This window comes from Kitasatospora sp. NPDC043949 (assembly GCF_056435365.1).
Map to the genome: position 1 here is coordinate 1 of NZ_JBWKEQ010000024.1, position 50,186 is coordinate 50,186.

Here is a 50,186-nt window from a genome sequence, read left to right on the forward strand (position 1 = left end):
ACCTGGCTCAACTCGGGCGGCGCGGGCACCATGGGCTACGCCGTCCCGGCCGCGATGGGCGCCAAGGCCGGCCGACCGGACACCCCGGTCTGGGCCATCGACGGCGACGGCTGCTTCCAGATGACCAACCAGGAACTGGCCACCTGCGCCCTGAACGACATCCCGATCAAGGTCGCGGTCATCAACAACGGCTCGCTCGGCATGGTCCGCCAGTGGCAGACGCTGTTCTACAACCAGCGCTACTCCAACACCGTGCTGCACGCCGGCCCCGACCACGACGGCATCGCGCCCCCGGCCCAGGGCACCCGGATCCCCGACTTCGTGCTCCTGTCCGAGGCGATGGGCTGCGTCGGCCTGCGCTGCGAGCGCCCCGAGGACCTGGACGCCGTCATCAAGCAGGCCATGGAGATCAACGACCGCCCGGTCGTCATCGACTTCATCGTCCACCAGGACGCCATGGTCTGGCCGATGGTCGCGGCCGGCACCAGCAACGACGAGATCCAGTTCGCCAAGGGCATCCGCCCCGACTTCGGCGACGACCTCGACTAACACCCCCCTGAACCCCGGTCGTAGGCCCTCGACCCCCGCGAGGGCCTACGACCGGCCTTTTTGTGCCCAGGATCTCGTGCCGTCCGGGCAGACGGCCGTTGGAGCGGGCCGCTCAGCGGGTCGCCGACGCCGACCAGGAGAGCAGGAGGCGCAGGGCGTCGTCCGACGGGGTGTGCGGGTCGGCGGTGTAGGTGACGAGGGCCTGGTCGGGGTCGTCGGCGGGGCGGAGCGTGTCGTAGGCGAGGTCGAGGGGGCCGGCGATGGGGTGGTGGAAGAGCTTGCGGCCGGAGGTCTTGTCGGCGACCGGGTGTTCGGCCCAGAGGTGACGGAACTCCTCGCTGTGGACGCAGAGTTGGCCGACGAGTTCGGCGAGGAGGGGGTCGTGGGGACGGCGGCCCGCCTCCAGGTGGAGGAAGGCGACGTTCTCGCGGGCGCAGGCCGTCCAGTCGCCGTAGAGCTCGCGCGAGGCCGGGTCGAGGAAGGTGCCGCGGGCGATGTTGCGGTCCTCGACCGGCAGGGCGCCGTAGTCGCCGAACAGCGCGACGGCCGCACGGTTCCAGGCCAGGACGTCCATCCGGTGGCCCATCACCAGCGCCGGGACGTGGTCGAGCTGGTCGAGCAGGCGCAGCAGGGAGGGGCGGGGCTGCTGCGGGGCGGTGCGGCGGCGGGGCGCGCGGCGGGTGGGGCGGGCGAGGCGGTGGAGGTGGCCGGACTCGTCGGGGGCGAGTTGCAGGGCGCGGGCGACGGCGTCGAGGACGGCTTCGGAGGGGTTGCCGACGCGGCCCTGTTCGAGGCGGGTGTAGTAGTCGACGCTGACCCCGGCGAGGTGGGCGAGCTCCTCGCGGCGCAGCCCCGCGACCCGGCGGCGTCCGCCGTAGTCGGGCAGGTCGACGTCCTCGGGCCGCAGCTGGGCGCGGCGGGTGCGGAGGAACTCGCTCAGGGCACTGGTCGGGTTCATGGGGATGATTCTCACCCGGAGGCGGCCGGCCGTGCCTGGCCCTGCCAGGACCAGGCACGGCCGGCACCGGGGCGCGGCCGGGGGCAGGCGGTAGCGGGGCGCGGCCGGGGGCAGCCGGGGATCAACCGGACGTCAGCCCGCGACGGCCTGGACGGCGGGCACCAGGCCGCCGTCGATGACGATGTCCTGGGACGTGATGTAGGAGGACCGGTCGGAGAGCAGGAAGGCGACGGTTTCGGCGACGTCCTCGGCCCGGCCCAGGCGGCCGAGCGGGATGCGCGCGCGGATCGGCTCGTGAGCGGCCGGGTCGGGGATCACCGCGTGGAACATCTCGGTGGCGATGTAGCCGGGGCTGACGGAGTTGACCCGGATGCCGCGCGCGGCGAGGCCGCTGCCGAGGGTGCGGGCGAGGCTGAGGACGGCCGCCTTGGTCGCGGCGTAGACGGGGGCGTCGGGCAGGCCGCGGTGCGGGGTCCAGGAGGCGTTGAGCACGATGGAGCCGCCGCCGGCCGCCTCCAGCAGGGGCAGGGCGTGCTGGACGGTGAAGAACACGCCCTTGAAGTTGATGTCGACGGTGTGGTCGAAGTCGTCCTCGGTGACGTCGGCGGCGGGCTGGAAGACGCCGACGCCCGCGTTGGCGAAGACGCCGTCGAGCGCGCCGTGGCGCTCCCGGACGGTGGCGGCGAGCCGGGCGAGGTCGGCCCGGGCGGTGACGTCGGCGCGGACGGCGAGCAGCCGGTCACCGCCGTCGAGCCGTTCGGCGGCGCGGGCGAGCCGGGCGTCGTCACGGCCGGTGATGACCACCCGGGCGCCGGCGGCGAGGAGGCGGCGGGCGGTGGCGAGGCCCATGCCGCTGGTGCCGCCGGTGATCAGGACGGTGCGGTCGGCGAATTCCCGGGGGTCGGCGGGATCCCGGGTCATGGCGTTGTCGGACGGGGCGTTGTCGGTCATGGCAGCCACTCTCCCGACGGCCGTGGAGCCGGGACCAGGCCCGGCCCGACCCTGGGTCCGGAAGAACCACCCTGCACCGGGAATCGACGGCGCCACCGGGTGGTTGGGGCAGGACGACAAGCGTGTGACACTCGCGAACAGGGGTCTGACATGAAGATCGGCATCATCGGTGCGGGCAACATCGGCGGCAACCTGACCCGACGGCTGACGGCGCTCGGGCACGACGTCTCGGTGGCCAACTCGCGCGGTCCACAGTCGCTGGCCGCCCTGGCCGAGGAGACGGGCGCGACGGCCGTGCCTGCCACCGAGGCGGCGCGCGGAGCGCAGGTCGTGGTGGTGACGGTGCCGCTGAAGAACGTGCCGGACCTGCCGGCCGGGCTGCTGGACGGCGCGGCCGAGGGCGCGGCGGTGATCGACACCGGCAACTACTACCCGCAGCAGCGCGACGGCCGGATCGACGAGATCGAGGACGACGGGCTGACCGAGAGCCGGTGGACGGAGCGGCACCTCGGCCACCCCGTGGTGAAGGCGTTCAACGGCACCTACGCGCAGGACCTGCTGGAGCGGCCGCGGCCGGAGGGCGACCCGGAGCGGATCGCCCTGCCGGTGGCGGCGGACGACGAGGCGGCCAAGCACGTGGTGCGGGCGCTGATCGACGAGTTGGGCTTCGACACGGTGGACGCGGGCGGGATCGACGAGTCCTGGCGCCAGCAGCCGGGCACGCCGGTGTACGGGCTGCGCGCCGGGGTGGAGGCGGTCACCCGGGCGCTCGCGGAGGCGTCTCCGGAGCGCCCGGCGGACCACAAGGCGTGACCCCGGGAAGGCGTGCTCCCCGCGCCGACCCCGACGGGCCCGGTCAGCCCGTGCGGCGGGCCCCCTCGGCCGGGACGGCCGTGAGGGTGCGCGGGGCGGCGTAGCCGGCCGCGCGGAACGCGGTGGTGACGGCGGCGGCGACGGTGTCGGCGGCCGGTGCGTCGACGAGGGCGATCACCGAGCCGCCGAAGCCGCCGCCGGTCATCCGCGCGCCGTGGGCGCCGGCGGCGAGGGCGGCCTCGACGGCGAGGTCGGTCTCGGGGCAGGAGACCCGGTAGTCGTCGCGCAGCGAGGCGTGGCCGGCGGTGAGGATCGGGCCGAGCGCGGCGGACCGGCCGGCGTCCAGGTGGGCGACGGCGGCCGTGACGCGCTCGTTCTCGGTGACCACGTGGCGCACCAACGGCCTCAGCTCCTCGGGGAGTCGGGGCAGGGCGGCCGGCAGGGCGGCGGGCGTCAGCTCGCGCAGCGCGGGCAGTCCGAGCAGCGCGGCCGCCCGCTCGCAGCCGGCCCGCAGGGCGGCGTAGGCACCGTCGCCGAGGTCGTGCTTGACCCGGGTGTCGAGGACCAGCAGGGCGAGGCCGGAACCGGCGAGGTCCAGCGGCACCTGCCGCATCGCCAGGTCCCGGCTGTCGAGGTGCAGGGCGGCGCCCGGGCGGCAGCACATCGAGGCCATCTGGTCCATGATCCCGCAGGGGACGCCGACGAAGTCGTTCTCGGCCCGCTGTGCGATCAGGGCGAGGTCGGGTGCGGACAGGCCCAGCCCGTACAGGTCGTTGTACGCGATCGCGACGACGCATTCCAGGGCGGCCGAGGAGGACAGCCCGGCACCACCGGGCACGTCGCTCTCCAGTCGGAACTCGGCACCGCCGACGGGGTGCCCGGCCTCGCGCAGCGCCCACACCACGGCGGCCGGGAAGGCCGCCCAGCCGGGCACCGAGCCCGGGGCCAGGTCCGCGACGGCCAGGTCGGCGACCACCCCGTCGCCCTGGGCGGACCAGAGCCGCAGCCGGCCGTCGTCGCGGCGCCGGGCCTGGGCGCGGACGGCCTGCGGGAGGGCGATCGGCAGCACGAACCCGAGGTTGTAGTCGGTGTGCTCGCCGATCAGGTTGACCCGGCCGGGGGCGGCCCACTCCCCCTCGGGGGCGTGGCCGTGGAGCTCTTCGAAGGAGGTCGCGAGGGTGTTCACAGGAGTCTCCACGGGCGTGGTCACGGGCGTGTGCACGGGCGTGGTCACAGGGCTACCTCCCGCAGCCGGCGGGCCGCGTCCTCGGGGGTGACGTCGTTGACGAAGGCGTCCATGCCGGATTCCACCCCGGCCAGGAACTTGAGCTTGTCGGCCGCGCGCCGGATGGTGAACAGCTCCAGGTGGAGGGCGAGTTCGTGCTCCTGGCCGGCGGGCGCCTGGTGCCAGGCGGAGATGTACGGGGTGCGACCGGCGCCGAAGAGGCGGTCGAAGCGGCGCAGCAACTCCAGGTAGAGGCGCGGGAATTCGGCGCGCTGCGGCTCGTCGAGGCCGGTCAGGTCGGCGACCCGGCGGTGCGGGTAGAGGTGCACCTCGTACGGCCAGCGGGCGGCGAAGGGGACGAAGGCCGTCCAGTGCTCTCCGGCGAGCACCACCCGGGCGCCGTCGGCGCGTTCGGCGGCGAGCAGGTCGTCGAAGAGGCTGCGGCCGGTGGCGGCGCGGTGTTCGGCCGCGCGCGCGGCCATCCGGGCGGTGCGCGGGGTGGTGAAGGGGAAGGCGTAGATCTGGCCGTGCGGGTGGGCGAGGGTGACGCCGATCTCGGCACCCCGGTTCTCGAAGCAGTAGACCTGCCGGACGCCGGGGAGGGCGGCGAGTTCGGCGGTGCGGTCGGTCCAGGCGTCGAGGACGAGGCGGGCCCGCCGCTCGTCGAGGTCGGCGAAGGAGGCGTCGTGGTCTGCGGTGAAGCAGACCACCTCGCAGCGCCCGGCGCCGGGGCCGCTGACCCGCGGTCCGCCGACGCCTTCCAGCGCCGCCGGGGGGCCGGCCAGCGAGGGGAAGCGGTTCTCGAAGACGGCCACCTGGTAGTTGTCGGCGGGGATCTCGCTGTGCCGGCCGTCCCGGGAGGGGCAGAGCGGGCACTCCTCGGCGGGGGGCTGGTAGGTGCGGGCCTGGCGGTGCGCGGCGACGGTGACCCAGGCTCCGGTGGCCGGGTCGAGCCGGACCTCGGAGCCGTGGGCGGGCGGGTCGAGCGGGCGCCGGTCGACGGCGTCCCGGGGGACGGCCTCGCCGCTGTCGTAGTAGATCAGCTGTCGCCCGTCCGCGAGTGTGGTCGCGGTCTTGGCGGTGGGCTGGGTCAGGGTCCCGGCCATGGCCTTCTTCCCTCTATCCGACACGAAACAACAATATCCAACATTATCCATCAAGCCCGGCTGTCCGGAAGAGGCCCGCGCCTGCCATGATGGCGGTGACCGTGGCCCGCCGGGCGGCCAGTCGAACGGACGGCTGGACGGACGGCCGGCCGAACGGTCACGCCGACCACACCGACCCGAGGAGCCCCCCGATGGCTGACAGCGCCCAACCGCTCGCCGGACAGCGCCGCGTGCTGATCCTGGAGCGGGTCCGCGCGCGCGGCGGCGTCCGGGTGACCGAACTGGTCCGGGACCTCGGGGTGTCCGACATGACCATCCGCCGCGACCTGGACGCGCTGGCCCGCCGCGGCCTGGTGCACAAGGTGCACGGCGGGGCGGTGCGGACGGAGGCGGCGGCCAGCGGCGAGCCCGGGTTCGAGACCAAGGCCAACTGGCAGCTCCCCGCCAAGGAGGCCATCGCCCGGGCCGCCGCCGCCCTGGTGCCGCCCGGCTCGGCGGTCGGGCTGGCCGCCGGGACGACCACCTTCGCGGTCGCCCGGCAGCTGCGCGCCGTCGAGGGCCTCACCGTCGTCACCAACTCGCTGCGGATCGCGGAGCTGCTGGAGGAACCCGACGAGGACGGCACCCCCGCCACCGCGACGGTGATCCGCACCGGCGGCGTCCGCACGCCCTCCGACGCGCTGGTCGGGCCGGTCGCCGACCAGGCGATCCGCTCGCTGCACGTCAACGTGCTGGTCATGGGCTGCCACGGCCTCTCGGCCGAGACCGGGCTGACCACCCCGAACCTGGCCGAGGCGGAGACCAACCGGACCTTCCTCCAGTCCGCCCGCCGGGTCGTCGTGGTGGCCGACCACACCAAGTGGAACGCGGTCGGCCTGGCCTCCTTCGCCGCACTGGAGCAACTGGACGTGCTGGTGACCGACGACGCACTGGCGGCCGAACACCGGTCGGCGGCAGCCCAGTTGGTGGGCGAGCTGATCGTCGCTCCGACCGGGGAGCAGGACCCCCAGGCCTGACGGGCCCCCTAAGGACCCGTCCGGGAACTCGCCCGCACCACCAGCTCGGCGGCCAGCTCAAGACCGCCCGCCGGCGGCGCCTCCCCGCGCACCTGGCCGAGCAGCCGCTCCACCAGGGCGGCGGCGATCGCCCGCAGCGGGAGCCGCACCGAGGTCAGCGCGGGGTGCAGGTGGCGGCAGAGCGGCGTGTCGTGGAAACCGGTGACCGCCACCCCCGCCGGCCCGACCGCCGATCCCTCCGCCCGGACCGCCTCGTAGACGTCCAGCGCCAGCAGGTCGCTGCCCGCCGCGAAGGCCGTCGGCCGCTCGGGCCCGCGCAGCAGCTCCCGCACGGCCGCGACGTCCGGCCGCGCCGCCGTCACCGCGGACAGGCCCAGCCGGGCCGCCTCGGCGAGGAAGCCCGCCCGCCGGGCGGCCATCCACGGCAGGTCCTCGGCGCGGCCGACGTACCCGATCCGGCGGTGGCCGAGCCCCGCCAGATGCCGCACCACCACGGCCATCGCCGTGTCGTTGGCGATGTCGACCCAGTGCTGGGGCTGCCCCGGGCCCGTCCGTCCGAAGGCGACGAACGGGAGGCCGGCCCGGACGACGTGCCCGATCCGGGGGTCATCGCCCAGCACGTCCGCCAGCACCAGCCCGTCGACCTGACGGGCCGCCACCAGTTCGTCGATGGCCGCCAGCGGGCCGGCCGCCCGCTGGACCCCGCTCTCGGCCGCACCCTGCCCCGGACGGAACAGCAGCACCCGCTGCCCCTGCGCCCCCGCCGCGTCGACCAGCGCCTCCAGGAAGCCGGCCATCAGCGGGTTGGGGTCGAACGGGTCGTCCACCGGGGCGAGGTAGCCGAGGGTGCGCCGGGCGCCGCTGCGCAGCGAACGCGCCGACTGGTCGGGCTGGTAGCCGAGTTCGCGGATCGCCGCGGTCACCCGGGCCAGCGTGTCCGGGCGGACCCGCTGGGGGGCGTTGAGCGCGTTGGAGACGGTCTGCCGGGACACCCCGGCCGCGCGGGCCACCTCCTCGATGGTGGTGGCGCCGCGGCGCGGTCGGGGTGTTCCCTCGGGCATCGGAGGCTCCAGGACGGCTGCTCGGGTCTGACGGGTGCTCGGTTCCACTGCTCGGTTCTACGGACGGCGCAGGGTCAGCAGCCCACCGCGCGGCACGGTGATGCCGCCCGCCCGGTCGAGCTCGACCTCGCCCTGCCGGACGATACGCCCTCGGGCGTCCTGCACGGTGGCCTCGGCCGTCCCGCCGCCGCCGGTGAGCCGGACGTCCGGGTCGGCGTCGGCGTTGGCGACCAGCAGGGTGCGCCAGTCCGCGCCGGAGACGTCCACCGGCAGCGCGGCGTAGCGGGCCACCGCGACGGTGCCGCCGCCGACGGCGGTGACCATCGGGTAGCCGAGGTCCGGCCGGGCCGGGCGCAGCTCGCCGAGCTGCAGGGTGGCGACGTGCTCGCGGAAGACGCCGAGCCAGAAGGCGATCGCCTCGCGCTGCCCGGGGCTCTGCGCCGCGAGGTCGACGGAGACCTGCGGCACCGAGAACAGCACGTTGATCAGGTGGCAGGCGATCTGCTCGGGCGGCTCGGCCGGGTGCCACATCAGCATGTCGGCGTGGACCGGGACGGGCCCGGCGGCGAGCCGCACGTCGATGGTGCGCTGCCGGTTCTCCTGCGGGCTGAGCGGGCAGTCGGTGGCGCGGACCATGGTGACGTACGGCCACAGGCCGGGGCTGACGTACGGCTGGCGGTGCTCGATCATCGCCCCCGGCTTGACCGCGGTGATCCGGCGGCGGATGGCGGCGAGCAGCCGCTCGACGCCCTCGTCCACGGTGGCGCAGTCGGCCTCGGGCCCGGCCTCCGGCGCGTCGGCGCGGGCGAACCAGTCGACGAAGTCGACCTTCAGTCCGTCCATGCCCCACTCCTCGACGGCGCGGGCGAGCCGGCCGGTCAGGAACTCGCGGACCTCGGGGTAGCGCGGGTCGGCGACGACCGCGCCCATGTGGGCGGCGTCGGCGAGCGCGTAGCGGCCGATCGCCTCGAAGGCTGCGCTGTCCTTGCCGATGAACGGCAGCGCGTACCAGAGCAGGTACTGCACGCCGAGGTCGTGGACGCGCTGGACGTGGGCGGCGGTGTCGGGCAGCGAGACCGGCTCCCAGTCCCCGCAGTGCGCGTAGCCGCGGGTGCGGTCGGCGGTCATCCAGCCGTCGTCGACGATGATGACGTCCATGCCGAGCTCCTTGCCGAGCGCGGCCTGGGTCTCGACGCCCTTGGGCGTGACGTCCTGGTGCATCGAGTACCAGGTGGAGTACGCGGGGCGGCGCGCGGCCTCGGGGATGTCGGCCTCGCGGTCGGTCCACCACCAGGCGGCGAGGCCGGCCAGGCAGCGGGCGAAGTGCCGGCGGGATGTGTCGATGCGGACGGTCAGCCGGCCGGCGGCCTGCGCCCAGAACCGGAACTCCCCGGTCTCCTCCAGCACTCCGGCGCCGGCCAGGACGTCGGCGCGCTCGGCCGCGAAGGCGCAGATGGCGATGTCGCCGGTGCCGATCAGGGCGGCGATCGGGGCGCCGTTGGCCAGGCTGGTGCGGCGCGGAGCGCTCCACGCGGCGGGCAGCCAGCCGGTGCCGCGCGGCTCGGGCGTCCAGAACGCGGTGGCGTCCACGCACGGCACCCGCCACTCGATCCGGACGTCGCCCGTCCCTTCGGCGGTCACCTCGACGATTCCGTCACCCGCCCCGCGGGCGCTCGCGTTCCCGCTGACCCGCAGGTCCAGGCCCTCTGCGTAGAGCGGACGCAGGCCGCCGGCGACGGCGGGGGCGTGCGGTTCCCAGATCTCGGTCATGTTCAGCCCTTCGTGGCGCCGGCCAGCAGGCCGGAGATGAACTGCCGCTGGAGGACCAGGAAGAGGACCATCATCGGCAGGGTGGACAGCGCGGTGCCGGAGAGGATCGCGCCGTAGTCGGTGTTGCTCTTGTTGCCGTGCAGGGTCGCGAGGGCGACCGGCAGGGTGTGCATCCCGGGACTGCGCAGAGCGATCAGCGGCCAGACGAACTGGTTCCAGGAGCCGAGGAAGAGGAAGATCGAGAGGGCTGCCAGCACGGGCCTCATGACCGGTACCACCACGCTGAACAGCACCCGGAACTCGCCCGCGCCGTCGACCCGGGCGGCGTCCAGGAGTTCGTCCGGCAGGCTGCTCAGTGACTGCCGCATCAGGAAGATGGCGAAGGGCACGCACAGGCCGGGCAGGATCAGCGCCTGGTAGGTGTCCAGCAGGCCGAAGTTCGTCATCATCTTGAACAGCGGTACCAGCATGACCTGTTCGGGCACCACGAGGGTGGAGAACAGCAGGGCGAACAGCAGGGTCCGGGCGCGGAAGCGGAACTTGGCGAAGGCGTAGCCCGCGAGCAGCGCCACCACGAGGGCGCCCAGCGTCTGGACCCCCGCCACCAGCAGGGAGTTCCCGACGACCCTGAGCAGGCCGATCTTCTGCTCCAGGTGGCTCAGGTTCTCGCCGAGGCTCCCGCCGGGCAGCAGCTTGGGCGGCCAGTCGAAGACCTCGGTGTCCTTGCGGGTGGCGGAGACCACCAGCCAGTAGAAGGGGGCGATCGACAGCCCGGTGATGCCGGCGAGGAGGAAGGTCAGCGGCCAGCCGCGCAGCTTCTTGAGGGGGTTCACGCGCTCGGAGGCCTCGCTCTGGGGGGTATCGCTCTTGGAGGTATCGCTTTGGGAGGTATCGCTTTGGGAGGTCACTTGTCGCGCTCTCCCATCAGGCGCATCTGGACGGCGCCGAGCACCGTCACGAGCAGGGTGAGCGCGTAGGCGACGGCGGAGGCGTAGCCGAAGTCGTAGTACCGGAAGCCGTTCTGGTACAGGTACATGGAGACGGTCAGGGTGGCGTTGTCCGGCCCGCCGCCGGTCAGTACGTACGGCTCGTCGAAGAGCTGGAGCGTTCCGATGGTCGAGAGCACGACCGTGAACAGCAGCACCGGGCGCAGCGCGGGGACGGTGACGGAGGTGAAGCGGCGGATCGGTCCGGCGCCGTCGACCATCGCGGCCTCGTACAACTCCCTAGGAATGGACTGGAGTCCGGCGAGGTAGATGACGGCGTTGTATCCGGTGTAGTGCCAGGTGAGCACCACGACGACGGCCGCCCGGGCCCAGACGGGCTGGCCCAGCCAGTCGACGGAGGGCAGGCCGACGGCGTTCAGCACCCAGTTGACCGCACCGTCGTCGGTCTTGAGCAGGTAGGCGAAGATCACGCCGGTGGCGACCAGGCCGGTGACCGAGGGCATGAAGACGCCGAGGCGCCACACCGTGCGCCAGCGCACCACCGCGGAGTTGATGCCGACGGCCATCAGCAGGGCCAGTCCGAGCATCAGCGGGACCTGCATGACGAGGATCTCGCCGGTGTTGGACAGGGCCGTCCAGAACAGCGGGTCGTCCAGCAGGCGCCGGTAGTTGGCGAGGCCTGCGTCGCGGGTGGCGGCGCCGGAGCCGGTGGTGAAGGAGAGCAGCAGCGACTCGACGACCGGGTAGGCCTTGAACACGCCGAAGGTCAGCAGGGCGGGCGCGAGCAGCAGGTACGGTACGGCGGCGCGCCGCCGGCGGGACCGGCGCCGCGCTGCGGACCTCCTGGAGAGGGCGGCGGGCGGGCTGGCGGCACTCATGCGATACCGCGCCCGGTCTGCTGGGCGAGCTGCTTGGCGGCGTCCTGGAGGACGGCGGCCGGGTCGGCGCCCTTGAGGAGGACCTTGACCTGGGCGTCGCTGACGAGCTTGAGGGCGCGGGCGTAGTCACCGGAGTAGTTGGTGGGGTAGCCGCCCTCGGTGGCGAGGTCGGCGAAGGTCCTGAGCACCGGCTGCCCGCCGTAGTAGGCGCTCGGCGCGGCGTACAGCGGGTCGGCGTAGGCCTCGGTGAGGGCCGGGAAGACGCCGCCCGCGTTGAACATGGCGTTCACCGAGGCCGGGCGGGTGACCGTGTACTCGACGAACTTCCAGGCGGCGCGGCGGCGCGGGCTGGAGGCGGCGACGGCCAGGTGGGTGGAGTTGACCAGGGCGGTGCGCTTGCCGCCGGGGGTGACCGCCGGGGGCTTGGTGAGACGCCAGTTGCCGCTCTGGTCGGGGATCTTCTTCTCCAGGTAGTGCGCGACCCAGGCGGGCATCGCGGCCACCGCGAGCTTGCCGGCCTTCATCACGGGCGGCCAGCTCTGGACGCCGGGGGTGTCGCCGATCAGCCCGGCCTCGTCCAGCCGCTTGACGATGGTCAGGGCGCGCACGGCCGCCTCCGAGCCGACGGTGATCTTGCCCTGGAGGTCGAAGTAGAAGGCGCCCTGGAGCTGCATCAGGGCCTGGACGAAGTCCAGGTCGGGGGTGGGGTTGGCGGCCCTGTTGATGCCGATCAGGGCGACGCCGGGGTTGGCGGCCTTGAAACGGTCGGCCACGGCGAGCAGGTCGTCCCAGGTGGCGAAGGACTCGGGGTCGATGCCCGCCTTGTCGAAGTAGTCCTTGCGGTAGAAGAAGCCGAGCGGGTTGACCTCCCAGGGCAGTGCGTAGGCGTGGCCGTCCTTGCCGCTGACGACGGGCCACAGGCCCTTGGCGAACTTGTCCTTGTGCGCGTCGGCGCCGAGCGCGGAGAGGTCGGCCAGGCCGCCGGGGAACTTCTCCTGGTATCCGGGCAGGTAGTCGCAGCCGATGTGCAGCACGTCGCCGAGGCCTTGGCCGCCGGCCGCCAGGCCGACGGTGATCTTGTCCCAGATGGCCGGTTCGCCGATGTCCTGGACGTCGACCGTGATCCCCGGGTTGTCCTTCTGGAAGGCCGGGACGATCCCGCGCAGGGCTTCGGCGGCCGTGGCCCAGGACCAGACGGTGATGTTGCCGGTGTCGGCGTCCCCGCCCGAGGCGCCCCCGGAGCCGGAGTCGCCGCAGGCTGCGAGCGTGCCGCCGGCGGTCAGGGCCAGCAGGCCCGCTCCTGAGGCTCGGAGCAGATCACGACGGGAAAGGTGTGACATTGCATTCCTCTCTGAGGGGTGGCGAGGAAGGGTTTGAGGCAGGAAGGGCGAGGCAAGGGGAGGGAGCTTGAAGGGTTTTGAACGTTCAAATACACAAAACAAACCAGAACCAAACAGGTTCGAACGAGCGGGTCACAGCAAACGCCCACCCTCCCCGCGCCGTCAAGACCTGGGCGCGGAGAGGGTGGGCTCCGAAACCGTTCTGTTATCCCAGGACCGCGTCCGGAGCGCCGAACACGGTTCCCGGGGTGACCGGGATCCCCCGCGCCATGGCCTCGAAGTCCAGGATCGGATGGGTCAGGATCTCCTCGACCTCGTCGGTCAGGAGGTTGCCCAGGATGAACTCCTCCTCCGCGCCCGACCCGAAGGTGACCACCTGCCCGCTCGACTGGATCATCCAGTTCAGCAGCTCCCGCTCGCTGCTCTCCGCGAGGTGGATCTCCCGGCCGGGGTGGTCGCGCCGGATCCCGTCGACGACCGCGCGGACCTCCTCCACCGCCACGCCGAGCCTGCGCACCGTGGCCGGCGAGGCCCGCCGGCCCCACCACTGGAAGATCACCCACTGGGCGACCGACGGGTGGGACAGCACCTCCGCGGCGAGCTCCGGCAGCTGGTGGAGGTTCTCGGCACTCGCCACGGTGTGCACCCGCACCCGGTCGAAGCCCTCGGCGTCGCACAGGGCCAGGGACTCCAGCAGCGCGTCGAGGAGCCTGTCGTCCGGGCTCCGGCGGAAGGCGCGCTGCACCTCCGGCGTGACGGCGTCCAGTGGCAGCCGCAGCGAGGACAGGCCGTGGAGCCGGGAGAGCTTCTCGGCGGTGAGCGTGTAGCCGGTGGTGTCGAGGCCGACCTTGAGACCACTGGCGATGGCGTGGTCGACCACGTCGAAGACCGGCGGCCACAGCAGCGGGTCACCTCCGGCCAGGACCAGGTCGGTGGTCCCGTGCGCGGCCAGCTTCCCGACGATCCGCCTGGCCTGGTCGAGGTCGATCTGCTCCGCCGCGAACGGGTTGTAGCAGCCCTGGCAGGACATCGGACAGCGGTTGTTGATCGACCAGTTGACCCGCCGGACGCGGCGGCCGGTACGCGGCTGGTCGGCCCTGCTGCGGATCCCGGCCACCAGCCGGGCCAGGCGGACGGCCTGCGGGAGGGTGGAGCCGGCGAGCAGTTCCCCGGCCCGTTCGACGCCGGCCGCGGTGGCGTTGTTCTGGAGCAGGAGGAAGGCCAGGCGCCACCGCATGGCCTCGTCCCCCGGGTCCTGGCCCAGGGCCTGTTCGACCCGCTCGGTCAGGGCGCCGAGGTAGCCGGGGGTGAAGTTGGCGGGTTCCAGGCGCCTTTGGAACGCATCGGCTATCGACCCGCGCGCCAGGGCCCGGTCGTAGCCGGCCCGCAACGGGTGCGGGGGCAGGATCTCCACGTGCTGCCGGGTGGGCATTCGGTGTTCTCCGGTACGGGTCAGTTCGGGGCGGACGGCAGCATGACGACCATCGAGTCGGCGGACGACAGGCCCATGCCCTCGACGAAGACCGCGTCGCGGACGAGCTGTGCGATGGCGGGGTGGGTGGGGGCGGCGAGGTAGCGGGCGGTGGATTCGAGCGGGGTGATGTCGTGCTTGGCGATCAAGGTGCGCAGCGAGCCCGGCAGGTCGTCGAGGCCCTCGCGGATGTCCTCCAGGTCGAACCGGTCGGCCAGTCGCATCGCCGCCCTGCGGGCCTTGGCGAGGTTGGTCGTCGGGTCCAGGATGGTCGCCTTGGCCAGGTAGTAGGGGACGGGCTGCATCATCCAGGCCAGCGCCTCGCCCGGGTCGTCCTCGTCGTGGCCGGAGTGGTCGAAGGCCTCCGGCCCGAGCCCGAGGCCGTCGCAGAACCACTCGGGCCGCATGCTGATCCGGTAGTGGGCGTGGCCGGCCAGCCGGAACGCCGGGAGCCTGGCTATGACGGACGTCGTCTCGATCCGGAACGTGTCGGAGATCCGCCGCATCGTCCGCCCCAGCACGGCCCGGACCTCCGGCACGTCGGCCCCGTCGGCCACGACGTGGATCAGGTCGAGGTTGGAGACGATGTCGCCGGCGGGCCCGGTGCGGTGCTCGCCTCGGGCCAACGAGCCGGTCGCCGCCACTGACATGTCGGTCACGTCCGCGAACTCGCGGGCCAGCTCCTGGAACAGCAGGGGGACGTCTTCGGCTCTCACGCGCTTCCTCGGGTGTCGGCTACGGAGGTGGAGTCGACGCCCTCTCTTCCAATGCCGCTCACATCATGGAGAGTTGGCGTTCAGATGGGCACCCTAACAGCGACCCGCCACAAATGGTCGTGTTTGCACCACATATCTCACACACCACAGCTGACGGACCGACACAAGCGGTCTCAACCAGTCACTCAAGTGCCGCCCGCGACACGTGGATCGGGTGGGCATCGAGACATCTGAACCACACCTGCGCGAGAAGTCGGCCGGGCCGACTTCTCGCGCAAACCTCATCCGGCCAGCACGACCGGCGTGCCCGTCAGGTCCACGCCCGCCTGCCGGAGTTCGCCGAGGGCGGTGACCGTGGTGTCGGTGGCCACGCCCGCCGTGTAGTCCAGCAGCACCCTGGTCGCGAACCCGGCCTTCACGGCGTCCAGCGCCGTCGCCTTCACGCAGTGGTCGGTGGCGATCCCGACCACGTCCACCGCGTCCACGCCCTGGCCGCGCAGCCAGTCGGCGAGCCGGGTGCCGTCCGCCGCGAAGCCCTCGAACCCGCTCTTGGACGCCGAGTGCGCGCCCTTGAAGAACACCTCGTCCACCGCGCCCGCGTCGACGGCGGGCGCGAAGGACGGGTGGAACTCGCCGCCCTCGCTGCCGACCACGCAGTGCACCGGGAAGGACTCCCGGAAGTCCGGCCGCGCGGAGAAGTGCGGGCCCGGGTCGATGTGGTGGTCCCGGGTCGCGACCACCCGCGCCCAGCCCTCCCGCTCCGGGCCCTGGACCAGCTCGGCGATCGCCCGGGCCCGGTCGGCGCCCCCGCCGACCGGGACGCTCCCTCCCTCGCAGAAGTCCTTCTGCACATCCACCACGATCAGCGCGCGAGCCATCGACCGGCCTTTCCTCGGGGGTACGGATTTCGCGGCCAGCTTGACGCCTTCGAGGTGCGTGGACGAAGCAACCCGGGCTGCCGTTCACCCGGACGGGCCTGGCGCGGCGATCAGCACACCCCGGCGGCGCCGCCAAGGCCCGCAGCGGAGCGTTCGAGGGAGTCGGTCAGCCACAGGTAGGACAGGCCGACGGTGACCGAATCCCCGCTCGCCTCGGCCACGAGCCGCCAGTAGCGGCGCATCCGCGGGTCCCGGTCGACAGCCACGTAAGCCAGCAGGCGGCCCCTGAACTTCGGGGTGTCGCGGTCGCCGCGGACGGCGGCGTGGGCCGCGACGAACCGGTCGAGCGCGGGGCCCGCCCGGGGCTGCTCACCCGCCCGCACCAGGGGCTGGGCCAGCGCGCACGCCTCGCCGATCCCGCTCACCAACTCGTCCTCGTCGGCGATCAGCGCGGCGCCGGCCCGCGCCCTGGCCAGCAGGCCGCGGCTCAGTTCCCGGTCACCGGCCAGGGCGAACAGTTCGGCGAACGCGACCACCTGCGGCGGGGTCGGGTCGGCGGGCGGCTCGGGTACGGCGATCGCCACGAACGCGGTGAGCATCGCCTCCGACACCGGGGCGGCCATCGCGCGCCTCCAGAAGCCGATCAGCGCGTCACGGGCGGCTCCCCCGCCCTCCATCGCGGCCAGCAGCTCCAGCCTGGCGGCCCGGTCGGCCGGTCCGGCCTCCTCGACAGCGCGCAGCGAGGCCCGCCGCCAGGCCAGGTCCGCGAGCCGCACGTCGAGCGCGGCCCGCTCGGCCGCGACGACCTCGGCCACGGAACGCTCTCCGGCGAGCACCTGCCTGACCGAGGGCAGCCCGAGCCCGAGCCTGCGCAGCCGTCTGACCAGGCCCAGCCGCTCCACGGCCACGTGGTCGAACCTGCGGTGCCCGCCCGTGCTGCGCACCGAGTCGACGATGCCCTCGTCGCAGTAGAAGCGGATGGTCCGCACCGGCACGCCGGTCAGCCGGGCCAGCTCGCCGATCCCCAACGTCTCATCGAGCAAAGGCACTTGAACCTCCACCGGACTGGAGTTCCTACCGTACCCAGGTAACCCCGAGAGAGGAGCGCCGTCATGACATCAACACTGGACACCGCACGGCTCGTGGAGGGACTGCGGGAGCAGAGCGCGAGGACAGGCCGCGCGGTCGCCGGAAGGGACCCGGACACCCCGGTGCCCACCTGCCCGCAGTGGCCGCTGCGCACCCTCGTCGGGCACGTCGGCCAGGAGCACCGGTGGGCGGCCGAACTCGTGCGCACGCGCGAGCAGTTGCCCGCCCCCGACCCGTGGCAGGCCGATCCCGGCGCCCCGGACGGGTGGGCTCGGTGGCTGCGCGAGGGCGCGGAGGACCTGGTCCGCGCGGTCCAGGAGACCGGCGCGGACACCGAGTTGCCCACGTTCTTCGGGCCACGGCCGGCGGCGTTCTGGCTCCGCAGGCAGCTGAGCGACACCTGCGTCCATCACTACGACGCGGCGTCGGCGACGGGCACCGCGTTCGAGATCGCCGACGACCTCGCGGCCGACGTGATCAGCGAGAACCTCGACCTGCTGTGCACGCCGGCCTTCGAGTCGGTCAGGCCGGCGGTCGCCGAGCTGCGCGGCCGGGGCGAGCGGGTCGGGTTCCGGCCGAGGTCCACGGAGGGCTGGGTGGTCACCAGGGCGCCCGAGGCGCTGCGGTGGGAGCGCGGGCGGGTCGAGGCCGACGTGGTGGTGTCGGGCGCGGTGGCGGACCTCATGCTGGTGGTCTCCCGCCGTCTCCCGCCGCAGGACGACCGGGTGACGGTGACGGGCGACCGCGCTTTGCTGGACCACTGGCTGACCCACACGGCCTTCTAGCTACCAGAGCTGCGTGAGAAGTCGGCGGGGCCGACTTCTCACGCAACGGTATTCGGCTACCGGCCGACCTCGCGGAGGCGGAAGTCCTCGACCGTCTCCCGGCGGATCAGCAGGCGGGCCCGGCCGTCCTTGACGGCGGCCACCGCCGGGCGGCCGACCAGGTTGTAGCCGGAGGCCATCGACAGCTGGTACGCCCCGGCCGCCGGGACGGCCAGCAGGTCCCCCGCACGCAGGTCGGCGGGCAGCACGGCGTCACGGACCAGCACGTCGCCGGCCTCGCAGTGCCGGCCCACCACGTCCACCCGGGCCGCGCCCGCCTCCGAACGGCGGCCCACCAGGCGGACGCTGTACGGCGATCCGTACAGCGCCGGGCGCGGGTTGTCGCTCATCCCGCCGTCCACGGCGGCGAAGCAGTGGCCGTCCGCGGTGTGCTTCACCGACAGCACCCGGTACACGGCGACGGCGGCCGGGCCGGCCAGCGCGCGGCCGGGCTCGACGATCAGCCGCGGCACCTCCAGGCCCGCCTCGGCGCAGCGCACCGCCAGCCGGTCGGTCACCCGGACGGCGAAGTCGGCGACGTCGAACTCGGCGTCCCCCGGCAGGTAGCGGATGCCGTGGCCGCCGCCGAGGTCCAGTTCGGGCAGTTCCACGCCGTGCTGCTCCCGGATCTCCGCGAGCAGCCGCACCAGCGCGTCCACCGCCTGGAGGTAGGGCTCGACCTCGGTGATCTGCGAGCCCAGGTGGCAGTGCAGGCCGGCCAGTTCGAGCCCGGGCTGGTCGAGCACCCGGGCGATCGCGTCGGCCGCGTCGCCGCCCTCGATCGGGAAGCCGAACTTCTGCCCGCCCACTCCCGTCTGGACCGCCGTGTGGTGCCCGGCGGCGATCCCCGGGACGACCCGGACGAGTACCCGCTGCGGGGTGTCGGCGGCCACCAGGGCGGCCAGCCGGGCGATCTCCGCCGGTCCGTCGATCACGATCCGCCCGACCCGCAGCCGCCGGGCCAGCCGCAGTTCCTCCGGGGACTTGGCGTTGCCGTGCAGCAGGATCCGCTGCGCCGGGAAGCCGGCCGAGGCGGCCAGCCACAGCTCGCCGGAGGAGCAGACGTCCAGGCCCAGGCCCTCCTCGGCCACCCAGTCGGCCATCGCGCTGCACAGGAACGCCTTGGCGGCGTACAGCACCTCGGCGTGCGGCAGCGCCCGCCGGTACGCCCGGGCGCGGTTGCGCACCTCGGCCTCGTCCAGGACGTACAGCGGGGTGCCGAACCGCTCGGCCGCCTCCGCCAGCCCCACCCCGCCGACCAGCACGTCGCCGCCGGGGCCGGGCCGCGCCGAGGCCGGCCAGGGGCCGCCGAGCGCGTCGACGGCCGGGGCGTCGGGGCGGGCGGTGGAGGTGCCGGTGGAGGGGGCGGGGACGGCGGAGGGGACGGACGGGGCGGTCAGCTGCGTCATGGCGGTACTCCTACGGGGCGGGGCGGGGTTGCGGCACGCGGTGGGCGGGGTCAGTCCTCGAACTGCATCGCGATCCGGCAGTGCGCCGGGCGGCCGCGGTCGCGGCCGACCGTGGGCGCGGGCGCCGGTTCGGGCGGCTCGGGGCTGTCCTGAAGCTCCTGCCGGTCCTGCCGGACACCGGCGGGCACCAGGCGGACCAGGCGGCGCGGCGACTGGTCGACGGCGGTGACGATCGTGCTGCTCACGGAAGGCTCCTCGGGCTCGGGCGGGCCACCGTGGTGCGGCCCTCGGTTCCAGTGGATGCCCACCGAACGCCGATCGCACCGGGCCTTGACGCGTGGCCTACGCTCCGCCGTGCGTCCTTGACGCCTTCCTGACATCCGCCGCCCCGGTCATCACCCGTACGGCCGCACCCGACCCCGAACGTCCGTACGACCGCCCGAATGCCCACCCGGTCCGGATGTCAGGGAGCCGTCAAGGACGGCCGCCCGCACGCCAAGCCCGCGTCAAGAGGCGCGTGGCGGGCGCGGATCCGGTGGTGGGCTGGCCGCCGTCCCCGCCGCCACCGAGTCCGCCGCCCCGTTGCCCCGCAGCCCGGGGCGGCCCGGAAGGTCTTCCGAGACGATGCGCCGTTCGGCCCTCACTCCCCCGGACACCACCACGCCCCGAACCGACTGGTTCCGCCGCCCGGAGGGCGTCCGCGAGCAACCCCCGCACGACCGACCGGACGACCGGCCGCACCAACCGCAGCACCACCCGAGCCACCACCCGAGCCACCGGCCGACCGGCCCGGACGGCGGCCGCCGCCGGCTCATCACCCGCCGCCAGCTCACCGAGGCCCTGCCCGCCGCCGTCCGCAAGCTCCACCCGCGCACCATGATGCGCAACCCGGTGATGCTCGTGGTGGAGACCGGCTCCGCGCTCACCACGCTCAGCGCGGTGATCCACCCGAGCGTGTTCGCCTGGGTGATCGGCTTCTGGCTCTGGCTGACCGTGCTGTTCGCCAACCTCGCCGAGGCCGTCGCCGAGAGCCGGGGCAAGGCGCAGGCCGAGTCGCTGCGCCGCACCCAGGCCGGGACCACCGCCCGGCGGCTGCTGCACTGGCGGGTCGGCACCCGCGACCACCGCCACGAGGTGATCCCCGCCGAGCAGTTGATGCTGCACGACGTGGTGCTGGTGCCGGCCGGCGAGGTCGTGCCGCAGGACGGCGAGGTGGTCGAGGGGGTGGCCTCCGTCGACGAGTCGGCGATCACCGGGGAGTCCGCGCCGGTGATCCGCGAGTCCGGCGGTGACCGCACCGGCGTCACCGGCGGCACCAGGGTGCTTTCCGACCACCTGGTCGTCCGGGTCACCTCCCGGCCCGGGCAGAGCTTCGTCGACCGCATGATCGCCCTGGTGGAGGGCGCCAACCGGCAGAAGACCCCGAACGAGATCGCGCTCAACATCCTGCTCGCCTCGCTCACCATCGTCTTCCTGCTCTCGGTGGTCTCGCTCCAGCCGATGGCGATCTACGCGCACGCGCCGCAGACCACCGTGGTGCTGGTCGCCCTGATGGTCGCGCTCATCCCGACCACCATCGGCGCGCTGCTGTCCGCGATCGGCATCGCCGGGATGGACCGGCTGGTCCAGCGCAACGTCGTCGCCCTCTCCGGCCGGGCCGTCGAGGCCGCCGGGGACGTCGACGTGCTGCTGCTCGACAAGACCGGCACCATCACCCACGGCAACCGCCGGGCTGTCGCACTGCACCCGCTGCCCGGCGCGAGCACCGAACAGCTCGCCGAGGCCGCCCAGTTGGCCTCCGTCGCGGACGAGACCCCCGAGGGGCGCTCGCTCGTCGAACTGACGAACCGTCAGTACTGGGTGCCGCCCCGCGCCCCCGGCGAACTCGGCGAGCAGCGGCCCGTCCCGTTCACCGCACACAGCCGGATGAGCGGCGTCGACCTGACCTGGCCCGACGGGACGAACTGCCTGATCCGCAAGGGCGCCGCCGGCGCCGTCGCCCGCTGGGTGGTGGAGTCCGGCGGGCGGATGCCGATGGAGGCCAAGCCGCTGGTGGACCGGATCGCCGAGGCCGGCGGCACCCCGCTGCTGGTCGCCGTCCACGACCGGCACGGCGCCCGCGCGCTGGGCGTGGTCGAACTCAAGGACGTGGTGAAGGAGGGCATCGCCGAGCGCTTCGCCGAGCTGCGCAGGATGGGCATCCGCACCGTCATGGTCACCGGCGACAACCCGCTCACCGCCCGCGCCATCGCCGCCGAGGCCGGGGTGGACGACTTCCTCGCCGAGGCCACCCCCGAGGACAAGCTCGCCCACCTGCGCCGCGAGCAGGCCGCCGGGAACATGGTCGCGATGACCGGCGACGGCACCAACGACGCCCCCGCGCTCGCCCAGGCCGACGTCGGGGTCGCGATGAACTCCGGCACCCCGGCCGCCAAGGAGGCCGGCAACATGGTCGACCTCGACTCCAACCCGGCGAAGCTGATCGACATCATCCGGGTCGGCAAGCAACTCCTCATCACCCGCGGTGCGTTGACCACCTTCTCGATCACCAACGACGTGGCCAAGTTCTTCGCGATCATCCCCGCGATGTTCGCGAACGCCTACCCCGGGCTGCACCACCTCAACATCATGGAACTGCACAGCCCGACCTCGGCGATCGCCTCCGCGATCATCTTCAACGCGCTGATCATCGTCGCCCTGATCCCGCTGGCCCTGCGCGGCGTCCGCTACCAGCCCGCCTCCGCCACCGACCTGCTCCGCCGCAACCTGCGGGTGTACGGGCTGGGCGGGCTGATCCTGCCGTTCCTCGGCATCAAGGCGATCGACCTGCTGATCCAGTTCGTGCCGGGCCTCGGCTGAGCCGCACGGCGCGCCGGAGCTGTCAGAAGGCCGTCAAGAAGTGTGCGACCGGCGTCATGGAGCCATCAGCGGCGGTACGGACGGACCGGTTCCGGGGTTCACTGGAATCATCCGAACCAAGGAGTACGGAACCGGGAGTACCCGACCGGAGAAACGGAGGCGAACGGCCATGACCGGGACCACCCGAGTGATCGTCGGCCTGAGCGGATCACTGAGCAGTCTGGCCGCCCTCTACCACGCCGTCGGCGAGGCGGCCCGCAGCGAGGCCGTGCTGGTGCCGGTGGCCGCGTGGAACGCGGGCGAACGCGACGGCCTGCGCCCGCTGTCCGAACTGGAGCACGCCGCCCGGCGGCGGCTGGACATCGCCTTCGAGCAGGCCTACGGCGGCTACCCGGCCGGGCTGGTCATCCACCCGCTGGTGGTCAAGGCCGAGCCCGGGCCGGCCCTGGTCGGCGCCGTCACCGGGCCGGAGGACCTGCTGGTCCTCGGCGCCGCCACCCGCCGACGGTTCGACCGGCTGCGGCACGGCTCGGTGGCCCGGCACTGCCGCCACCGCGCGGGCTGCCGGGTGGTCGAGGTGTCGCCCTCCGCGCTGCTGACCCGGCTCGAACTCCCCGCCCGCACCGGGGCACCGCTCCCGCTGCTGGGGCGCGCCTAGCTGGGGCGCGTCCCCCGGATCTCGCCGGACAGGCCCTGACAGCAGCTCCCCCGAACCCGCCCGCCGGCTCGACGCGTCACCTCACCCACGCCGAGCCGGCGGGCGCCATCGCGCCCGGGCCCGCCGCTCCAGGGCCCCTGGTCCGGGCCCGCCCCGGCGCCTCCCCCAACTGCACCACCGCATCCGCGTGTTCGCGCACCAGCGGTAGGTCGTGGCTGATCAGCGCCAGCGCCACCCCGCGCTCGGCGCGCAGCCGGCCCAGCAGGGTCACGATGCCCGCGGCCGTGTCGGCGTCCAGCCCGGAGGTCACCTCGTCGCACAGCAGGACGTCCGGCTCGGCCGCCAACGCCCGGGCGATGGCGACGCGTTGACGCTGGCCGCCGGACAGCTCGGGCGGGTGCCGGGCGGCCAGGTCGGCGGGAAGGCCGACGGCGGCCAGCAGTTCGGCGACCCGGCCGGGGCACTGCTCGTGCGGGGTCGTGTGGTGCAGCCTCAGCGGACGGGTGAGGGTGGCGCCGACCGTCCGGGCCGGGTTGAGCGCGCCGAGCGGGTTCTGCGGGACGAGTTGGACGCGGCGGCGCTGCTCGCGGGTGCGGGCGTGGTGCGAGCCGGCCAGCGGGGCGCCGTCCAGGGTGAGGGTGCCGCCGGTGGACGGGTGGAGCCCGGCGAGGACCCGGACGAGGGTGGTCTTGCCCGCGCCGGAGGGGCCGATGATGCCGGTGCAGCTGCCGGGCGCGAGGTGCAGGTCGACCCCGGTGAGGATCCGGCGCCGCCCGCGCCCGTACCCGACGTGAGCTTCGACGCCGAGCGCGGCCAGCCCGACGGCGGTGCGCGCCGCGACCGGTCCGGACGTACGGCCGGCCCCGGTCCGGATGGGGCCGCCGCCCGCCCCGGGGCGGGCCGGGGCGAGGACGAGCACCTCGTCGGCGCAGCGGGCGACGAAGGCGGCGTCGTGGCTGGCGAGCGCGACGGCGATGCCGTGCCGGCGGGCGAGTTCGCGCAGCAGGTCGGCGATCTCGTCCCGCAGGGCGGGGTCCAGGCCGGCGCCGGGTTCGTCGAGGAGCAGCAGGTCGGGGCGGCGGGCGAGGGCCCGGGAGAGGGCCACGCGGCGCTGCTGACCGCCGGCGGGGGCACCTGGGAGGGCGAGGGCGCCGGGGAGGCGGCGTTCGAGCCGCTGGTCGGCGGGCAGTCGGACCCGGGCGAGCAGGTCGCCCACGGCTTCGGGGCCGCGGTCGGCGGCGGCCCCGGCGGGCAGTCCGGCGACCCGCGTCCGGGGGTTGAGGCCCGAACCCTGGTCCTGGCCGAGGAAGGCGAGCCGGTGACGGCGCAACCGGCGCAGCGCTTCGGGAGCGAGGGAGAGGACGTCCTGGCCGAGGACGGTGACCAGCCCGGTGGCCCGGGCGCCCGGGGGCAGGGCTCCGGCGAGGGCGTGCAGCAGGGTGGTCTTGCCCGCGCCCGGGGGGCCGGTGACGGCGTGCACGCGTCCGGGGCGCAGATCGAGGCTGACCGGGGCGAGCAGCGGGGTGCCGTCCGCGAGGGCGATGGCGAGCCGGTCGACCCGGGCGGTCGGGTTCTCGGTCACAGTCATTCCGCGCGTCCTCACCCCCGAACCGAAAGCACTTAGGTTTGCCTATCCTGAAGTTGAGCCCCCGGCAACCCTCCTGCCACACAATGGCTCAGGAGTGACCACCCCGCCGACGTTCTCGGCCGCCGTCCGGCCGTCGGCACCAGAACGTGCCCGGCGCGTGCCCGCCGCGCGGCTGGTGTCACTGCGGGTCGTGCAGGTGGTCGCTCAACCAGGTCAGCGACGGCGGGAGCAGCCTGGTCCAGGTGGTGAAGTTGTGCCCGCCGGTCTCCACGGTGGCCTGGGCGACCACCAGCGGCGGGCGGGCGGCCGCGGCGAAGGCCACGGAGTCGGCGTAGCCGTGGCCGTCCTCCTTGCTGTCGGCGAGGAGCACGGCCAGGGCGGGCATCGGCAGGTGGGCCAGGCGCCAGTTCAGGTCGGCCTCGTCGCGCCGCTGCCGGCTGCCGCCGAAGAGGTCGCCGGTGGTCACGTCCTCGGCGGCCTTGAAGTAGCCGGACAGCGAGACCGCCACCGGGAAGGTCTCCGGGTGGACCATGCCGAGCTTGACGGCGCAGTAGCCCCCGGTGGAGTCGCCGATCACGCCGAGGCTGCCGGTGCCGTCGAGCACCCGGTAGGAGGCCCGCAGGTCGGCCGGCACGTCGGTGGTGAAGTAGCGCTGGGCCTGCGGGCCGTTCGGGACGTCCTCGCACTCGCTGTCGCGCGGCATCGACGGCGAGGGGCGCACCAGCACCAGGACGGTCGGCTTCATCACCCCCCGGCGCAGCAGGTCGAGTTCGTACGCCGGGTAGCGCAGCTTGGTGACCAGGTTGGCGGCGTCCCCCGGGAAGCCGGTCATCACCAGGGCCGCCGGGAAGTGCCGGGTCTCGGCGCCGGGCCGGAAGTACTGCGGCGGCAGGTAGACGTACCCGTCGGTGCTGAGCCCGGTGGTGCCGCCGGGCAGCCGCACCCGGTCGAGCCGCCCGATGGTGGCCGGGCCGCGGTCGGCCCCGTCCGCGCCGGTGATCTCGGCGGTGCCGAGCACCTGCACCCCGGCGGGCACCTCGGCCGGGGTGCCGCCGGGGGTGCCGCCAGGCCCTCCGGACGGAACGACGGTCGGGCTGGCAGACGGGCCGCCCGCCTGGATGACGCCCGCCCCGCGGTCGCGCCCGAACAGGTCGGACCAACTGCTGTAGAACACGAAGTCGTCGTTGACGGCGAGCCCGAGGGTGGCCAGCAGCGCGAACTGGGTGACGGCGATCGTCCCGAGCCGCAGGAACACCGCGGGCCAGCTGCGGACGGCCAGCCGGGGCCAGACCCAGAGCGTGCCGAGCACCGTGCACACCGCGAACAGCGCCGCCAGCGCCAGCAGCTTGTGACTGGTGAGTCCCATCCGGCCTCCCTGGGCGCGTCCGACGGCGCGACCCAGGGTAACCAGGGCGGGACCGAACGTCACTCCCTCCGGTCGGCCACCGTGTTCAGATCCATGTCGCTCCATCGCCCCCGGCCGGTCCCGTTCCTTCGGTACGGCGATTGAAGCGGCGGCGACCGGCCGGGCGCGAGTGGGCCCGCACATCAGCCGCACCCGGCCCCACCTGGTCGATCGTCCAACGGCGTGCTCTCCCACCGGCGCCAACTTCGACAAGGGTGTCGAAGTTGGCGTGAGGGCCGGGCTATGCTGTCCCGAAGTCCGAGGATGACCCCCCCTTGCCCCGTCGACGAACGCACCAGCATGGCGCGCCCGACCGGAAGGAGGCGAGACGCATGGACAGCAGCAGTGCGGGCCGCACCACCCGCCCCCACCCCCGCACGCCCCGGTCCGCCTCCGGCAGACGGTGAGCACGGTCGAGACGGTGAACACGCCCGTCGTACGGACTTCCTGACGCAACGTCAAGTCTTCTTGGCGCCACGTCCCACACGTCGGCCCTGCCGCCACCGCCGTCCGCGGCCCCTTCGCCCGCCCCGGTCTCCCCCGCCGAGGAGAGGTATCCCATGACGACGTCCCGGCCCTACCCGCGCCCCGCCGAAGCCGCGGTGCTGCTCACCGTCCTCGCCCTGCTCGTCGCCGAGGAACTCGCCCTCGGCCTGGCCGAGGAGGAGGACCGCCCGGTCATCAACGCCGTCCTGATCGGCGCCTCCGGCTCCGGCCTCCTGGCGGTCGGCGCGGTGCTGCTCGGACGCTGGCTCGACACCCGCCGCCCACTCCCGTTACCCCCGCCCGGCCCCAACGGCCGCGAGTACAGCGCCCGCGCCCTCGAAGACTTCCCGATGGACGCCGTGCGCCCACTCCTCCTCGCCCACCAGGCCCCGCAGCTGGGCCAGTTGTACTCCGCCTGGATGCTCGCCCGGGCCGGCCGCCCGGCCCCGTGGATCGCCCGCCGACTCGGCATCCCGCTCGACGCCGCCCACCTCCTCGTCGACGCCGCCCGCACCCGCCACGACTGAGCCGACGGCGTCAGCGGCGCCGGCCGGGCGCCCCCGCGCCCGCCTGCGCCAGCAGGAACGGCACCAGGCCGCGCTCCGCCAGCGCCGACCGCCAGGCGTCCCGCGCCAGCCCCAGCTCCCCCAGCACGCCGGCCTCCCCGCCGGACTCCGCCGACCTCGACCGCGAGGCCGCGCCCAGCAGTCCCAGTCCGCCCACCAGCAGGCTCAGCGCGGCCACCCCGGCCGCCACCCACCCGGCGCCGACCAGCGCGTGCCCCAGCACCTCGGCGTCGTCCGCCAGCCCCAGCGCGTACCCGAGCAGCAGGAAGATCGCGGCGGCCACCCCGGCGACGATCGGCACGATCACCCCCAGCACCCCCCACCACCCGGACACCCGCTGCCGCCCCGGCTCGTCCACCGGCAGCCGCGCCACCGCGTCCTGGTCCGCCCGCAGCGCCGCGTACCGCTCGTACTCGGGCGCCGCCGCCGCCAGCACGAACTCCGCGTTCTCCCGGGCGCTCCGCCGCAACCGCTCCACCCCCGGCCCCTCGTCCCCCACCGCCCGCAGGGCCGCCCGCACCTGCGACCCGGCCAGCGCCCTCCCCAGTTCCGTCTCGAAGTCGGCCCGATCCTGCTGCGGCAGTCGAAGCGGCCTGTCCATGCCGTGCCCCCGTTCACTGTTCTCCTAGTTCTACAGAACTGTAGAACATGGCGGCGGATAGCAGCAGCCCCGTTCACCTGTGGGCTTGCGATTCAGGAGCGGCCGGCACCCGCGCGGCCGACGGACCGGTCGGCTCAGGACACCGTCAGGATCCCCCGCATGAAGTGGTGCAGGGTGCACAGGTACGAGGAGGCGCCCGGCCGGGCCGGCGCGGTGAAGGTCGCGGACGTGCCCGGGGCGATGGTGCCGGTGTCGAAACTGCGGTCCTGGGCGGTGAGGGTGTGGTCGACGGTGTCGGCGTTGCGGACCGTGACGACGGCGCCCGGGCGGACGGTGAAGTCGGCCGGCTCGAACGCGAAGTCCCTGATGGCCACCGCCCCCGGGGCGGGAGCGGTGGCCGAGGACGGCGAGGCGGCCGGGGTCGCCGAAACGGACCCGGTCGGCCCCGGGCCCGAGGTCACGCCCGAGGTCGCTCCCGAGGTCACGCCTGAGTCCGGGCCTGAGTCCGGGCCGCCCACGCGGACGGAGCAGGCGGCGAGGGCGGCGCCGAGGAGCACGGCGGCCACGGCCCGGGCCCGCGGACGCATCAGGAGCCGAAGAGCGGGACCCGCCGGGCGTCGGAGGACGCGGGCGGGGTGGCGCCGAGGTCGGAGACCGTGGCGATCAGGACGGCGTCCGCGCCCGGGATCCAGTTGACCGTCTTGGACTGGACGACGAGCTGCCGCTGCCGCGCCGTGCCGTCGCAGATCACGTCCGCCTCGGCCGTCCGGCTGGAGCCGAAGGCCATCGAGGAGGTGTCCTCCGGGTCCCGCTGCTCGACCGAGACGGTGAGCGACCGGGCCTCCTCCGCGACCCCGCAGACGTACTCGACGTCGACCCGGACCCGGCCGGGCACCTTCGGGTCGATCCGGGCCTCACCGAGAGTGACGCCCGTGGGGGCCGCGTCCCCGTCCCGCACCCGGGCCGGGGCGGCCACCGAAGCCGCGGCCGGCGCCGGGTCGGCGGCCAGGGCGGGTGCCGTGAGCCCGCCGAGGGCCGTGGTGAGGGCCGTCACAATGATCCACCGCTGCACTGCCAACCTCCCATAACTGAAACCGTGTTGCGGCCGACGCTAACCGCCCCGCCAGTGGCCCGCGCGCCGAGGCGGGGACCCGTCGCACGGACAGCCCAGCCACGGCGGCGACCCGCCGTCACCAACGGCCCAGCGCGGCGGTGACCCGGCATCACCACCGGCCCAACCCGCCGCCGACCGACCGTCACCACCGGGCCGGGCCGCCGCGACGACCCTCCGTCACCACTCACCCCGCATGGACCGGCGCCCGCTCGGCCGCCGTCCCCGGAACTGTCTGAACGGACGAGGGGCCCGCCGCGCGGTACGCGCGACGGGCCCCTCAGGGACGCGAGGCGTTACCGGCGCCCGGCGCCGACCTCGGAGCCGGTGTTCTCGTCCTCGCCCTGCTCGTCGTTCCGGTCGTCGCTCCGGTCCCGGTCGCCCCAGCCGTCGCTGCGGTCGCGGTACAGGGTGAAGCGGTCGAAGAGCACCGGCGTCGGGAACGGGTTGGCCGCGGTGGCGGACGGGGAGTGGTAGTAGCTGACGGTGATGGTGGTGCGGCCGCCCGGCAGCGGCCCGGGGTCGACGTCGAAGACCGCGACGCCGTAGGGGAAGGCGGTGTCCGGGTCGGTGACCGCGGACCAGTGGGCCTTCTCCTTGGCGTCCGGGTCGGCCTTGAAGGTGAGCCGCTGGGTGCGCACGGAGGCCTGGCGGACGCCGTCCGCGTCGGCGGGCAGGTAGACGTCGTCGTGGCCGGCGGTGCCGCCGCCACCGAGGATCAGGTGGACGGTGCCCTGCGAGGTGTCGATCCGACGCACGTCGTCGTCGGCGACGGCCGGGGTGAGCAGGCCGCCCGGCTCGGTGCCGCGGACGGGGTGGGTGCGCTCGTAGTCGTGGTCGTGCCCGGCCAGGACGAGGTCGACGCCGTAGCGGTCGAGCAGCGGCAGCAGCTTCTCGCGGATGCCCATGTCACCGCCGTGGCTGGCGGCCGAGGAGGACATCGCGAACTGGTGCAGGTTGACGACGACCCAGTCCACCGCGCGGCCGCGCCGGGCGCGCGCCAGGGTGCGTTCCAGCCAGCGGAGTTGGGCGCCCTCGCTGTAGTCGCTGATGTAGATGGACAGGCCGGTGGCCGGGTCGAGGCTGGCGTCGTCCTCGACGGCGATCTCGTTGCCGTCGAGGCTGACGAACAGCACCGAACCGACCTGGAAGCTGTACCAGTTGCCGCAGTAGTCGCGGGTGCCGTTGTCGGGCAGTTCGAAGCGCGTCAGGTAGGAGGCGTAGCCGAGGTCCCCGCCGCCGGCCTCGACCTCGTGGTTGCCGGGCGCGGGCATCCAGGGCCGGCTGGCGGCCGACTTGGCGAGGTTGTTCATGAACGCGTTCCAGCACTGCGGCTGGCGCTGCGGGTTGTTGTTGGCGTACGCGAGGTCGCCGTTGAGCAGGTGGAACAGCGGCGCGAACTGCTCGACCTGGCGGACGGCGGCGGCGCCGTGGATCGAGGACTTGCTGAACACGTTGTCGCCGGTGCCGAGATCGCCGAAGCTGGTGAAGCGGAACGCGGCCCGGCCACGCGCGGGCGCCGTGCGGAAGGTGCCGCGCACCGGGCCGGAGCCGTCGTGCAGCACCTCGTAGACGTACGTGGTGTCGGGCCGCAGGCCGTCCAGGCGGACGTGGTGGGTGTACGTCTCGACCTTGTTGAGCCCGTCGACGTAGGTGCGGGTCTCGGCGTCCACGGTGTGGCCGGCGCCGCCGCGGGGGGTGCCGATCCGCACCCGGGGGCGGCGCACACTGGCGGGCGTCGCCCAGGAGACGGTCATCTCGCGGGACGGCTCGTTGCCCCACTGGAGGTGGATCTGCTCCGGTCCGGGGGTGCCCGCCAGGGCCGGCTGCGTCCAGAGGAGGGCGGACGCGGGCAGCGCGGCCAGCGCACCGGCCGCGGTACCCGTCCGAAGGACCGTTCTGCGCGAGGGATGTGACACTGCCGCCTCCAAGGCTCCGGGAAACGCCCTGGAGAGTCCCAGCCGAACCGGGCGCCCGGGCCACCGGGGAAGGTTCTTCCGGCGAACGCCAGTTGAACGCCGGATCGGATCGGGCGGCGATCGACCGTGACACCGGCCAGGCCGGCCAGGCCGGTCACGCCGGTCACGCCGGTCACGCCGGTTACGCCGGTTACGCCGGTTACGCCGGGAGGATTACCGATCCCTGACGGCCGGTCCGTCCACGCCCGATCCACCGCACCACCCGGCTAGCGTCGGCGGCATGGAGATTCTGGTCACCGGCGGAGCCGGGTTCATCGGGTCGGCGGTGGTCCGCGCGCTGGTCGCGGCCGGGCACGGGGTGCGGGTGCTGGACGCGCTGCTGCCCGCCGTCCACCGCTCGGAGCGGGCCCCCGAACTGCCCGGGGGCGTGGCCTTCGAGCAGGGGGACGTCCGGGACGCCGCCGCCGTGCAGCGGGCGCTGGCCGGGGTGGACGCGGTCTGCCACCAGGCGGCGATGGTCGGCCTCGGGCTGGACCTCGACGACGCCCCCGCCTACGCGGGCTGCAACGACCTCGGCACGGCCGTCCTGCTCGCCGCGATGGCCCGCGCCGGTGTCCGCCGGCTCGTCCTGGCCGGCTCGATGGTGGTGTACGGGGAGGGCCGCTACCGCTGCCCCGCGCACGGCGACGTCGCCCCGGGCCCGCGCCGCCCGGCCGACCTGGAGGCCGGGCGCTTCGAGCCGCCCTGCCCGGCCTGCGGCCGCGCCCTGAGCCCCGGCCTGGTCGCCGAGGACGCCCCGGCCGACCCGCGCAGCGTGTACGCGGCCACCAAGCTCGCCCAGGAGCACCTGGCCTCCGTCTGGGCCCGGGCCTGCCAGGGCGCCGTCCTGACGCTCCGCTACCACAACGTGTACGGCCCGGGCATGCCGCGCGACACCCCGTACGCGGGGGTCGCCTCGCTGTTCCGCTCGGCACTGGCCCGGGGCGAGGCCCCCCGGGTGTTCGAGGACGGCGGCCAGCGCCGGGACTTCGTCCACGTCGAGGACGTCGCCGCGGCCAACCTCACCGCGCTGGAGGCCCTTGCCGCCCGCGCGCCGGGCAGCTCCCGCGCCTACAACGTGGGCAGCGGCGAGGTCCGCACGATCGGCGAGATGGCCGGGGCGCTGGCGGCGGCGTACGGCGGCCCGGCACCGCTGGTGACCGGCGAGTACCGCCTGGGCGACGTCCGGCACATCACCGCCGACTCCTCCCGGCTGCGCGCCGAACTCGGCTGGCGCCCGCAGGTGCCGTTCCCCGCCGGGATGGCCGAGTTCGCGGCGGCACCGCGGTCCGGCGCCACACCTGACGGTCCGTCCGATATCGGCCGGAACTCACCGGTGAAGAGCGGAGGATGGGGCTAGCCTTGCAACATGGTTGCAAACTACAAGGAAGAAGTGGCCATGAACGACCAGGAATTCGTCAGCGCACCCGCCCTGATCCTCCGGTCCCTCTCCGCCGATCCGGAGCGGCGGGCCATCGTCACCGCCGACGGCGTCGAGATCACCGCCGGCGACTTCGCCACCGCCACCTACCGCCTCGCCCACGAGCTCATCGCCCGGGGCGTCACCCGCGGGGACACCGTCACCCTGCTCACCGGCAACACCGCCGAGGCGCTCGGCGCCCGCTACGCCGCGGGCCTCGCAGGTGCGCGGGTGGTCACCCTGTACGACGGCATGAGCACCCCCGTCCTGGCCGAGATCGCGGCGAGCGTCGACACCGCCGTCCTCCTCGTGGACGCCGAACGGTACGCGGAGGCCGCCGAGTTGCTGCCCCTGATCGCCGTGCCGACGGTCCTCCGCCTCGGCCCCGGACCGGATGCGATCGGCGAGGACGTGATCGCCGCCTCCGCCAACCGCCCCGCCGAGCCGCCCGCCGTCCGGATCGGCCCGGACGACGACCTCGGCATCCGCCACACCGGCGGCACCACCGGGGTCCCGAAGGGCATCCTCAGCCTGCACGGCCCCTACCGCGGCGTCTTCGACACCTCGTTCGGCTCCGCCGGCACGGCCGGCGAGGCGCCCCGCTTCCTCGCCGCCACCTCGCTCGCCCACCTCGCCGGGATCTTCTCCGACCTGACGCTCCACCACGGCGGCACGGTGGTCCTCCAGCGCACCTTCGACCCCGGCGAGGTACTGGCCGCCGTCGAGCGCGAGCGCATCACCAGCCTCTGGGTGCTGCCGCCGCTGCTCTACCAGCTGCTCGACCACCCGGCGATCGGCCGCACCGACCTGTCCAGCCTGCGGCAGATCACGTACGGGGGCTGCGCCGCCTCGCCGACCCGGATCCGCGAGGCGCTCAAGGTGTTCGGGCCGGTCCTGGTGGGCGTCTACGGGATGTCCGAGGCGCAGCTGATCTCCTTCCTCACCCCAGAGGGGCACGACCGGATCGCGCAGGGCGGCCAGGTCTCGGTCGGCCGCCCTCTCCCGGGCGTCGAGGTGGTGATCCGGTCCGCCGACGGCACCGAGCTGCCCACGGGGGAGCAGGGCGAGGTCCACGTCCGATCGGCCGGACTCATGGCCGGGTACTGGAAGCGGCCCGACCTGACCGCCGAGGTGCTGCGCGACGGCTGGCTGAACACCGGCGACGTCGGCTACTTCGACGCGGACGGCTGCCTCTACCTGGCCGACCGGGTCAAGGACCTGATTATCGTGGTCGGCGGGCACGTCTACCCGTCCGAGGTGGAGGACCTCCTCCTCACCCACCCGGCGATCGCCCGCTGCGCGGTCTTCGGCGTGCGCGACGCGCAGGAGGCGGAGCACGTCCACGTCGCCGTCGTTCCCGCTCCGGGGCAGCAGCCCGAGTTGGCGGACGTCCAGGCGTTCGTCACGGCCCGCAAGGGGCGGATCTACGCGCCGGAGGCCCTGCACCTCGTGGACGAGATCCCGCTGACGTCGGTCGGCAAGCCGGACAAGAAGCGGCTGCGCGAGGCCGTGGCCGAGTAGGCCGAGCGGGCCAAGTAGGCCGAGCGCGCCGCGCGTCCGAAGGGCGGACCCCGGGACCTGCCTCGTCATTCCCGCCGGGCGCGCGGCGCGGGCAGGGCGATCTCGAAGCAGCAGCCCCCGGCGACGTTGCGCACCTCCGCGCGCCCGGCGTGCGCCTCGACGATGCCGCGCACGATGGCGAGCCCGAGCCCGGCACCGCTCTCGCCGGGCTCGCCGGCGGCCCGGCCGTCGTCGCGGCGGGGCGTGCGGGCGGAGCCGCCGCGCCAGCCCGTCTCGAACACCCGGGGCAGGTCCTGTTCCGGGATGCCGCCGCAGCCGTCGGTCACCGACAGCACCACCTCGTCGGCCTCCCGCCGGGCGGCGACGGCCACCACGCCGTCCGCGGGGGTCGAGCGGATCGCGTTGACCAGCAGGTTGCCGAGCACCCGGGTGATCTCCCCGCTGTCCACCTCGACCGGCTCGGCCGCCGCCGGCTCGTCGGCCACCTGCCGCCCCTCCAGCCGGACGCCGCGCCGCCGGGCCAGCGGGTACGCCCCGGCGAGCGCGTCGTCCACCAGGTCGTACACCGAGACCCGGGTGAGCGAGAGGGCGAGCGCGCCCGCCTGGATCCGGGAGAGCTCGAACAGGTCGTCCACCATGCCGGTGAGCCGTTCGACCTCGGTGCCGATCCGCACCAGGTAGCGGTCGGGGTCCTCGGCGACGCCGTCCTCCAGCGCCTCGGCCATCGCCCGCAGGCCGGCCAGCGGGGTGCGCAGGTCGTGCGAGATCCACGCGACCAGCTCCCGGCGGGAGTGTTCCAGGGCCTGCTCGCGCGCCCGGGACTCCGCCAGCCGGGCGCTGGTGGCAGCCAACTCCTCGCTCAGCGCGGCGAGTTCCGCGCCGAGCGGGTGCGCGGGCGCGGTGAACCCGGCGTCACTGCCGACCGTCCGGACGGCCTCGGTCAGCGCCCGGCTACCGGCCACCACCTGACGGCCGAGCAGCGCGGCGGTGAGCAGCGAGACGACGGCGGCCATGCCGAGCACCGTGATGACCACGCCGAGGTCGTGGGTGGACAGGAACATCGCCTGCGCCACGGCGAACGTCCCGGACGTCACCGCGAGGACGGTCACCACCGCCACGCAGAACAGGGACAGGGCGACGGAGCGGCGGCGCAGCAGCCGGATCGCCGCCCAGCCGAGCAGGCCGGCCCCGCCCGCGCCGAGGGCGGCGAACAGGGCGATCAGCAGCAGGTCCTTCACGCCGCACCGCCCTGCGGGTGGTGCGGCATGTCGTGAGCCGGGTCATGGGGAGCCGGGCCGTGGGGCGCCGGGTCGTAGCGGTAGCCGACGCCCCAGACGGTGCTGATCAGGGCGGGCGCGGCCGGGTCGTCCTCGATCTTCTCGCGCAGCCGCCGGACGTGGACGGTGACGGTGGAGAGGTCGCCGAAGTCCCAGCCCCACACCCGCCGCATCAGGCTCTGCCGGGAGAACACCGTGCCGGGGTGCCGGAGCAGGAACGCCAGCAGGTCGAACTCCCGGAGGGTGAGGGCGAGTTCACGCGCACCCCGGTGGGCGCGGCGGGCCTTCGGGTCGAGCGTGACGTCCCCCGAGCGCAGCACCCCGTCGCCCGGCCCGTCGCCCGGCCCGCCGCCCGTCCCGTCGGCGGCCCCGCCCCCCGCCCGGGCGCGGCGCAGCACCGACTGCACCCGCAGCACCAGTTCGCGCGGGCTGAACGGCTTGGTGACGTAGTCGTCCGCGCCCAGCTCCAGGCCGAGGATGCGGTCCGCCTCGTCGCCCTTGGCGGTGAGCAGCACCACCGGCAGCGCGGCGCCCCCGGCGGAGGCCCGCAGCCGGCGCAGCACCTCCAGCCCGTCGAGGCCGGGCAGCATGAGGTCCAGCACCAGCAGGTCGGGGCGGGTGCGCTCGGCGAGGTCCAGGCCCAGCGCACCGTCGGCGGCCCGGTCCACATGGTGCCCGGCGCGGGTGAGGTAGCCGGCGACGACCTCGGCCACGGTCGGGTCGTCGTCGATCACCAGGATGTGCGAGGTGTCGTTCACCTCGCCGAGGATAGGAGGCCTCGGCGGCGGGCGCGGGCGGAAGCGGGCCCGCGTTCGCGTTCCGTAAGATCCGCCGCCCGCACCCTCGCCCGACCCGGACCAGCCCAACCCGATGCGACCCAGCCCAGCCCAGCCCGATGCGGCCCGGCCCAGCCCAGCCCGATGCGGCCCGGGCCGATCCGCCGGACGGGTCAGCCGCCGGGGCGTCCGACTTCCGTAAGGCTGCGCCGCCGCCGCACCCCGCCGTCCCGCACTTAGCGTGGCCGGGTGACCTCACCCACCTCCCCCGTCTCCCCCGTCGACGTCGTGCTGCCCTGCCTCGACGAGGCCGCCGCGCTGCCCTGGGTTCTGGGGCGGATCCCGGACGGCTGGCGGGCCGTCGTCGTCGACAACGGCTCCCGGGACGGCTCCGCCGACCTCGCCCGCTCGCTCGGCGCGACGGTGGTCGAGGAGCCCCGGCGCGGGTTCGGCGCCGCCTGCCACGCCGGGCTGCGCGCCGCCACCGCCGACCTGGTCTGCTTCCTGGACTGCGACGGCTCCCTCGATCCCGCCCAGCTCCCCCTGGTCGCCGGTCCGGTGCTGGCCGGCTCCGCCGACCTGGTGCTGGGCCGCCGCCGCCCGGCCACGGCCGGGGCGTGGCCGCTGCACGCCCGCCTGGCCAACACCGTCCTGGCCCGACGGCTGCGCGCCCGCACCGGCGCGCCGCTGCACGACCTCGGCCCGATGCGGGCCGCCCGCCGGGAACAACTGCTGGCCCTGGGGCTCGGCGACCGCCGGTCCGGCTACCCGCTGGAGATGGTGCTCGCCGCCTCGGCCGCCGGGCTGCGGATCACCGAGACCCCCGTCGACTACCTGCCGCGCGCGGGCCGCTCCAAGGTCACCGGCACCCTGCGCGGCACCCGCCAAGCCATCCGCGACATGCGGGCCGTGCTGGCCGCGCCCCCGCCGACCCTGCTGGTGATCGCCAAGTCGCCCGCCCCCGGCCGGGTGAAGACCCGGCTCACCCCGCCGTGCACCCCCGAACAGGCCGCCGCCCTGGCCTCGGCCGCCCTCGCCGACACCCTGCACACCCTGGGCACGATGCCGGCCGGGCGGCGCGTGCTCGTCCTGGACGGCCAGCCGGGCGACTGGCTGCCGCCCGGCTGGGAGGTCGTCGCGCAGACCGGCGGCGGGCTGGACGAACGGCTGGCCGCCGCCTTCGCACACGCGGCCCGGGTGGCCCCGCACGCCCCGGCGCTGCTGGTCGGGATGGACACCCCGCAGCTGAGCGCCGCCGCGCTGGCCGAGCCGCTGTCGGCCGCACGGCGGGCGGGCACGGACGCCTGGTACGGCCCGGCGGCCGACGGCGGCTTCTGGGCACTGGGCCTGGCCCGGCCGACCGCCGAACTGGCCGCGCGCCTGCTGCACGGAGTGCCGATGTCCACCCCGAGGACCGGCGCGACACTCCTGGAACGCCTCACCGAAGCGGACTTGACGATTCATCATCTTCCGCTGCTCACCGACGTGGACACCGCCGAGGACGCCCGCCGCGTCGCCGCCGAGGCCCCGGACAGCCGTTTCGCCGCCCAGCTGGGAACGGTCGACCCGAAGCCGGAGGTGGCGAGTTGACGACCGCCACCGCCTGGGTGGACGACCCGTTCGCCGAAGCCGTCCGCACCGGGCGCGGCCCGCTCTGGCTGCGCCGGGAGGACGGCCACCGCCTCCGGCTGGACATCGAACGCTGGTGCGCCCCGGCGGCCGGCGCCGACCACAGCCTGCTCCGGCGCTGCGCCCGCCGGGCCGCGCCCGTCCTCGACCTCGGCTGCGGGCCCGGGCGGCTGGTCGCCGCGCTGCTCGCGCTCGGTGTCCCGGCCCTCGGCGTCGACGTGACCAGGGCGGCCGTCGCCCGCACGGTCGGACTGGGCGGCCCGGCGCTCTGCCGCTCGGTCTTCGACCGGCTTCCCGCCGAGGGCCGCTGGGGCGCCGCGCTCCTCGCCGACGGCAACCTCGGCATCGGCGGCGACCCGGACGCCCTGCTCCACCGGGGCGCCGAACTCATCGCGCCGGACGGTCTGCTGCTGGTCGAGGTGGAGCCCGTGGAGTTGGACGAGCAGGTCACCGTCCAGGTCGAGGGCCCGGACGGCCGGCTCGGGCCGGCCTTCCCCTGGGCCCGGCTCGGCACGGCCGCCGCCCTACGGCGGGCCCACGCCGCCGCCGGACTGGTCGAGGCGGAGCGCTGGACCTCGCACGGCCGCCGCTTCCTCGCCCTGCACAAGCGCTGAGGCGCACAAGGCCGTTGCCCTTGACGGACGCGACCCCACCCTCCTGACGTGTCGGCGGGTCCTCGGCAACGACGGCATCCCGGTCCCGCTGCCATCAGGACGGGCCCCGCAGCCCCTCAGCGGGCCCGCCCACCTGCCCGTTCCGCCGCCGCGCCCACCGACGCCGGCTTCGACTCCGGCTCCTGCTCCAGGCCCGGCGGCGGGGCGGACTCATCCGTCGGCAGCACCCGGTCACGCAGCCGCAGTCCGCAGACCAGGGCGACCAGCAGCACCCCGAGCACCGATCCCAGTACGATGCGCAGCCCGTACGCGTCGGCGATCCGGCCGAGCAGCGGGGCGGCCAGCCCGCCCACCGACATCGCCAGGCCCAGGGTCAGTCCGCTGGCGGTGCCGGGCCGGTTGGGCAGGTAGTCCTGGGCCAACGTCACCTGGGCGGCGAACGGCAGAAACATCGCCAACCCGAACGCGACGGCGGCGAGTTCGGCCACCGCGAAGGTGGGGGCGAAGGCCACGCCGGCCAGGGCGGGGGCGGCCAACAGGTAGCCCAGCCGGATCGGGAGGAGCCGCCCGTACCGGTCGCCCAGCCGCCCGCCGAGCAGGGTGCCCGCCGCACCGGCCAGGGTGAGGGAGGTGAGGGCCACCGCCCCCGCGCCCGTCGAGGTGTGCAGGTCGCGCTGGAGGTGCAGGGCGAGCATCGAGGTCACCGTGACGTAGGGCACCGACCAGCAGACCGTGGCGACCACCAGCCGGCCGAAGGCCCGCCAGTCGTCGCGCTGTCCGCTCCCGGCCGCGCCGCCCGTCACCAGCGGCGGCGCGGGGGTGTGGCCCCGGCGGCGCAGCCACGGGCCCTGGGCCGCCCACAGTGCGCCCATCACCACTGCGGGGACGGCGAGCAGCCAGCTGCCGGCCAGGCCGAGCGAGCCGACCACGAGCGTCACCAGGGCCGGCGCCAGCGAGGCACCGAGTGTGCCGCCGACGGAGAACAGGCTCATCGCCTGCTGGGACTGGCCGCCCGCCGCTCTGGCCTGGTAGGTGGCGGGCGGGTGGTAGGCGGCGACGCCGATCCCGGCGAGGGCCACGCAGAGCCAGGTGAGCAGGTAGCTGTCGGCGAGTCCGGCGCAGCCGAGGCCCCCGGCGGCGGTCAGGAAGCCGGCCGGGACGAGCCAGCCGCGGTGGCGGCGGTCGACGAGCAGGCCGAAGAGCGGCTGGACCACGCTGGACAGGCCGGTGGCGGCCAGCGCGATCCCCGAGACGGCGGTGTAGCTGTAGTGCCGCTCGGACATCAGGAAGGGCAGCAGTGCCGGGACGGCGCCCTGGTAGAGGTCGTTGACGACGTGGGTGCCGGTCAGGAAGGCCAGCTGGCCGCGCTTCACGTGGTTCCTCCCTCGACCCGGAACGCGAGGCCCCGGTGCGCGGCGTCCCGGTGTGCGGTGTCCCGGTCGAGCACCGGCTGCGGGGTGTCCTCGGCGGCGGCCGGCCGGGCCTCGGCCAGGGTCAGTTCATGGAGTTCTGTCACGGTCACTCTCAAGTCCTCGGGTTCTCAGGTCCTCTGAGGAGTTACCTTAGAGGGCTGGTCAGAGCGAAAGCAAGGCATGCCTAACCTGGACGTCGGCTACCTACGAAGCCGGAAGGGCCGCCCGCGATCGACAGGGCGGCGAGGAGAAGATTGGCGCCGGGGTCCAAGGAGCCTTGCAGGATGCCGGTCGTGCACCACGCGTGCGGCTGTCGCCCAACCGCCTCTTGGCCCCACGGTCAGGGGTGCCCCGGCGGCACCCTTCGAGGCGTCCCGGCCGAGCCTGCCACACGCCCCGGGCCACGACAAGACGTCCGACCGGCCGCCTACTCCCGGCCCACCGGCCGCCACTGCGGGTGCTCGCGCTCGGCCCACCGGCGCTCCACCAGCCCGGTCCGCATCCCGAGCCGCGCCTGCGGATCCCGCCAGGCCATCCGGACGTGTCCGACCACCACCACGGCGATGGCGGCGGCCAGCCAGTCGTGGACGAAGGTCGCCCCGGTCCGCCAGGAGGGCGGGGCGAGGCGGGGCAGCCACATCAGCAGCCCGGTGCCGACGATCACCAGCATCGAGCCGAGCGTCCACTGCGCGTAGAGCTTCTGCCCGGCGTTGAACTTGCCCGCCGGCCGGTGCGGGGCGCGGCGCCGGACGGCGCGCAGCCAGTCCCAGTCCGCCGGGGTGAAGCGGCTCAGCCGGGCGGCGTCCGCGCGCAGCGCCCGCGAGGCGAGCCCGAGCAGCAGCGGCACGGGCAGCGCGAGGCCGCACCACACGTGCACCGTCACCACCAGCCGCCGGTTGCCGACCAGTTCGGCGAGCGGGGCGAGGTAGAGGCAGGCCGCCGTGGCCAGGCAGACGCCGGTCAGCGCGGCGGTCGTCCGGTGCACCCAGCGCTCGGCCCGGGTGAAGCGCAGCAGGAGTTCAGCCGGTGGGCGCATCGTCACGTCCGTTCGACCGGCCGACCCAGGCGTCGACGTCGTACCCGTCGCGCTCCCAGTAGCCCGGCTCCACCGAGCCGGTCACGGTGATCCCGGAGAGCCACTTGGCGGACTTGTAGAAGTACATCGGCGCGACGTACAGCCGCACCGGGCCGCCGTGGGTGTGGGAGATCGGGCCGTCCTGCATCCGCAGCGCGACCAGTACGTCGTCCCGTCGGGCCTGCGCCAGCGTCAGGCTCTCGGTGTACGCGCCGTCGAAGCAGCTGAACCGGACGGCCCCGGCCCCCGGCCGCACGCCCGCGGCGTCCAGCAGGTGCGCGAGCGGCACCCCCTCGAACGGGGTGTCCGGCACCCGCCACCCGGTCACGCACTGCACGTCCCGCACGAGCCGCCGCTGCGGCATCGCCCGCAGGTCCGGCAGGCGGAACGTCGCGGGCCGCTCGACCATCCCGTCGACGCTGAGCGTGTAGTCCGCCACGCTCCGCTCCGGGACGGACGACACCACCGAGTAGTACCGGAATCCGTTGTTGCCCGGCAGCAGCCCGCTCAGCCCGCTCGGGTCCCGTTCGACCAACCCCGACTCGGCCCGTTGCAGGTACGGCCCCGCCGCCACCCCGACGGCCCCGAGCCCGAGCAGTCCGAGCACCACCCGCCGCCCCACCGGGGCGCCCCGGCCCTCTTCGCCTGTTCTGTCCACGCCCCCGATTGCACCAGCCCGAGCCCGGCCGGCGCGAGGCCCGGCACCGGTCCGTCAGCCTTTCGTCATCTTCGCCCGCAGGCTCCACGGCCGAGCGGGCGAGCGGGCGAGCGGGCGAGCGGGCGAGCGGGCGAGCGGGCGAGCGGGCGAGCGACCGAGCGACGCCGAGCGTCCGAGCGGCGGGAGATCGTTTTCCAGTCAAGTTCGACGATCTTTCGAACCCCGTATTCCCCCGGCTCCGGCCACGCCACTACGGTGCCACGCATCCCCGCTGTTCCCCCCTCCCCGGCCGGCCGCGACCGCCGGGGCTACCGATCGGACCGGTGCGCCGTGACCAGAATCCTCCGTCGACTGTGGACCCACGCGGGAAGAGCGGCGGCCGTCGTCGCCCTCCTCGCCGCCGCCCTCACCGGCACGGCGGCCGGAACCGCCACCGCCGCCGCCCCGGCCGCCCCCGCGGCAACCGCCTCGGTGGGCGGCTGGACCTGCCCCGGAACGCCCGTCCCGGACGGCTACGTCATCACCATGTTCAACTCCAGCGGCTGCAACAACCACGGCGCCTGGTTCCAGGCACCCGCCCAGAACCGCCTGTGGACCTGCTCCGGCTCGCCGATCGTCTCCGGCTACGTCCTGACCAACTACAACCCCCAGGGGTGCAGCGGCGTCGGCGCCTGGTTCCACGAACTGGTCCGCAACGGCATCTGGACCTGCCCCTACTCGCCGATCCCGGCCGGCTACCGCAGCACCAGCTACGACGCCCGCGGCTGCAACGGCCTCGGCGCCTGGCTCACCATCAAGGCCTGACCCACACCCGGCGGGGCCCGACCGGAACTCCGGTCGGGCCCCGCCGACGTCGTCGCGTCGTCATTCCGGGCGAAGACCGCATCGCGCGCCGAACACTCCGCACACGCAGCACATGCGACACGCGCCGCACACAGCGTCTCACCAGCAGAAAGGAAGTCCGCCCGCAGCGGACGAGAAAAAAGGCACAGGAGGAAAAACCACTCCCGGCCACTTCCAACTTATAGCGTACGGGGGGCCTTGCGGCAAGGCCCTGGTCGTGCCGCACAATCGTCGACCTGAACCGGAATCCGCGGAAATTTGGGGTCGCGAAAATGCGTGTGCTGTTGTCGACGTACGGGTCCCGCGGGGATGTCGAACCGCTGGTGGGGCTCGCGGCGCGGCTGCGGGAGTCCGGCGCGCAGGTGCGGGTGTGTGCGCCGCCGGACGAGGACTTCGCGCAGCGGTTGGACCACATCGACGTGCCGCTGGTGCCGGTCGGCCCGTCGGCGCGGGCGCTGACGGTGGCGGCGCCGCCGCCGTCGTCCCTGCCGGAGCGCGCGGCCGCGGTGATCGCCGGGCAGCTGGAGGCGGTCACGGCGGCGGCCGAGGGCTGCGACGTGCTGGTGGCCACCGGCATGCTGCCGGCTGCGGCGGGCGCGCTGTCGGTGGCCGAGAAGCTGGGCATCCGCTCCGTGTCGGTGACCTTCCAGCAGCTCACCCTGCCCTCGCCGGGCCGCCCGCCGCTGGCGTACCCGGGCCGGCCGTTCCCGCCGGAGGTGACCGACAACCGGGTGCTGTGGGGCCTGGACGCCGAGAGCATCAACGCGCTGTTCGGCGCGGCGCTCAACACCAACCGGGCGTCGATCGGCCTGCCGCCGGTGGACGACGTCCGCGACTACGTCATCGGCGACCGGCCGTGGCTGGCGACCGACCCGGTCCTGGACCCGTGGCAGGAGCCCGCCGACCTGGACGTCGTGCAGACCGGCGCGTGGATCCTGCCGGACCGGCGCCCGCTGCCGGCCGGGTTGGAGGCCTTCCTGGCCGCCGGCGCACCGCCGGTGTACGTGGGCTTCGGCAGCATGCCGATGCTCGCCTCCCAGGACGCCGCCCAGGTGGCCGTCGAGGCGGTCCGCGCGCAGGGCCGCCGCGCGGTCGTGGCCCGCGGCTGGGCCGGTCTGGCCCCGATCGACGACCGGGGCGACTGCTTCGTCGTCGGCGAGGTCAACCAGCAGGCGCTGTTCGGCCGGGTGGCCGCCGTCGTGCACCACGGCGGGGCGGGCACCACGACGACGGCCACCCGGGCCGGCGCGCCCCAGGTCGTCGTCCCGCAGACCGCGGACCAGCCGTACTGGGCCGGCCGGGTGGCCCGGCTGGGCATCGGCGTGGCACTCGACGGGCCGACCCCGACCACCGAGTCCCTGTCGGCCGCGCTCAGGACGGCCCTCGCCCCCGAGACCCGGGTGTGGGCGACCGCCGTGGCCACCATGATCCGCACCGACGGCGCGGCGCTGGCCGCACAACTGCTACTCGACGCGGCCGGCCGCTGAGGCGTGCCGGATAATTCCACCCGCCGCCACCCCCGATTCCTCGGCCGACCGCCCGCGGAATCGAAAAGCTCAGAACACCTGGAGCCAGGTTTGTCCCCCATCTCGTCCTCCTCATCCTCCTCGCCCGAATCCCGCTCGCCCGAATCCTCCTCGCCCGAACCGAATTCACCCGCCGACGACTGGCGGTCCGGCGAACTGCGGGCGGAGAACGCGTACGTCGGCAGGCTGTACGAGCGGCTCGAAGCCCAGCGCGCGCTCGCGGCCGGCCGACTGCGCGAGGTCCACCTCCAGGACAAGGGCGGGACGATCCAGGCCCTCCTGGAGCGCGACACCATGGAGATCCACCACACCCGCCGGCTGGCTGCGCTGCACGCCGCCGAGTACGGGCTGTGCTTCGGCCGGATCGACGACGCCGACGGCGAGCGGCAGTACATCGGCCGGATCGCCCTGTCGGACGACGACCACGAGCCGCTGCTCACCGACTGGCGGGCGGCGGCAGCGGAGCCGTTCTACCGGGCGACGCCCGCCGCACCGGGCGGTGTGGTGGCGCGACGGCACCTGCGGACCAAGGGCCGGACCGTCGTCGACTTCGACGACGACGCCTTCGGCGTGGGCGCCCACGCGGGCCGCGACAACGCCGAGCTCAGCGGGGAGGGCGCCCTGCTCGCCTCGCTGACGGCGGCCCGGACGGGGCGGATGGGCGACATCGTCTCCACCATCCAGGCCGAGCAGGACCGCGTCATCCGCGACGCGCTCGGCGGCGTCCTGGTCGTGCAGGGCGGCCCGGGCACCGGCAAGACCGTCGTCGCCCTGCACCGCGCCGCGTACCTGCTCTACACCCACCGCGACCGGCTGGCCAAGCACGGTGTGCTGGTCATCGGGCCGAACACGACGTTCCTGCGCTACATCGACGAGGTGCTTCCCGCGCTCGGCGAGAGCGAGGTCGTGCTGAGCAGCATCGGCACGCTCTACCCGGGGGTGACGGGGACCGGCACCGAGACGCCCGAGGCGGCCGCCGTCAAGGGCGACGCCCGGATGGCACAGGTCCTCGCCGCCGCGCTGGAGGGCCTGCGGCAGCTGCCCGAGGAGTCGTGGACCATCACCGTGGGCCGGACCTCGCCCTACAACCTTCAGCTCCGGATCGGCCGGGCGCTCTGCGAGCGGGCCCACGCCGCCGCGCACCGGAGCGGCAGGCCGCACAACGCGGCCCGGGCCGACCTGGTGGAGCGGCTCTCCTCGGAGCTGGCCCTGCGGATCGCCCGGGACCAGGGCGGGGAGATGGACCTGGACGCCGTGGCGAACCTCGCCGACGCGCTCGTCGACGAGCCCGAGTTCCAGGCCGTGGCCCAGAAGCTGTGGCCGCTGCTGAACCCGGAGCAGGTGCTCACGAGCCTGTTCGGCTCCCCGGAGCTGCTGGCGAGCGCGATGCCGGACTTCACCGAGGCCGAACGCGCCGCGCTGCTGCGCGAACTGCCCGGCCCGGAACGGGAGTCCGCCGCCGAGGCCGCCTCGACCGCTGCGACCACCCGGACCACCTGGACCACCGACGACGTACCGCTGCTCGACGAGGCCGCCGAACTGCTCGGCCCGCTGCCGGGCGCCGCCGTCGCCCGCCGGGCCGAGGCCGCCGCCGAGGCGGCGGAGCTGGAGTTCGCCAAGATCGTCCTCGACGACTTCGGCGTGGGGCTGGTCGAGATGGACGCGAAGATGCTGGCCCGCCAGTACCGCGGCGAGGAGTCGCTCCGGCCGCTGGCCGAGCGCGCGGCCGAGGACCGGACCTGGGGCTACGGGCACGTGATCGTGGACGAGGCCCAGGAGCTGTCCCCGATGGCCTGGCGGATGCTGGCCCGCCGCTGCCCCGGCCGTTCCATGACGATCGTCGGCGACCTGGCGCAGACCGGCGCGCCGGCCGGGCTGAGCTCCTGGGGCCAGGCCCTCGACACGTACACGGCGGGGCGCTGGCGCACGGTGGAACTCACCATCAACTACCGCACCCCGGCCGAGATCATGCAGGTCACCGAAGGCGTCCTGCGGGCGCTCGACCCCTCGCTCGCCGCCCCCACCGCGGTGCGCAGCGGCGGAACCCGCCCGTGGAGCCTGCGGATCCCCGCGGACGGCCGGGCGGCGGCGCTGCGCGGCGCCGTCGAGCGGGAGCTCGCGGCACTGGACGGCGGTCGGCTGGCGGTCATCCACGCCCCGGACGCCCCGGCCGAACTGCTCGACGGGATCGCCGGGTTGGAAGGAATTTGCGTCAACGACGGTCCGGCGGCGCTGGATTCGCCGGCCGTCCTGCTGACGGCCGCCCAGTCCAAGGGTCTTGAGTTCGACGCCGTCCTGGTCGTGGAGCCCGCCGAGATCCTCGCGGCGCACGCCCACGGCGTGAACGACCTCTACGTCGCCCTCACCCGGGCGACGAAGTCCCTCGGGGTGCTGCACAGCCGGGACCTGCCGGAGATGCTCCAGGGCCTGGAGCCCCGCTGAGGACGGCGGCCGTTCTCCCGCGCCGCCGGGCGCCGACCGCGACGCACGCCAACGCGGCGCCGTAGGCGGCCTGTTGGGCCTCGACCCCGCCCGTCAGATAGAGGTACTGCCCGGCGGCGGGGACGGCGAGCCACTCCCAGCGGCCGGTGAGGCCGACCAGGGCCACCACCAGCAGGCCGTACCAGGGGTAGGCGGGCGCGGCGAGGAGCAGGGCCGTGCCGGTGACGAACAGGGCGCCGTCCCAGGGGCGGGCGGGGTCGCCGCGCCGGAGCACCCACAGGGCGACGGCGGCCAGGACCGCCCCGGCGGCCCACGGCAGCAGGGCGTCCGGCAGGAGGAGGGCGAGCAGGCCGAAGCGGTCGAGGTGCCCCTGCTCGTACCCCTCCTCCTTCAGGTAACCGGGCAGGTAGCCGAGCACGCCGGTGCCGGAGGCGGCGAGGTAGGGCAGGTAGGCCAGGGCGAACGCGCCGAGCGAGGCGCCCAGGAGCAGGGCGCTCTCGCGCGGGCGTCGGCGGGCCAGTGCGCCCGGCAGGGCCAGTGCGGGGATCAGCTTGACCGCCACGGCCGCGCCGAGCAGCGCGCCGGCCCGCGTCGCCTTCCGCCGGGCCGCGTACCCGAGGCCCACGACCAGCAGCAGCGCCCCGAGGGTGTCCACGTGCGCGTCGTTGACCGACCACACCGCCACGCCGGGGCACCACCCCCACAGCGCGGCCCGCCGGCTGCCCCGTCCGATCACGAGCAGCGCCCCCGTGGTCGCCACCGCGAGCAGGGCGCCGGCGGCCTGCATCCCGCGCACCCCTCCCCCGAAGGGGTGCAGGGCGAGGAACCAGGCCTCCGCGACCGGCGGGTAGATGGTGTGCACGGCGGGCCGGTTGATGCGGGTGCAGTCACCGGCGGCGGTGCGCCGCTCGTCCCAGCCGTCGCAGGCGCCGCCGGCCGGCCACAGGTCGGAGGTGCGCAGCCGGGCCAGCGCCGGGTCGTCCGGGGTGTGCGCGTACGGGGAGGTGCCGGCGGCCTGGACGCGGCCGTCCCAGACGTAGCGGTAGGCGTCGTCGCTGGTGCGCGGCGGGGCGAGCAGGCCGACGGCGGCGACGGCGACGCTCCCGGCCAGGACCAGGGGCACGATCTGACGGCCGCCCACCCGGCGCAGCGCCAGCAGGGCGAGCGCGTACAGGGCGGCGTCGACGGCGTACCAGGCGTACAGCGGTGCGCGGTGGCCGAGCGTGCCGCCGCCGGTGACGGTGAGGGCGAGCGCGGCGGTCAGGGCGGCCAGCGCGAGCAGGCAGGGCAGCACGCGGGCGGGCCGGAGGCGGGTGAGCGGGAGGCGGGTGGGCACCCGCCCACCCTGCCACCGGGCGGCGGCGCGCGACCGCAGCGGCGTGGCGCCGTTCGGATTCCGTAAGCACGTCGTACCGCCGCGAAACCGGGGCCCGGCGGTTCTATGGACGGGTGACTCCGAACCTCCTTCCGCGATTCCGCTCGGCGCTGCACGAGCCGCGCACCGCCGTGGTGCTCGGCCGCTGGCTGGGCTCCGCGCTGCTGGTGTGCTTCCTGACCGGGCTGGTCAGCCACGCCCTCCAGGACCCGCCCGGCTGGCTGACGCCGTATCTGTTGAGCCGCCCGGTGAACGGCTACCGGGTGACCCAGGGGCTGCACGTGATCAGCGGCCTGGCGGCCGTCCCGTTGCTGGGGGCGAAGCTGTGGACGGTCTACCCGCAGTTGTTCGCGTGGCCGCCGGTGCGCGGCGCGGCGCACGCGCTGGAGCGGCTGGGGATCTTCGTGCTGGTCGCGGCGATGCTGCTGGAGCTGTTCACCGGGCTGTTCGACACCCTGCAGTGGTATCCGTGGCCGTTCCCGTTCCGCCAGACGCACTTCTGGCTGGCCTGGCTGGCCACCGGCGGCCTGTTCGTCCACCTCGCGGCCAAGGGCCCGGTGATCGCGCGGCACTGGCGCCGCCCGGCGGCCGGGCTGCCGCAGCGGCGGGCGTTCCTCGCCGCCGTGACGGCCGCGGTGGGTGTGGTCACGCTCACCACGGCCGGGCAGACCGTCCCCTTCCTGCGCCGGCTGGTCCTGCTGGCCCCGCGCCGCCCCGACCTGGGCCTGCAGGGGCTGCCGGTCAACCGGACCGCCGCGCAGGCCGGGACGGTCACCGTGCCGGCCGACTGGCGGCTCCGGGTGGACGGCCCGCAGCCGTACCGGCTCTCCCTCGCCGAGCTGAACCAACTCCCCCAGTACGACGTGCACTTGCCGATCTCCTGTGTGGAGGGGTGGAGCTTCTCGGCGCGCTGGACCGGGGTGCGGGTGGCCGATCTGCTGGTCCGGGCGGGGGCCCCGGCCGGCTCGGGCCTGCTGATCACCTCGCTGGAGGCGGACGGCCCGTACCGCGAGATGCGGATGCCCGCCGAGTACGCCGTCGACCCGCTCACCCTGCTCGCCCTGCGGATCAACGGCGAGGTGCTGACGGCGGACCACGGATTCCCGGCGCGGATCATCGCGCCCAACCGGCCGGGGGTGCTGCAGACCAAGTGGGTCGCGCGCCTGGAGGTGATCTGATGCCTCGGTGGCTGCGCGCGGTACTGCTGCTCGGCGGCCTCGCCCTGATCGGCTTCGGCCTGTCGGGCCTGCTCACCGACTCCTACATCACCGCCCCGCTCGACGTGCTGGTCTGGGCGGTGGGCGGGGTGCTGCTGCACGACGGGCTGTGGGTGCCGCTGCTCTGCCTGGTCGGCGCGCGACTGGCGCGCGACTGGGCGTTGCGCGGCTGGCTGGTCGTCGCGGCGGCGGTGAGCGCGATCGGGCTGCCGGCGGTGCTGCGGGACGGCGAGAACCACGGCAACTCCTCCCTCCTGCCGCTGCCGTACCTGCGCAACTGGCTGCTGGTGCTGGCCGCCACCGCCGGGCCGGTGCTGCTGTTCGCACTCGTCCGGTGGTGGCGGCGTCGCCCGCGGGTCAGACGCCCGGCAGACCCGTCGTGAGCCCGTCCAGCGCGTGCGAGCAGACGCAGTCCCGGACGGCGGGCAGGCTCTCCAGCGCCTTGAACAGCACCGTGCGCAGCCGGTCGACGTTTCCGGCGAAGACCTCCAGCACCTCGGCATGGGTGACGCCCTCGCCGCTCTCCACGCCCGCGTCGAGGTCGGTGACCAGCGCCAACGAGGTGTAGCAGAGGCCGAGTTCGCGGGCGAGGACGGCCTCCGGGTGACCGGTCATGCCGACCACCGACCAGCCGTTCGCGGTGAACCAGCGGGACTCGGCGCGGGTGGAGAAGCGCGGGCCCTCGATCACCACCAGGGTGCCGCCGTCCACCGGCTCCCAGGCCGCGTCCCGGGCGGCGTCCAGGGCGGCGCGCCGCCCGTCCGGGCAGTACGGGTCGGCCATCGAGACGTGCACCACCTCGGGCACCGCCCCGCCGGGCAGCGGCAGGCCGTCGTAGTAGGTCTGCACCCGGCCGGAGGTGCGGTCGACGAACTGGTCGGGCACCAGCAGCGTGCCGGGCCCGTACTCCGGGCGCAGCCCGCCGACGGCGCACGGTGCGAGCACCTGGCGCACGCCCAGGGAGTGCAGCGCCCACAGGTTGGCCCGGTAGTCGATCCGGTGCGGCGGCAGGCCGTGGCCGCGCCCGTGCCGGGGGAGGAAGGCGACCCGGCGGCCGGCCACCTCGCCCAGGAACAGCGCGTCGCTGGGCGGCCCGTACGGCGTGTCGACGCGCAGTTCGCTCACGTCGTCGAGCAGCGCGTAGAGCCCTGAGCCGCCGATCACGCCCAGTTCGGCGCGCGGAGCACCGGTTCCCTGATCGATCGTCATCGTTCGTACCCTTCCTCGGGGAGGCGTCCCGGCCACTCTAGGGTCCACGCGGCGGCACCGGTCCTTACGGTTCCGGGACGGCGGGCGGGGCCGGATGGCCGCGGGCCGACGGGGTGGTCCGGGGCGGCCGAGCGGGTGACCTGCCGGACGTGTCGGAGGCGACGCGCCCCACCCGGCGTGCGTCGGTGGGTGTGCGCCGCCTCCGGGCGGTGCACGCCCTGTTCCCGAAGCTGAGAGCCGCCGATGCCTCCCACCGTTCGTCTTCGCCGCCTCGTCCCCGCCGCCCTGTGCGTGCTCGCCGTGGCCCTCACCGCTCCCGCGGCCCAGGCCGCTCCCCCGGGCCGCGGCCCGGGCACCGACCCCGGCCGGGGGTACGACGGAGGGAGGTACGACTGGGAGAGCGTGGCGGCCTGCGAGAGCAGCGGCAACTGGCACGTCAACAGCGGCAACGGCTACTTCGGCGGCCTCCAGTTCGACACCCCCACCTGGCGCGACAACGGCGGCCTCGCCTACGCACCGCGCGCCGACCTCGCCAGCCGCGAGGAGCAGATCGCGGTGGCCCAGCACCTCGCCGGGCGGCGCGGCCTCTCCCCCTGGCCCGCCTGCGGCGCCCGCGCCACCCGCGGCCACGACCGCGAGCGCGACGCCGCCCTTCCCCCGCCGCCCGCACCCGCACCCGCACCCGCGCCTGCCGCTGACGGCGCCGGCGCCGGCGGGTGGACGGTCCGCGAGGGCGACACCCTGGGCGACATCGCCGAAACCCTGCGCGTGCCCGGCGGCTGGCCGGCCCTCTACGCGCTCAACCGCGCCGCCATCGGCGACGACCCCGACCTCATCCAGCCGGGCACCGCGCTGCGCCTGCCGTCCTGAACCCGGCTCCCGCACAGCAGTGGGGGCGGGGGGGGGGGGGAGGGGGGGGGGGGGGGGGAAGGGGGGGGGGGGGGGGGGGGGCGACGTGG

At 74.7% G+C, this 50,186-nt stretch carries 46 protein-coding genes and 1 pseudogene; 18 read left to right on the top strand and 29 right to left on the bottom strand.

The annotated features are described in order from the left end of the window. Positions 1-549: thiamine pyrophosphate-dependent enzyme (locus tag AC07AL_RS20625; RefSeq protein WP_478317909.1), on the top strand; the 549-nt coding region annotated here is incomplete at its 5' end. A gap of 112 nt (positions 550-661) precedes the next feature. Here AC07AL_RS20625 and AC07AL_RS20630 read toward each other — a convergent pair. Continuing rightward, complete coding sequence (locus AC07AL_RS20630; protein WP_371516081.1) at positions 662-1,507, bottom strand: helix-turn-helix domain-containing protein; 846 nt, start codon at positions 1,505-1,507, stop codon at positions 662-664. A gap of 132 nt (positions 1,508-1,639) precedes the next feature. Continuing rightward, on the bottom strand, positions 1,640-2,458 hold the full coding sequence (locus tag AC07AL_RS20635) for an SDR family NAD(P)-dependent oxidoreductase (protein WP_478317910.1): 819 nt from the start codon (positions 2,456-2,458) through the stop codon (positions 1,640-1,642). 99 nt (positions 2,459-2,557) lie between these two features. Here AC07AL_RS20635 and AC07AL_RS20640 point away from each other — a divergent pair, with 99 nt between their 5' ends. Further along, entirely contained in the window at positions 2,558-3,271 is a 714-nt protein-coding gene (locus AC07AL_RS20640; protein ID WP_400989656.1) for an NADPH-dependent F420 reductase, read from the top strand. Between the two features lie 43 nt (positions 3,272-3,314). Here AC07AL_RS20640 and galK read toward each other — a convergent pair whose 3' ends face one another. Continuing rightward, positions 3,315-4,457, bottom strand: a complete 1,143-nt coding sequence (galK, locus tag AC07AL_RS20645) for a galactokinase (RefSeq protein ID WP_478317911.1) — start codon at positions 4,455-4,457, stop codon at positions 3,315-3,317. Between the two features lie 44 nt (positions 4,458-4,501). After that, entirely contained in the window at positions 4,502-5,602 is a 1,101-nt protein-coding gene (galT, locus tag AC07AL_RS20650; protein ID WP_400803358.1) for a galactose-1-phosphate uridylyltransferase, read from the bottom strand. Between the two features lie 191 nt (positions 5,603-5,793). On the opposite strand from galT, the gene AC07AL_RS20655 reads away from it, so the two are divergent. Continuing rightward, a complete protein-coding gene (locus AC07AL_RS20655) occupies positions 5,794-6,618 on the top strand; it encodes a DeoR/GlpR family DNA-binding transcription regulator (protein ID WP_478317912.1) in 825 nt (274 codons plus the stop codon). Positions 6,619-6,626: 8 nt separating this feature from the next. Here the strand turns inward: AC07AL_RS20655 and AC07AL_RS20660 are convergent, their stop codons facing one another. The 9 genes from AC07AL_RS20660 to AC07AL_RS20700 form a co-directional block, all read right to left on the bottom strand. After that, positions 6,627-7,679 (bottom strand): LacI family DNA-binding transcriptional regulator, encoded by a 1,053-nt coding sequence (locus AC07AL_RS20660; RefSeq protein ID WP_363632722.1) that lies wholly within the window; start codon positions 7,677-7,679, stop codon positions 6,627-6,629. A 57-nt stretch (positions 7,680-7,736) separates the two neighbouring features. Further along, positions 7,737-9,449 (bottom strand): glycoside hydrolase family 36 protein, encoded by a 1,713-nt coding sequence (locus AC07AL_RS20665; RefSeq protein WP_478317913.1) that lies wholly within the window; start codon positions 9,447-9,449, stop codon positions 7,737-7,739. Positions 9,450-9,451: 2 nt separating this feature from the next. Continuing rightward, positions 9,452-10,282: a carbohydrate ABC transporter permease gene (locus AC07AL_RS20670; protein ID WP_478317914.1), complete on the bottom strand. Its 831-nt coding sequence runs from the start codon at positions 10,280-10,282 to the stop codon at positions 9,452-9,454. Between the two features lie 71 nt (positions 10,283-10,353). Continuing rightward, the gene (locus AC07AL_RS20675; RefSeq protein ID WP_363579918.1) at positions 10,354-11,274 is read right to left on the bottom strand and encodes a carbohydrate ABC transporter permease; all 921 of its coding nucleotides are present in this window, start codon (positions 11,272-11,274) and stop codon (positions 10,354-10,356) included. Beyond that, positions 11,271-12,614 (bottom strand): ABC transporter substrate-binding protein, encoded by a 1,344-nt coding sequence (locus tag AC07AL_RS20680; RefSeq protein WP_400803365.1) that lies wholly within the window; start codon positions 12,612-12,614, stop codon positions 11,271-11,273. Before AC07AL_RS20680 ends, AC07AL_RS20675 begins: the two co-directional genes overlap by 4 nt. 205 nt (positions 12,615-12,819) lie before the next feature. Continuing rightward, on the bottom strand, positions 12,820-14,046 hold the full coding sequence (locus AC07AL_RS20685) for a radical SAM protein (protein WP_363579916.1): 1,227 nt from the start codon (positions 14,044-14,046) through the stop codon (positions 12,820-12,822). 20 nt (positions 14,047-14,066) lie between these two features. Next, positions 14,067-14,801, bottom strand: coding sequence for a hypothetical protein (locus AC07AL_RS20690; RefSeq protein ID WP_400989651.1), 735 nt, complete (start codon positions 14,799-14,801; stop codon positions 14,067-14,069). 281 nt (positions 14,802-15,082) lie between these two features. Then, on the bottom strand, positions 15,083-15,679 hold the full coding sequence (locus AC07AL_RS20695) for an isochorismatase family protein (protein WP_363626198.1): 597 nt from the start codon (positions 15,677-15,679) through the stop codon (positions 15,083-15,085). 110 nt (positions 15,680-15,789) lie between these two features. After that, complete coding sequence (locus AC07AL_RS20700) at positions 15,790-16,728, bottom strand: MerR family transcriptional regulator (protein ID WP_363579913.1); 939 nt, start codon at positions 16,726-16,728, stop codon at positions 15,790-15,792. Between the two features lie 63 nt (positions 16,729-16,791). Here AC07AL_RS20700 and AC07AL_RS20705 point away from each other — a divergent pair, with 63 nt between their 5' ends. Next, positions 16,792-17,553 carry a maleylpyruvate isomerase family mycothiol-dependent enzyme gene (locus tag AC07AL_RS20705; RefSeq protein ID WP_478317915.1) on the top strand — a complete coding sequence of 254 codons (762 nt, stop codon included), beginning with the start codon at positions 16,792-16,794 and terminating at the stop codon, positions 17,551-17,553. A 56-nt stretch (positions 17,554-17,609) separates the two neighbouring features. Here the strand turns inward: AC07AL_RS20705 and lysA are convergent, their stop codons facing one another. Together lysA and AC07AL_RS20715 are read right to left on the bottom strand one after the other, a co-directional pair. After that, the gene (gene lysA, locus AC07AL_RS20710; protein WP_363579911.1) at positions 17,610-19,001 is read right to left on the bottom strand and encodes a diaminopimelate decarboxylase; all 1,392 of its coding nucleotides are present in this window, start codon (positions 18,999-19,001) and stop codon (positions 17,610-17,612) included. A 50-nt stretch (positions 19,002-19,051) separates the two neighbouring features. After that, entirely contained in the window at positions 19,052-19,246 is a 195-nt protein-coding gene (locus AC07AL_RS20715; protein WP_400843281.1) for a hypothetical protein, read from the bottom strand. A gap of 379 nt (positions 19,247-19,625) precedes the next feature. Between AC07AL_RS20715 and kdpB the strand changes: the two genes are divergently transcribed. Next, entirely contained in the window at positions 19,626-21,860 is a 2,235-nt protein-coding gene (gene kdpB / locus AC07AL_RS20720; RefSeq protein ID WP_400330107.1) for a potassium-transporting ATPase subunit KdpB, read from the top strand. Between the two features lie 169 nt (positions 21,861-22,029). Beyond that, on the top strand, positions 22,030-22,518 hold the full coding sequence (locus AC07AL_RS20725; protein ID WP_063346559.1) for a universal stress protein: 489 nt from the start codon (positions 22,030-22,032) through the stop codon (positions 22,516-22,518). A gap of 76 nt (positions 22,519-22,594) precedes the next feature. On the opposite strand, the gene AC07AL_RS20730 is transcribed toward AC07AL_RS20725, so the two are convergent. Both AC07AL_RS20730 and AC07AL_RS20735 read right to left on the bottom strand, forming a co-directional pair. Continuing rightward, positions 22,595-24,106 carry an ABC transporter ATP-binding protein gene (locus AC07AL_RS20730; RefSeq protein WP_400803379.1) on the bottom strand — a complete coding sequence of 504 codons (1,512 nt, stop codon included), beginning with the start codon at positions 24,104-24,106 and terminating at the stop codon, positions 22,595-22,597. 178 nt (positions 24,107-24,284) lie between these two features. Further along, positions 24,285-25,472, bottom strand: a complete 1,188-nt coding sequence (locus AC07AL_RS20735; protein ID WP_400803382.1) for an alpha/beta hydrolase — start codon at positions 25,470-25,472, stop codon at positions 24,285-24,287. Positions 25,473-26,071: 599 nt separating this feature from the next. Here AC07AL_RS20735 and AC07AL_RS20740 point away from each other — a divergent pair. Continuing rightward, a complete protein-coding gene (locus AC07AL_RS20740; RefSeq protein WP_363579906.1) occupies positions 26,072-26,524 on the top strand; it encodes a hypothetical protein in 453 nt (150 codons plus the stop codon). 10 nt (positions 26,525-26,534) lie between these two features. On the opposite strand, the gene AC07AL_RS20745 is transcribed toward AC07AL_RS20740, so the two are convergent. The 4 genes from AC07AL_RS20745 to AC07AL_RS20760 form a co-directional block, all read right to left on the bottom strand. Beyond that, positions 26,535-27,164 (bottom strand): hypothetical protein, encoded by a 630-nt coding sequence (locus AC07AL_RS20745; protein ID WP_363579905.1) that lies wholly within the window; start codon positions 27,162-27,164, stop codon positions 26,535-26,537. Between the two features lie 134 nt (positions 27,165-27,298). Then, on the bottom strand, positions 27,299-27,625 hold the full coding sequence (locus tag AC07AL_RS20750; protein ID WP_478317916.1) for a cupredoxin domain-containing protein: 327 nt from the start codon (positions 27,623-27,625) through the stop codon (positions 27,299-27,301). 125 nt (positions 27,626-27,750) lie between these two features. After that, entirely contained in the window at positions 27,751-28,236 is a 486-nt protein-coding gene (locus tag AC07AL_RS20755) for a hypothetical protein (RefSeq protein ID WP_363632705.1), read from the bottom strand. Between the two features lie 335 nt (positions 28,237-28,571). Further along, on the bottom strand, positions 28,572-30,194 hold the full coding sequence (locus tag AC07AL_RS20760) for a purple acid phosphatase family protein (protein ID WP_478317917.1): 1,623 nt from the start codon (positions 30,192-30,194) through the stop codon (positions 28,572-28,574). A 280-nt stretch (positions 30,195-30,474) separates the two neighbouring features. Here AC07AL_RS20760 and AC07AL_RS20765 point away from each other — a divergent pair, with 280 nt between their 5' ends. Both AC07AL_RS20765 and AC07AL_RS20770 read left to right on the top strand, forming a co-directional pair. Continuing rightward, positions 30,475-31,593, top strand: coding sequence for an NAD-dependent epimerase/dehydratase family protein (locus AC07AL_RS20765; protein WP_478317918.1), 1,119 nt, complete (start codon positions 30,475-30,477; stop codon positions 31,591-31,593). Between the two features lie 39 nt (positions 31,594-31,632). Continuing rightward, the gene (locus AC07AL_RS20770) at positions 31,633-33,174 is read left to right on the top strand and encodes an AMP-binding protein (protein WP_363632699.1); all 1,542 of its coding nucleotides are present in this window, start codon (positions 31,633-31,635) and stop codon (positions 33,172-33,174) included. 65 nt (positions 33,175-33,239) lie between these two features. Here AC07AL_RS20770 and AC07AL_RS20775 read toward each other — a convergent pair whose 3' ends face one another. Beyond that, a complete protein-coding gene (locus tag AC07AL_RS20775) occupies positions 33,240-34,412 on the bottom strand; it encodes a sensor histidine kinase (protein ID WP_363618462.1) in 1,173 nt (390 codons plus the stop codon). After that, positions 34,409-35,191 (bottom strand): response regulator transcription factor, encoded by a 783-nt coding sequence (locus AC07AL_RS20780; RefSeq protein ID WP_400989663.1) that lies wholly within the window; start codon positions 35,189-35,191, stop codon positions 34,409-34,411. The genes AC07AL_RS20775 and AC07AL_RS20780 overlap by 4 nt, the downstream gene beginning before the upstream one ends. A 285-nt stretch (positions 35,192-35,476) precedes the next feature. Here AC07AL_RS20780 and AC07AL_RS20785 point away from each other — a divergent pair. The 3 genes and pseudogenes from AC07AL_RS20785 to AC07AL_RS20795 all read left to right on the top strand — a co-directional run. Next, positions 35,477-36,190 (top strand): annotated as a pseudogene (locus AC07AL_RS20785) (glycosyltransferase family 2 protein); the annotation flags it as partial. 99 nt (positions 36,191-36,289) lie between these two features. Continuing rightward, complete coding sequence (locus AC07AL_RS20790; RefSeq protein WP_400803819.1) at positions 36,290-36,817, top strand: TIGR04282 family arsenosugar biosynthesis glycosyltransferase; 528 nt, start codon at positions 36,290-36,292, stop codon at positions 36,815-36,817. Further along, a complete protein-coding gene (locus AC07AL_RS20795; RefSeq protein ID WP_363579898.1) occupies positions 36,814-37,470 on the top strand; it encodes a class I SAM-dependent methyltransferase in 657 nt (218 codons plus the stop codon). The genes AC07AL_RS20790 and AC07AL_RS20795 overlap by 4 nt, the downstream gene beginning before the upstream one ends. Positions 37,471-37,586: 116 nt before the next feature. Here the strand turns inward: AC07AL_RS20795 and AC07AL_RS20800 are convergent, their stop codons facing one another. The 4 genes from AC07AL_RS20800 to AC07AL_RS20815 form a co-directional block, all read right to left on the bottom strand. Next, positions 37,587-38,843 carry an MFS transporter gene (locus AC07AL_RS20800; RefSeq protein WP_478317919.1) on the bottom strand — a complete coding sequence of 419 codons (1,257 nt, stop codon included), beginning with the start codon at positions 38,841-38,843 and terminating at the stop codon, positions 37,587-37,589. Next, positions 38,840-38,986, bottom strand: a complete 147-nt coding sequence (locus AC07AL_RS20805) for a hypothetical protein (RefSeq protein WP_478317920.1) — start codon at positions 38,984-38,986, stop codon at positions 38,840-38,842. The genes AC07AL_RS20800 and AC07AL_RS20805 overlap by 4 nt, the downstream gene beginning before the upstream one ends. A gap of 323 nt (positions 38,987-39,309) precedes the next feature. Further along, positions 39,310-39,918, bottom strand: a complete 609-nt coding sequence (locus AC07AL_RS20810; protein WP_363579895.1) for a cytochrome b/b6 domain-containing protein — start codon at positions 39,916-39,918, stop codon at positions 39,310-39,312. Beyond that, positions 39,902-40,624, bottom strand: coding sequence for a molybdopterin-dependent oxidoreductase (locus tag AC07AL_RS20815; protein WP_478317938.1), 723 nt, complete (start codon positions 40,622-40,624; stop codon positions 39,902-39,904). Before AC07AL_RS20815 ends, AC07AL_RS20810 begins: the two co-directional genes overlap by 17 nt. Positions 40,625-40,945: 321 nt before the next feature. Between AC07AL_RS20815 and AC07AL_RS20820 the strand changes: the two genes are divergently transcribed. From AC07AL_RS20820 to AC07AL_RS20830, 3 genes are all read left to right on the top strand, one after another. Continuing rightward, positions 40,946-41,419: a hypothetical protein gene (locus AC07AL_RS20820; RefSeq protein WP_363579893.1), complete on the top strand. Its 474-nt coding sequence runs from the start codon at positions 40,946-40,948 to the stop codon at positions 41,417-41,419. Between the two features lie 311 nt (positions 41,420-41,730). Next, the gene (locus tag AC07AL_RS20825) at positions 41,731-42,945 is read left to right on the top strand and encodes a glycosyltransferase (RefSeq protein ID WP_478317921.1); all 1,215 of its coding nucleotides are present in this window, start codon (positions 41,731-41,733) and stop codon (positions 42,943-42,945) included. Between the two features lie 90 nt (positions 42,946-43,035). Continuing rightward, on the top strand, positions 43,036-45,426 hold the full coding sequence (locus AC07AL_RS20830) for a HelD family protein (RefSeq protein ID WP_478317922.1): 2,391 nt from the start codon (positions 43,036-43,038) through the stop codon (positions 45,424-45,426). On the opposite strand, the gene AC07AL_RS20835 is transcribed toward AC07AL_RS20830, so the two are convergent. Continuing rightward, positions 45,347-46,762: a glycosyltransferase 87 family protein gene (locus tag AC07AL_RS20835; RefSeq protein WP_363632691.1), complete on the bottom strand. Its 1,416-nt coding sequence runs from the start codon at positions 46,760-46,762 to the stop codon at positions 45,347-45,349. The genes AC07AL_RS20830 and AC07AL_RS20835 overlap by 80 nt on opposite strands. A 113-nt stretch (positions 46,763-46,875) precedes the next feature. On the opposite strand from AC07AL_RS20835, the gene AC07AL_RS20840 reads away from it, so the two are divergent. Then, complete coding sequence (locus tag AC07AL_RS20840; RefSeq protein ID WP_400843268.1) at positions 46,876-47,979, top strand: molybdopterin-dependent oxidoreductase; 1,104 nt, start codon at positions 46,876-46,878, stop codon at positions 47,977-47,979. After that, positions 47,979-48,401: a hypothetical protein gene (locus AC07AL_RS20845; RefSeq protein WP_363579888.1), complete on the top strand. Its 423-nt coding sequence runs from the start codon at positions 47,979-47,981 to the stop codon at positions 48,399-48,401. Before AC07AL_RS20840 ends, AC07AL_RS20845 begins: the two co-directional genes overlap by 1 nt. On the opposite strand, the gene AC07AL_RS20850 is transcribed toward AC07AL_RS20845, so the two are convergent. Then, complete coding sequence (locus AC07AL_RS20850) at positions 48,376-49,227, bottom strand: S-methyl-5'-thioadenosine phosphorylase (RefSeq protein WP_363579887.1); 852 nt, start codon at positions 49,225-49,227, stop codon at positions 48,376-48,378. The genes AC07AL_RS20845 and AC07AL_RS20850 overlap by 26 nt on opposite strands. Before the next feature lie 243 nt (positions 49,228-49,470). On the opposite strand from AC07AL_RS20850, the gene AC07AL_RS20855 reads away from it, so the two are divergent. Then, positions 49,471-50,097: a transglycosylase family protein gene (locus AC07AL_RS20855; protein WP_400987866.1), complete on the top strand. Its 627-nt coding sequence runs from the start codon at positions 49,471-49,473 to the stop codon at positions 50,095-50,097. The last annotated feature ends 89 nt before the right edge of the window (positions 50,098-50,186 follow it).

What these genes read in the sequence shown, in the direction of transcription:
- AC07AL_RS20630 (WP_371516081.1), bottom strand. Translation starts at nt 1,507, where the DNA reads ATGAACCCGACCAGTGCCCTGAGCGAGTTCCTCCGCACCCGCCGCGCC.
- AC07AL_RS20635 (WP_478317910.1), bottom strand. Translation starts at nt 2,458, where the DNA reads ATGACCGACAACGCCCCGTCCGACAACGCCATGACCCGGGATCCCGCC.
- galT (WP_400803358.1), bottom strand. Translation starts at nt 5,602, where the DNA reads ATGGCCGGGACCCTGACCCAGCCCACCGCCAAGACCGCGACCACACTC.
- AC07AL_RS20655 (WP_478317912.1), top strand. Translation starts at nt 5,794, where the DNA reads ATGGCTGACAGCGCCCAACCGCTCGCCGGACAGCGCCGCGTGCTGATC.
- AC07AL_RS20660 (WP_363632722.1), bottom strand. Translation starts at nt 7,679, where the DNA reads ATGCCCGAGGGAACACCCCGACCGCGCCGCGGCGCCACCACCATCGAG.
- AC07AL_RS20665 (WP_478317913.1), bottom strand. Translation starts at nt 9,449, where the DNA reads ATGACCGAGATCTGGGAACCGCACGCCCCCGCCGTCGCCGGCGGCCTG.
- AC07AL_RS20675 (WP_363579918.1), bottom strand. Translation starts at nt 11,274, where the DNA reads ATGAGTGCCGCCAGCCCGCCCGCCGCCCTCTCCAGGAGGTCCGCAGCG.
- AC07AL_RS20680 (WP_400803365.1), bottom strand. Translation starts at nt 12,614, where the DNA reads ATGTCACACCTTTCCCGTCGTGATCTGCTCCGAGCCTCAGGAGCGGGC.
- AC07AL_RS20685 (WP_363579916.1), bottom strand. Translation starts at nt 14,046, where the DNA reads ATGCCCACCCGGCAGCACGTGGAGATCCTGCCCCCGCACCCGTTGCGG.
- AC07AL_RS20695 (WP_363626198.1), bottom strand. Translation starts at nt 15,679, where the DNA reads ATGGCTCGCGCGCTGATCGTGGTGGATGTGCAGAAGGACTTCTGCGAG.
- AC07AL_RS20705 (WP_478317915.1), top strand. Translation starts at nt 16,792, where the DNA reads ATGACATCAACACTGGACACCGCACGGCTCGTGGAGGGACTGCGGGAG.
- lysA (WP_363579911.1), bottom strand. Translation starts at nt 19,001, where the DNA reads ATGACGCAGCTGACCGCCCCGTCCGTCCCCTCCGCCGTCCCCGCCCCC.
- kdpB (WP_400330107.1), top strand. Translation starts at nt 19,626, where the DNA reads ATGCGCCGTTCGGCCCTCACTCCCCCGGACACCACCACGCCCCGAACC.
- AC07AL_RS20725 (WP_063346559.1), top strand. Translation starts at nt 22,030, where the DNA reads ATGACCGGGACCACCCGAGTGATCGTCGGCCTGAGCGGATCACTGAGC.
- AC07AL_RS20730 (WP_400803379.1), bottom strand. Translation starts at nt 24,106, where the DNA reads ATGACTGTGACCGAGAACCCGACCGCCCGGGTCGACCGGCTCGCCATC.
- AC07AL_RS20735 (WP_400803382.1), bottom strand. Translation starts at nt 25,472, where the DNA reads ATGGGACTCACCAGTCACAAGCTGCTGGCGCTGGCGGCGCTGTTCGCG.
- AC07AL_RS20740 (WP_363579906.1), top strand. Translation starts at nt 26,072, where the DNA reads ATGACGACGTCCCGGCCCTACCCGCGCCCCGCCGAAGCCGCGGTGCTG.
- AC07AL_RS20745 (WP_363579905.1), bottom strand. Translation starts at nt 27,164, where the DNA reads ATGGACAGGCCGCTTCGACTGCCGCAGCAGGATCGGGCCGACTTCGAG.
- AC07AL_RS20765 (WP_478317918.1), top strand. Translation starts at nt 30,475, where the DNA reads ATGGAGATTCTGGTCACCGGCGGAGCCGGGTTCATCGGGTCGGCGGTG.
- AC07AL_RS20770 (WP_363632699.1), top strand. Translation starts at nt 31,633, where the DNA reads ATGAACGACCAGGAATTCGTCAGCGCACCCGCCCTGATCCTCCGGTCC.
- AC07AL_RS20790 (WP_400803819.1), top strand. Translation starts at nt 36,290, where the DNA reads ATGCCGGCCGGGCGGCGCGTGCTCGTCCTGGACGGCCAGCCGGGCGAC.
- AC07AL_RS20810 (WP_363579895.1), bottom strand. Translation starts at nt 39,918, where the DNA reads ATGCGCCCACCGGCTGAACTCCTGCTGCGCTTCACCCGGGCCGAGCGC.
- AC07AL_RS20825 (WP_478317921.1), top strand. Translation starts at nt 41,731, where the DNA reads ATGCGTGTGCTGTTGTCGACGTACGGGTCCCGCGGGGATGTCGAACCG.
- AC07AL_RS20845 (WP_363579888.1), top strand. Translation starts at nt 47,979, where the DNA reads ATGCCTCGGTGGCTGCGCGCGGTACTGCTGCTCGGCGGCCTCGCCCTG.
- AC07AL_RS20850 (WP_363579887.1), bottom strand. Translation starts at nt 49,227, where the DNA reads ATGACGATCGATCAGGGAACCGGTGCTCCGCGCGCCGAACTGGGCGTG.
- AC07AL_RS20855 (WP_400987866.1), top strand. Translation starts at nt 49,471, where the DNA reads ATGCCTCCCACCGTTCGTCTTCGCCGCCTCGTCCCCGCCGCCCTGTGC.